This is a genomic window from Aliifodinibius sp. S!AR15-10 (assembly GCF_031569985.1).
Lineage (GTDB): Bacteria > Bacteroidota > Rhodothermia > Balneolales > Balneolaceae > JAMQKA01.
In genome coordinates this window covers 1-50285 of sequence record NZ_JAMQKA010000044.1, presented here as the reverse complement: position 1 = coordinate 50285, position 50285 = coordinate 1, and the positions used below count along the sequence as shown (strand labels likewise).

The following is a 50285-nucleotide window of genomic DNA, read 5'->3' as shown; positions in this document are numbered from 1 at the left end:
TGAGGCCGATATTTCGGCCTAAAACGAAAAATGCAAGGTGCATTTATGGATTATTTTGCCGGTTTTTACCTATTTGTACCCGCAAAATTAAACACGACCCAAATCGGCAGGTAATTCAAAGGCCTCTGATGTATGGTTTAGCAGGATTACTTTTCCCCTTCCTTTGCCTACGTGCCCCCCCTATTCAACCAGGAATTTCCTGGTCGTAATCTCACCCCGTACAACTGCTCCCCGTTTCAGAACTACTTCCTCAGAGGCACGAATATCTCCTCTTATTTCTCCTTCCAAACCAGGTGATCCGTACTGACATCACCTTCAAAAACGGTGTCTCGATCCCAAAAAAGTATATCGTTACTCCTTGTGTGGGGATTGTTTGTTAACACAGACAAGTGTATTGGCATTACCCAGGTCTATCCCAACCGATACATCATCCTCCGTCTGCTTTTGTGTGTTTATACAATATCCGCGAACGGCCAGAGTATGTGGATTATCAGGAATAATGACAGTAAGTACGTCCTCAAACTCTGACTTTATCTGATTGGTCAATTCCGAAAAATACGCTCCACCTCCAACCAGGTAGAGTTTTTTACATGTATCAAAATCAGAATCCTGAAAAGCGTTTAACAGTGCTGGTCGGATTATATTACTATAGTAAGATCTCAAGACTTTTTGCTTAATATTAGCAAGGTCAACAGAACGCTTATTGATATTAATATTACCTTTCTGGAATGCGACATTAAGTTGATGCTCCGTTTTGAAACCGAGAAAGTGTTCCTTCTGAAGTTCATCTTTCATGAGGTTAACAGCGTAACGTATTCCACGTGTGCTTATAGCGGTTCGTCTTATAATACCACTCTTGGTACTGACTACGCCCTCACATGAACCATAGCCAAGACTAAGAACAATAAAATCTTCTGTTTCAGGATTCTCACCATAACGAAGAGCAATAATACTCCCAGCAACCTCAGGAACAGTGAATACTTTATTTAAACTAACCGATATTGCTTGTTTACCACTGGTCCCATTCAAACTGTAGGTAGAGCTATCAAAAATAATATCATGCGTTTTGGTCAATTGTTGTTTAGCCGTATTTTGATGCACCTGGTAGAGTGCGAACGGAAATCCTAATGTAAGAGAAAAATTGCGACCCGCATTTTGTTGTGCCATAAGAAGAGCAGCTCTAAAAAGTATTTCAAAATCTAGCTCGCCTGGGGCACAGTTGATTAAACGATGAGGTGATAATCCCTCCTTTAAAGCTAATTCTCCAATTATGTATGATTCATCATTATGCTCTATTTTCAGACCTTCGAGCAAAGTGTTACTTACATTGTTTAACTGAGCTCTTGTAGACTCAAATACGCTCGGAAAAACTGATATCTCCATCATAACATCTCCTTGTTATTTCGCACTGTATTTTATAGATAAGTGAATTTATTAAATATTATTGTTATGTCACTATAATAATTTCTAACAAAATCCTTACTGATCTACTCAAATTGGGTTTTTACACAAAATATTAAGTTCATATTACCTGAATCGAATTTGAAACATCACTAGCGATAAAAGCTTAAATTTTAACTTATATCTTTTTACAAAACGTCTCTAGCATCGTAAATTCAGGTCAATCTAACGCACACTAAGAGTTTTATATGAAGAGTACCCAACAAGCAATAGAACTGGAAAACAAATATGGAGCACACAACTACCATCCCTTGCCGGTAGTTTTGGAAAAAGGCGAGGGTGTGTTTGTTTGGGATCCGGAAGGAAAAAAATATTACGATTTCCTGTCGGCCTACTCTGCTGTTAACCAGGGACATTGTCACCCCAAAATCATTCAAACACTCCGAGATCAATCGGAAAAGCTGACCCTGGTTTCCCGAGCCTTTTACAGCGATATGCTTGGGACCTATGAAGAATACATGCACAATTATTTCGGGTACGACAAGCTGCTGCCGATGAACACGGGGGCCGAAGCGGTGGAAACCTCCATCAAGCTCTGTCGAAAGTGGGCCTATGAGAAAAAAGGAATTGAACCCGACCTGGCAAAAATTTTGGTCGCCAAAGGTAACTTCCACGGGCGAACAACAAGTATTATCTCATTTTCAAACGACCCCCTGGCCCGGGAAAATTTCGGTCCCTACACACCCGGATTTAAGTCCATTCCCTATGATAACCTGGAAGCACTTGAAGAGGCTTTACAGGATCCCACGGTTGCGGGTTTTCTTGTTGAACCGATCCAGGGCGAAGCGGGTGTTGTGGTTCCTTCCAAGGGATACCTTAAAAAGAGCTATGACCTCTGCAAAAAGAACAACGCGCTGTACATAGCTGATGAGATTCAAACCGGGATAGCACGAACAGGCGAACTGCTTTGTGTAGATCACGAAAATGTGCGTCCCGATATCGTGATACTCGGAAAGGCACTTTCCGGCGGAGCGTACCCCGTTTCGGCTGCATTGGCCGATGACGAAGTCATGGAGTGTATCCGTCCCGGTGAGCATGGTTCTACCTATGGCGGTAATCCTTTGGCTTGTGCCGTGGCCATGGCGGCTCTTGACGTCGTCAAAGATGAAAACCTGGCTGATAATGCCGAAAAACTTGGCAACATTTTCAGGGCTGAGATGCAGAACCTAATTACAGAGACCAACCTGATTACCAAAGTTCGTGGTAAAGGATTGTTGAACGCTGTAGTGATAAATGATACGCCGGAAAGCGATACCGCTTGGAATATATGCCTTAAGCTAAAGGAAAACGGGCTGCTGGCCAAGCCCACCCATGGCAATATCATCCGGTTTGCGCCCCCTCTTATTATGAATGAGGAGCAACTCCAGGATTGTATCAAGATTATTGAAAAGACGGTACTCGAGTATGAGCACGCTACGGTAACGTGATAAGTTGGTGAAGTGGGAAGCTACTAAAACCCGGCACTGAGCTGGATAGCAAAGACATCATCCTCTAATTCCAGACCGTCGTTTCGTGACAACAGGTACGAGGTCTTCAGGGTAATATTCCGTTTCACCTTGTATCCTATCACAAATTCAAAACGATCTTTATCGGGGGTGGGCTGCCCGGTAATGTCCCGGGAATTGAGCGTGATGTCGTGCGGCAGGTATCGTTCAAACCGGACGGCGCCATATCCCCCCACCCAAAACGGGAATCTAACTTTGAGTTTGGCAAGATAGTGGGTTACATCATTTTGAATATTATCTTCCACGAGTTCACCCTGGGAGTCTATCCACGGTGAATCCCACCGGTTAAAGGTATATTGTAGCAGCAACTGGTAATAGTGGTAGGAAAATTCGGTATAAGCAGTAACAATGGTTTGGTGATATTTGGCTCTCCGCTCATCCTGGAGCACATCATTGATGGGATCGTCTATCAAATAAGGACCGTTGGAAAACGAGATACCGATTTTATTCCAAATGACCGGCTGCATCACCAGCCGTCCTGTTAATGCCGGTCGATCCTGCTCCCCAACATCCGTATAACTTGAGACACTCGTCAACGTGGCAGCCAGCTGGTATTCCAGGGTCTCCCGTTCATTAACGCCGCTGAGCATCAATCCCTGGGAATAGAGTCTTCGATATACAAGTGACTGTCCCGCGATGCCATCATAGGAAGTACCCGAAAAGACATACCCTTGCTTCCGGTCCACAGGCATATTCCAAACGTGGGAGAGCGGCATGTGTACGAATGGATTCTGGGAAGAAAGTAATAGCTCATCATAACGGCCAAACGGAGTAATAAAACGACCAGCCGTAATCTTCAGCGACTCACTGGCTAACCAATTAATGTTGAAAGAGGAAAAAAAGATTTCACTGCGTTGTCCCCGATAATAGTCGGATTGCAAGGCCCCGGAAACAAACCATTGATCAGAAATCCTCCCATTAACAAAAATCCTTACTGATGGAGAATACACGAACCACTCGTCATTGGGAGTTTGGTTGACGGTTGGATCGGAATCCGCTCCCCCCTTCCGGAGTTCAAATTCTGCCAGACCTCCAAAATTAATTTGTGCCTGTGCAACCGTTGAACACAGGCTCCACAACAGGATGAAAAAAAGTGAGGTTTTTGTCTTCATATGCATCATTTTTTGAAGGCCCTTAATCTCATGTCCGTTGGACATAAATCTGGAGTATCAGTTTAAATTCAATGAACTGCTCGCTCCTTTTTTATTCTTCTTTTCAAACAGAACCGAAATGCTTGTTCCCCCTTCTGTATTCACATTTAACTCGGCATTAATCTGTCTTGCCAAAATTTCGACCAGGGTAAATCCCAGCGATTCATTTTTATTTTCTTCAAAGCTAAAGTCATCCGGTAATCCCACACCTTCATCGGTGACGCAGAGAAAAATATGATTATCCCTCTCTTCCAGCGTAATGTTGATTAAGCCGGTACGACTGCCCGGATAGGCATGCTTAAAGGCGTTGGTTACCAACTCATTGATAATTAGACCACACGGCACTGCTTGATTTACATTCAGCTGCACATCACTTATGTCAAGGGTAACCTGCTTTGGGGAACCGTTATTTGTATATACCCCCTGGATGGAGGATACCATCTTGGCTACAAAATCATCAAACGAAAGGTTGTTAAAATCGTTTGACTGGTACAACATTTCATGTACGGTGGCCATGGAATGAATCCTCATCTGACTATTCTTCAAGATACGAACGCTTTGCCCATCTTCGGAATTTTGTCCTTCTAACTCCAGCAATCCTGAAATTACAGCCAAATTGTTTTTCACCCGGTGATGTATTTCCGCCAGCAAAATTTCCTTTTCCCTAAGGTTTTCCTTGATGTGTGAAACCAGCTTATTGAATGTTTCGGTAAGTTGGCCAAATTCATCGCTGCTTACCACCTCAACCGGTTCATCATAATTCTCATTTTCAATACGATTAATCCCTTTCAAAAGCAGCTTGATAGGCTTTGTCAAATTATTTGTGAGGGTAATTCCGAGAATTACAGCGATCAGAATGCCACCTAAACCGATGTAATAAATGACTTGCTGTAACTCACGCAGTGGAGCCAATGCCTGGTTCAATGATTGAGCAACGGTGTAATACCCGGTAATGCCAGCTCCATTCTTTCCCTGTTCCACCATCGGCAGCACATAGAGCAGCCACTGTTTTCCATCCAGTTCCAGTTCAATCGTAGTTCCCTCACTACTACTGCTATCTTGAAAGACAGTAGTTTGAATATTTTCCGAGAGGACTGCCCTGTCCTGGTCCGACAAGGACCCAATAGAGGTTGCCAGCAACTTGTTGTCCACAAAGTAGGAAACGTCGTATTCAATCAACCGTGCCAACAATTCCGCTTCAATATTCCGAATTGGGTAGCCCAGTGACAGGGATGCAATGACCTGACCCCGTAAGAGAACAGGGATGGTTATCACGTTAAAATAGCTGTCCCCCTGCTTCCAGATGTACGACCTTTGTGGAGCGCGTGCATTCAGTGCCTCCCTGACCCCTGGCTTATCAAGCATTGAAGAATCCGGTAGTTCCGTGTCTGCAAGTTGTCCAAGCGGTATTCCATCTTGATCAAGTACAAGTACTAATCCCACCGAGTCGGAACCTGCTGCAATCGATCCTGCCGAAAGGGAATCAGAGATCATGGGATCAAAATGTAGCAAATCCACTAGCTCCTGCCTGATCTGGTTATTGACAGTATTCTCATCCATCGTAGAAATAGCCGCCTTCATGTATGGCATTTCGGCTACAAGCGTCGCCGTTTGGTGAAGCTGGCGGAATCGAATATCCTGCAACTGCTCAAAAATCTTGCCTGCTTCCCGAAAATTCGCATTAATCTCATCCCGAATGCGGTTATCCAAAATGCGGCTCACTGAAAACAGAACTACCAGTAAGACCAGCAAAGCCAGCCCGACAAACCCAGCCAGCAGTTTCCACCTTATTGAAAATTCCGGCATTTTCATAGTCTATGAACCCAACCTAACCGCCTGCAATTTTATGTTTTTCCCGTCAACCACCCGAACATCCAAACTTTTCTGGCGATCACCCAGTGCAAAAAAATGAATCCTGTAATCTCCATTTGGGATCTTTTCAAAGCTAAAATCACCACTGTTGTCCAGCTTATACCAAGATACGGTTTGTTTCGGTAGCACCTTGATCACGGCGTGCATATCCGAGTGGATGTCACAGAATACATCCACCGTTCCGGGTTGATCAAATAATACATCCCTGTATTCTTTCGGAGACCGGCGTCCCACATCAAACCGTTTCGTTCTTGAAAGACTAAATACATTATGATATACAGGATCAGAGTTTTTGATACGAACATAATTCCCGACACGGACAGCCATCAGTCTCGGCTTAAATTGCTTATCAACTTGATCAAGAACCTTCGTTACAGAATCATGCCGCTGGTAAAAGGCTGCCTCATTTTTGTCCTCCAACCAAATAATAATGTCATTTAATCCGGGGTCGCTACTAGCAGAGTTGTCACTCGGTGCAAGACCATACCCTCCAATATTACCCCCCACTGTCACCGGATTTGAAGATTCAAGTATTACAGTACCTTGAATCGTTGCAGTTTGAGCTACTGCAGCTGAATAATTAATAAAAAAGAAAGCCATTGCACCCAAAAAACCTAGCCAACCAGCCCTTTGCAGACGATACATTTAAAAATCCTTTACACGTTTTCAAGGTTCATCTAAAAATCTAATCAGATATATACAAACGTGATGATTTTATTTCGACTTCTCAACTAATAAATGGGGTATCTTCTCGTAGCCGGGGGAATACAGCGCGTAAACATAGTACATATTCGTTCGGGGTGGAAGCGAAAGGATTTAAAATAGAAAACGGCTCCCTGCATCGAGCAAAGAGCCGTTGAATTAGTGGCGGGGGCAGGATTCGAACCTGCGTCCGCCGGCTGGCGGATAAGAGCCCGGTGAGCTACCAGCTGCTCTGCCTCAACGTTCGTCCCGGATCTTCTCCCAGATAAAATCCCGACCCCGGGCGCTTTTGAGCTGCTTCTCGCGGCGCATCGCCTCCCCCTTGGTTTCATGTTGCTCGCCATAGACCAGCTCCCACGGGCGGTAATTTACCGTCCACCCTTTGGTCCCCAATTCGTTGTGGGAAAGCAGCCGCTGCTCTAAATGCGAAGTGTAGCCGATATAAATCTTCTCGTAGTCGGGGGAATACAGCGCATAAACGTAAAACATAGCAGCCCTCCTTGAGATCAATCACACAAAATAAAAACGGCTCCCCACGTCGTGCAGAGAGCCGTCGAATTTAGTGGCGGGGGCAGGATTCGAACCTGCGACCTTCGGGTTATGAGCCCGATGAGCTACCAGCTGCTCTACCCCGCGATAGAGTGCACAAGTATACGTTTGACTTGGGCCATTGTCAATAGTAAATTGGATTTTCTTTGTATTAAAACGTACTCCCTCCATACAATTATTATCCGGGAAAATCTGTTTATATAAGCTAATTAAACAAGTAAAAGAGGTATATGGAAGTAGATACAAGAGTAACACCCAATCAGGTTCGGAACATACTCGCAAAACATATTCTTGCTGACGGTTATGAGATGGTCCTTGACCTGGAAAAAAGTGAGGGACTCTACTTATTTGATGCGAATACAGGCAAAAAATACCTGGATTTCTTCAGCTTTTTTGCCTCGAATCCCCTGGGTATGAATCATCCGCGACTGACTAATGATGAATTTGTGCACAAATTGGGCAGAGTAGCTGTCAATAAACCTTCAAACTCAGACATCTACACCGAGGCGATGGCCGAATTTGTGGATAATTTCGACCGGATTGGTATCCCGGAATACCTTCCACATGCGTTCTTCATTGCCGGGGGTGCCCTGGCGGTAGAAAATGCCCTCAAGGTTGCATTCGACTGGAAGGTGCGTAAAAACTTTGCCAAAGGCTATGATGAAGAAAAAGGCCATAAAGTGCTCCACTTTGAGAAAGCATTTCACGGGCGAACGGGATATACCATGTCGCTTACCAACACCGATCCCACAAAAACTAAGTATTTTCCAAAGTTTGACTGGCCCCGGGTTCTAACTCCTGCCATGACATTTCCAGTGACCCCGGAACGCATTGCACAGGTACAAAAGCTAGAGCGACAGGCTGTAGAACAAGCAGAAGAATATTTTGAGAAGTTTGAGGATGAAATTGCTGCAATCATTTTAGAGCCGATTCAGGGTGAAGGCGGGGACAACCACTTTCGCCTGGAATTTCATCAAGAACTTCGCCGGCTGGCTGATGAACATGAGGCGATACTGATCTATGACGAGGTACAAACCGGGGTGGCCATGACCGGCAAATTCTGGGCGCATGAGCACTATGTGAAGCCCGATATCCTCGCATTTGGGAAAAAGGCCCAGGTTTGCGGGATTCTAGCCAGTCGTCGCGTGGATGAAGTGGAGGACAATGTTTTTAATGTCTCCTCTCGCATTAACTCAACATGGGGCGGCAATCTTGTAGATATGGTCCGCTTTGGGCGTATCCTGGAAGTGATTGAAGAGGAGCAGCTGGTCCAAAATGCAGCCGAAGTTGGCCATTACCTACAACAAAAAATATACGAGCTGGCAGAACGGTATGAACAGGTAACCAACCCCAGGGGCAAAGGCCTGTTTTGTGCTATTGATCTCCCCACGACTGAATTTCGAAATCAGCTGACAAAACAGTGTTTTAAAAATCACTTAATGATCCTCGGGTGTGGCGAAAGAACACTGCGATTCCGTCCTCCCCTAACTGTTGAGAAAAAACATATTGATGAGGGAATTGAAAAAATAGCAAAATCCCTTGACGGCGTACTGGAAAAAACTGCTGGGTAACTCATCAATGGTCGGGAGTACACCTCCCTCCCAATAGGTGGGAAATTCTTAATTTTTCATTCTCAATTCCTAATTCCCTAAACCATCTGGTGAGATTCAGGCTGGATCACAATCTCATTCAGCACAGACTGCTGTGGTTGGTTGGCCGCATAATAGACAGATTTAGCAACTTCATCCGGTTGCAGCATCTTCTCTTTCTGAACGCGCATATCCACTTTCGAATCGTCCCACATGGGCGTTGCCACTCCGCCCAGGTACATCAGCGTAAAGTTGATACCGCTGCGTCGATGTTCCTCAACCAGTGATTTCGTAAAACCGGTTACAGCAAATTTGGTGGCCGCATAAACGGAGGCGTTTTTCATTACATACTTCCCCATGGTGCCGGGAAACATGATGACCTGTCCTTGCTTTTCAGTCGCCATGTAGCGCACGACGGTTTGCGTTACCAGGAATGTCCCGTACACATTTGTTTCTATGAGATCTTTGGCGTCATCCGGTTTGATATCGAGGAGAGGCTGGATGATTGCAGAGCCGAAAGCATTAATAAGCACATCAATCTTTCCGAGATCGTCGGTAATCTCTCGCACCATGTTGGATACGGAGGCCAGCTCGGTGGCATCCACACTTATTACAAAGGCATCACCACCGTTGTCATTGATCTGCTTGGCAACCTGCTCGGCCTTATCGGTGCTGCGTGCGGCCAGCACCACTTTTGCACCAGCACGCGCAAATACTTTGGCACACGCACTGCCAATTCCTCCCGAGCCGCCAACAATGAGTATCACTTTATCTTTCATAGAGCTTTTGTCTTGGTTCCTTTTTTGATCTGCTTTTCAAAGCCCATTGAAGATAAAATCGTTCATCAATGATCAAATTTTACCGGTTCATGGCGCTGGGAATCACGCTCTCGTAAACCGAGCTTATTTCCTCTACAGAAACGTCAACAGCGTCATCGATGACCAGCGATTTACCACTCACTTTGCCAAGACTCACAAAAGGAATGCCTGCATCGCTGAAGTACTTCTCAAAAGCTTCTTGCTGCTTTTTTGCCACCGTTACCACTACTCCGGATTGTCCCTCTGAGAACAGCTGTTCAATAAGCTCTCCTTTGAGCTCTTTAAAGCTGATTGATGCACCTTTGTCGGAAAACTCGGCCATTTCTGCCAGTGTTACTGCCAGTCCCCCGTCGGAGACATCGTGGGCAGCCGTAACCAACTTGGTTTTTATCGCTTTCAGCAGGCTGTCCTGCAGTTTCGCCTCAAAATCCAGGTCGATATCCGGGGTGTTTCCAGTGGTGAGATCGTGAATCACACTCAGATATTCCGAACCACCCAATCCAGTACGATCAGCCCCGAGATAATAAACTGCATCTCCTTCATTTTTGAAGCCGGGCGTCATCGTATGATCGAGATCTTCAACCAATCCCAGCATACCGATCACGGGTGTCGGGTAGATCGCTTCCTCTGGATTTTCATTATAGAAACTCACATTTCCACCGGTAACGGGTGTATTAAATGTTCGGCACGCTTCACTCATACCTGCCAAAGCTTCTCTGAACTGGTAATACACACCCGGTTTGTAGGGATTTCCAAAATTCAAACAGTTGGTGATTGCCAGAGGCTTTGCGCCGCTGCATACCACATTTCGTGCCGCCTCGGCTACTGCAATCTTGCCACCGCGCCGCGGGTTCAGGTACACATAACGACCATTGCAATCGGTTTTGACGGCCAGTCCCCTGTTGGTTCCTTTGATACGCACCACACCGGAATCAGAGGCTCCTGGCCCGTTCACCGTATTGGTGCGGACCATCGTGTCATACTGCTCGTAGACCCACTTTTTTGAGGCGATGTTCGCCGAACCCAATAGTTTCTTCAAAGTCTCATTATGATCCGTAGAATGCTCCAGTGTACTGAAATCGAAATTGTGTACCTCATCAAGGTAGTCGGGACGTTTGGATTCTCGAACGTATTGCGGAGCTCCACCGCCTAGCACGAGACTGTCAGCCGGAATATCGGCTTTGACTTCGCCATCCTTGCGATAGGTCACATTTTCGCCTTCCACCACTTCACCAATAATGACAGCGTTCAGATCCCATTTTTCATAAATATCAATAACTTCCTGCTCGCGACCCTTCTCCGCCACAATCAACATGCGCTCTTGGCTTTCAGAGAGTAGTAGTTCATAAGCGGTCATTCCTTTCTCTCGCTGTGGCACTTTGTCCAAGTCGATATCCATGCCGCATTTGCCCTTAGCACTCATCTCGGAGGAAGAACAGCTGATACCGGCCGCTCCCATATCCTGGATACCGACGATACCGCCGTTTTTGATCGCTTCGAGCGTGGCTTCCAGCAGCAGTTTTTCGGTAAAGGGGTCGCCCACCTGCACGCTGGGACGTTTTTCTTCACTTTCTTCGCTAATCTCTTCAGAGGCAAACGTAGCACCATGGATGCCGTCACGCCCGGTGCTTGAACCCACAATAATAATCGGGTTGCCCACTCCTTTTGCCACAGCAGAGGCAGTCTGCCCTTCCTTGACGATGCCGACACTCATGGCATTCACCAGTGGATTGCCTTCATACTTTTCATCAAAATAGATCTCTCCGCCAACCGTGGGTACTCCAAACGAGTTACCGTAATCCGCGATACCGCGAACGACACCATCCAGCAAAAATCGCACCCTTGGATTCGACATCTCACCAAAACGCAGTGAGTTCAAACTTGCAATGGGTCGGGCGCCCATGGTAAAGATATCACGATGGATACCGCCTACCCCGGTTGCAGCGCCTTGGTACGGCTCAATGGCAGAAGGATGATTATGACTTTCCACTTTAAATACACAACCCAATCCGTCACCAATATCGACCAGTCCGGCATTTTCCTCACCGGCCCCTACCAGCATCTGCGGTCCCTCATTGGGGAGCTTCTTAATTTCGAGAATCGAATTCTTGTATGAGCAGTGCTCGCTCCACATAACGGAGTAGACCCCAAGCTCGGTAAAGGTCGGCTTTCGGCCCAGAAACTCCTGGATCTTTTCATATTCCTCCTCGTTGAGACCGTGTTCAATAGCAAGTTCGAGCGTGACTTCCGGTTCGGTAATGGTTTGTTCTGACATTAAGTATGGTTATTAAAAAATTGGAAGTTGAATAGGTTGAATGTTGAAGGTAACAATGTTTAGCGCAGATGTGAGATTTCCGGGTTAACTCGTTTAATCTTTAACATTTACTTTCCAACATTCAACATATCTGTAAGATCTTTAAAGTTATCAAAAACAAAATCAGCGTCGCTTTCCCGGCCTTTTTCTATCTCTTCTTCATCAGTGTACCAAGCGACTTTCCAGCCATAAGCCCTTCCACCGATCACATCAGAGGTATAGGAATCTCCAATGTACAAAATTTCCTCTGGTTTATTATTGGTCAGCGATGTAGCGTGTTCAAAGATTTCGGGCTGCGGTTTCAGGAAACCCGTTTCTTCTGAAATAACAAGGTGCTCCGCAATTTCGGACAGTGCAAACTGCTCAATCTTCAGCTTTTGTGTCTCCGCAAATCCATTGGTAAGGATACCCACATCAAAGTTATTGCTTATGGTTTCAAGGGCTTCAGCAGCACCCTTTTTCCACTCCCAATGGTTACGATAGGCCTGTATGTAATAGTCACCCGTCTCTTCATACAGAGAGCTATCCAGCCTCAGCGCCGCAAGTGTTTCTTCAAACCTTAATCGCTGTAATGTGTCTCGGTCAATACGTCCTTTACCGTACTTATCCCACAAGCCCTTGTTAATACGATGATAGGTTTCAATCAGTTCTTCTGGGGTTGTGGAGCTAAAAACATCAAACTCATTATACAGGTCATTTAATGCGGCTTTTTCAGCACCCCAGTGGTCTAGAAGCGTGTCGTCTAGATCGAAGTAGATGAAATTGGGATTCAAAATAAACGGTTTTACTGTTCAGAATTTGTGGGTGGCTAAAATACGTAACTAAACGATTATCCTAAAAATAAATTCCCGTTTGAAACTTTGCATCAATCTGTTATTCATTTCGTATATTGATGCCGAATTTAGAACTATATAAAATTTCGAGAGTAGCTATGAATATTAAAACTTGGTTAGGTATTGGCGTGTTGGCGGTATTGGTAATGTATGGCATTAATGTAAATAACAGCCTGGTGAACCAGGAAGAAACGGTTGACCAGTCGTGGGCACAGGTAGAAAACCAGTACCAGCGGCGATCGGATCTTATTCCCAACCTGGTGAATACGGTCAAAGGGGCTGCAAATTTTGAACAGGAAACACTCACCCAGGTCATTGAAGCCCGTAGTAAAGCCACGTCGGTTCAGGTGAGCGCCCAGGATCTGAATGATCCCCAAAAAGTGCAGCAGTTCCAGCAGGCACAGGCGCAGCTTTCCGGTGCCCTTTCACGGCTGTTGGTGACGGTTGAAAAATATCCCGAACTGAAGGCCAACCAGAATTTCCGAGACCTGCAGGTGCAATTGGAGGGCACTGAAAATCGCATCGCAACCGAACGAAAACGCTATAACGATGCCGTCCAGGATTACAATACCGCGATTCGGCGCTTTCCTAGCAATATTTTTGCGGGTTTATTGGGTTATGACAGCAAAGCGTACTTTGAAGCTGAACAGGGTGCCGAACAAGCTCCCCAAGTAAACTTCAATTAACTCACCAGATCCACTGTGATTCGGTATTTTCAATTTGAAAATCATACTATTTCATGTCATCTGACCTATATTTAACAGACGAGCAGGAACAGCATATTATTGAGGCGATAGCCGCCGCCGAAAACTGGACCTCGGGGGAAATCCGCGTTCACATTGAATCAACCTGTGATGCGGAGCCGCTGGTACGCGCGGCCCGTGTTTTCCACGAACTGGGGATGGATGAGACTGAGCTGCAAAACGGAGTTCTAATCTACATCGCCGCCGATGATCACAAAGTGGCGGTTTACGCAGGGAAAGGAATCCATAAAGAGGTGGAGGATGGATTCTGGGACGGGGTGCTGAATCTGCTGCTCGATCACTTCAGAAAGGATGAGTTTGAGCAGGGCATTGCCAATGCAGTCACAAGAGTGGGGAGTAAACTAAAAGACCTTTATCCCTATCAAAGAGGAGATGTAAATGAGCTTTCAGATGAAATAAGCTATCACGACAACAGTGATGACTAGTAATTTTTAAATAATTGGAATATCTATTATGAAGGGTTTTGTCAAATACAGTTTTATCGTTTTTATCATTCTTTTCCTTATCACTTGTTATATGGAGGCCTTTGCCCAAAGCAATAAGGCAAAGCAGCAGCTTTACCAGCTAAAAATTTATCATCTGAACGATCAAGACCAGGAACAGCGGGTTGATCAATACCTGGAAGAGGCATATCTCCCGGCTATGCACCGCGCCGGTTTCGAAACAGTTGGGGTTTTCAAGCCTTTCGGTCAAGACACAACTTCCGATCGTCGCATCTATGTTCTCGTACCGTTCAACTCTTTCGACCAGTTCAAGGCCTACCCCAAAGCCCTCAATGAGGATGAACAGTATCTTGCAGATGGCGACGATTATATCAATGCTGCCAGGGACAACTCCCCATATGAAGATATCGAGACGATATTAATGGAGGCATTTCCCCTTGCTCCCGAAATCCAGAAGCCCGATTTAAATGCCCCAACATCGGAACGTGTGTACGAACTCCGCAGCTACGGTGGACCCAGCGAACTGTTATATTGCAGAAAAGTGGACATGTTCAACGAAGGCGGAAATGAAATTGAGATTTTTGACCGCCTGGGTTTTAATCCTGTTTTCTATGGCAGTGTCCTCGCAGGCCCCGACATGCCTAACCTGATGTATATGACCTCTTTTGAAAATATGGAAACCCGCGACAAACTCTGGGATCAATTCAGAGCGGACCACAGGTGGGAAAAAATTTCGAGCATGGAAAAATACAAAGGTCTTGTTACGAGGTACGATATGAAGTTTCTGCGTGCAGCCGAATACTCAGATATCTAAATCAAGTCGTTAGAATATACCAGGCGTTTTAAAATTTTAGCTCATCATGATGCAGACTAAAAAAACCGGTATTCTTCTTGTTCTGCTCTTTCTAACCATTGGCAGCTCTTTTGGCCAGGACTTCCCCTCGGAACCGACCGGCCATGTGAACGACTTTGCCAACATGCTGAACCGATCGGAATTACAGCGCCTGGAAACCAAACTCCGTAACTACCGCGACAGCACCACCAATGTCATCTCCATTGCCACCCTTTCTGACCTGCAGGGTCTATCTGTTGAAGAAGTAGGCACCCAGCTTTTCAATGATTGGAAAATGTGGCACGAAGATCGGTACAACGGCGTACTGATCCTCATCGCTCCCAATGAGCGCAAAATGCGTATTGAAGTCGGCTATGGCCTTGAGGGCGCCATCCCCGATGTGATGGCCGGACGTATTATCCGTGAGATCCTGACCCCCGCCTTTCGCAGTGGCGACTACTACGATGGACTTGATCGTGCTACCTCAGCCATGATTGGCCTGGCTTCTGGTGAATATGAAGGGGAACTAAGCAGTGATTCTTCCGGCGGATTCGTTAATAAGGATCTGATTGTATTCCTGCTCTTTTTGGCTTTTGTGTTCTATGTAACCTCGCGGCGCGGAGGCGGAGGAAAAGGTCGCAAAAGACGGCGACACTCGCTCAGTTCAGGTGGCATCATCTGGATGGGTGGTGGTTTCGGTTCCGGCGGAGGAGGCTTCGGCGGCGGTGGAGGCGGTTTTGGCGGCTTCAGCGGCGGCGGGGGATTCGGCTCCGGTGGCGGAGGTGCCAGCGGTGGTTGGTAGGAAGGGTTGAATTTTTGAGGATTGAAGGATTGAAGGGCGGAGGAAAGTCAAAAAAGCCCTGCTAAACCTCATAATACAATTAAAACTCTGTTTAGTGGCAAATGTAGAAAAAAATGGGTTTTTGCGGGTGGGAACATCAGTTCGATATAAGGATCACAAAAATTATAGCTGTCATCGCGAGGAGGCGTCTTTGATAGTAGCCGGCCCCATCTTGAAGTCGACGTGGCGATCACCCTGCCCGATTTTTATTTATCCTATTAGGAGATTGCCTCCAGACCACTGTCGGGATCCCGATGGTCGCTGAATCCCTCGCCATGACAGTTTTTATCTCGAACTCAGGTTATTTTAAACACATAGGATGAGATTGAGGGACTGATCTTTTTCAGTCCCTCAATCCTTTCTTCCGCTCGTCGTAGCAAAAGCCTTCCTAACTACTTGCTACTAAATCACACGCTCATTTTATCTTTATCCTTCTTTTTGGGAGTTGAGGGTGTCTGATTTTGATATTCTTCAAGGGTAAACTCATCGACTTGAACCACGTCTACCCTGGCCTCTTCCGCCCTGCGTACCAAGTCGGCTTCCTCTTTGTTGATAATGCTTTTTTCCAAGGCTTCATCTATAACAAATCGCGGTTGGGTTTTAGGCAGCTCTTTCTTCTTTGTTGCCTGGTGCAGTTTATGATAGACCGGTTCGGCCTCAACCATTAAGTTCAGTGCGTTGTCATACCGGGCAATAGTATCCCTTTCATCAGCAGGAACATACATCCCATTCGTAAGTCTGTCGCGCTGCTCTCCCGGGATTTGCATTGCCTGGGCTACTTTATGACCGAGCTTGTCAGATGGCTTGGTACCAATACGATTTATTCGAGACCACAGGGCAATTGGGCCCCGGAAAAGCCAACTTAGTCCCGGGACATTGATCTCCCGGTATATCTCATCGAAAGATTCCTGGATTTGCGCAAAGGCGTGTTCCATTGCCCATTCGAAAAACACACGATCTTCCTCTCGCTGCCCTTCAGCATCAAATCGCCGCAAAGTCGCCGTTGCCAGGTACATCCAACTCAGGATATCAGCAAAGCGCCCGCTTATCTTCTCTTTTATCTTGAGTCCCCCGCCATACGAGCCAAGCGCTATATCCGCCAGGAAAGCAAAAGAGGCAGAACTCCAGCCCAATTTCTTGTAATATTTGGCTGCCGGACCACTTACAGGAGCGGATACAAAGGCACCCCGCGTCAGGCTCAGAACCGCCGATCGGGCCGAGTTTCTCACCACATGTCCAATATGTTTCCAGAAGACATTGTCAAATGCGTTGGCATCTTTACGGGTGAGCGCATCGATTTCGTCATAGGCATAGGGATGGCACCTGATGGCTCCCTGTCCAAAAATCATCAGGCTTCGGGTCAGGATATTGGCGCCCTCCACGGTAATCGCAATTGGAGTAGAGATATAGGTGGAGGCGAAGATATTACGCGGTCCCCGTGAGATACCGGCTCCTCCCTGGATATCCATTGCGTCGTTAACTACCTGGCGACCCAGTTCTGTAAAATTATATTTGGCAATGGCCGTGACTACCGAGGGCTTCTCCCCGATATCAAGTCCACCACAGGTGTAACGTCTTGCAGCTTCCATCAGGTAGGTGAATCCACCAATTCGCGCCATTGGCTCCTCGATGCCCTCAAACTTACCGATATTGATGCCAAATTGGTGACGAACCGCTGTGTAGGCCCCAATTGCACGAGTCGCTACTTTGGATCCTCCTGCACTCTGAGCTGGAAGCGAGATGCCCCGTCCCACACCAAGCGACTCCATCAGCATGCGCCAGCCGTTGCCGGCCTGCTCGTGTCCACCGATTATATAACCAATTGGAATCTCAACATCTTCTCCGTCAATAGGACAGTTGTAAAAAGGAACGCCCATTGGATCGTGGCGCCTGCCCAGTTTTACTCCCTCAGTATCACTGGGGATCAGAGCACAAGTGATACCCAGGTCTTTGCCCTTACCGAGAATATTATCGGGATCTCGAAGTTTAAAAGCGAGTCCTATAACTGTTGAAATGGCCGCAAGTGTGATATATCGCTTACTGAAGTTAAGGCGAATTTTCACCTCCCCATCTTTATCACGGAATACCTCCCCACTAGAGGTCATCGAACCGGCGTCAGATCCGGCAGTGGGTTCTGTTAAGGCAAAACATGGAATTTCTTCTCCCTTTGCCAGGCGGGGCAGATAGTATTTTTTCTGCTCCTCGGTGCCGTAATGCATCAGCAATTCGGCCGGACCAAGTGAATTGGGCACCATTACCGTAATAGAAAGCGGTCCACATCGGGAGGCAAGTTTGCTGATGATGGCACTGTGTGCCGTGGCGGAAAATTCAAGTCCACCATATTCTTTGGGAATAATCAGGCCAAAGAACCGGTGTTTCCGCATAAAATCCCACACCTCGTCGGTAAATCCTTTTCGCACGTGTACATCCCAGTCATCCACCATACTGCAGAGCTCTTCGACCGGGCCGTCCAGAAATTCCCGTTCCTCCTCGCTCAATTCCGGATAGGATTCGCTGGCCAGCTTTTTCAGATCGGGTTTGCCCGAAAACAGGTCGGCATCCACCCAAACGTTGCCGGCTTCAATTGCCGTACGCTCTGTTTCTGAAATGGTGGGCAGGAAGTTCATTGCATCCAGCAACTTCATAATCGGCGAAGTCACCAGCGTTCTGCGAAGGGGCTTGATGTTAAAAATCAAACAGAGCACTACGTACGTGCTGATAAGCCATACAGGAGCTCCGACACCGTAAAGTGCCACCAGGCCTGAAACGGCCCAGATCCAAAGAGGAGCCCCTATATAGGCGTATAGGATGGCCACTATTAAGCTGACTATTAGTGTCCACGTTGTAAACTCAGAAAGTACTCCAAATAATTCCCCAATTTGTTCCATAATGTAGACCTCCGAGCGTTGTTAAAATCATAAATGGGTTATTTATCTACTGATGTCCGTACATGAAAACCATCAATAATATGCTGGATGGCCTGTTCTAAAAAAGCAGTTTGATCAATGCGTGAGTCCAACCTCTTGGTTAATACCACCGACATGACACCGTGCAACTGGGCCCAAAAAGTGTAGGAGGCTATTCGAGGATCTTCTTCGTCCATAATTCCTTTTATTACCCCATCCTCAATCGTCTCCGTCAGGAGTTCATATCCCTGCCGGGCCTTCCTGAATTTTTCCTTTGGATAGCGTGTCATTTCGTCGGAGCTGACAACATAAATGATCAGATATTCCCTGGGGTTCTCGAGGGCAAAATTGGTGTATGTCCAAGCTAAGACCTCCAGCCTTTCTACGGGATCTTCTTCCTTTGAAGCAGTTTCAGCCAGCTTGGCATTCAACTTTTGTATTGACTCATCAATTAACGTATGAATAAGGTCATCTTTACCCTCAAAATGAAGGTAAATACTGGTAGCACTGACCCCTATCTTGCGAGCCACTTTTCGTAGCGAAAACCCGCGATAGCCCTCATCGAGCAAGAGGTTCCTGCTGGCCTCAATTATCTTATCACGGAGCGATATCTTTTGTTCCTCACTCATTCCTATGCTACTTAACAGTGTTAACTAGCAATGTAATAAATTATTGAACAAAAGCAATAGTCCTTCTTATCCGCCCTTAAAATTAGCTATAATCTATGCCGGAGTGATTCCTTTTTAGATTGAAAAATTTTAATCCGCACAAATTTGTACCAAAGCATCGAAAGTGGTAATCTGTGTTAACTGTTCATTATATTTTAACGGCATACTGTTTAAAATCAGAGTATTACATGAAAGTTTTACTGATTAATTCTGTCATCTTACTGGGTCTGTTCCTCGGCGTTACTTCTCAATCTCGGGCACAAAACAAAGACAAAAGAACATGGCTTTCTTTCTATTTTGGCCATCAGGAATATGACGGCGACACCGCCAACGAAATGCTCAAACTAAAGTTGAAAAAGGATTGGGCCGGCGGAATTGGCATAAGCCAGTATCTCCATGACAACTGGGATCTTGAGATCTCAGCCATATATGGACAACTGGACTATGTCACTCCTGAAAGGTCCGGTTTCGATAATAAATTCTACAACTTTAATAGTCTTATAAAGCTTAACCCAATAGGTGACCGCAGCACCATTCAGCCTTTCGTAGCTACTGGAATTGGAATTACGTCCTTTTTTAAGGGTGAGAAGAGATTTCCAAATGAAACCCAAACCATCAAAAATAGTGTAAGCTTACAGGTGCCATTTCAGGCGGGTTTTGATCTGCGGATTACGGATGGTTTCTACGCTACTGCAAATGCTACGTATAATCGCACTTTTTCAGATGGCATTGACAAGCTTGGGAGCCAATTCAGTACTGACGGACGAGACCATGATGACTTCCTGGTCTATTCGCTGGGGCTAAAATTTGCCGTTAGCCGATCTACTGACAGGGATAAAGATGGCGTACCCAACCGGATTGATCTGTGTCCGGGACAATATGGTGATTCAAGTTTTGGATGCCCAGATAGAGATGAGGACGGCATAACGGACGCAGATGACGACTGCCCAACCATACCCGGTCGAAAAAATATGAACGGTTGCCCCGATTCAGACAGAGATGGACTGTCAGACCTGCGTGATGAATGCCCTGACGTGGCAGGAAATATGCAAACCAAAGGCTGCCCGGACAGCGATGGCGACGGCATTCCGGATGACAAAGACGAATGCCCTCAACAATCGGGCAAAGTCGATAACAATGGGTGTCCTCCCACTGCTCAATCCGATGCCGACGGCGATGGCGTAGCAGATGCCCAAGATAACTGTCCCAATGTAGCGGGACCATCCTCAAATAACGGATGTCCGGAGAAAAAAGAATTGAGTTCTGTTGTAAAACAAGACTTGAAAACGATAATCGATAACCTTCAGTTTTCAACAGGCGGTGCCAATATTGCGCCAGTCTCATATGACGAGCTCGACCGACTGGCCGAAATCATGACTGAGGACCCCGATTTGCGCTTAATCATCAGGGGATATACCGATAATGTTGGTGATCCCAATACCAATCTGAAACTCTCGGTAGCTCGTGCTAACGCCGTAAAAGAATACCTGGTTGCTCGAGGCGTGAACACAAATCGTGTGTTTGCATTTGGGTACGGGGAAACAAATCCTGTAGCCAGCAACGACACTGAGGAAGGAAGAAGACAAAACCGGCGTGTAGAACTTGAATTGTATCACAAGCAATAACCCCAACGCCTTTGGGAGGGAGAAGTGTTACTACATAAACGAATGCAATCTGTTTAAAACTCGATCGGTTCGTGGGGTAATTTGAACTGCAGATACTTGATGACTTTACCGTTTTCGAGGTGTTTCTTCTCGTAAAATGTTTTCGTAGTGAGCAGTGGATCCTCTGGGCGTTCTTTGTATACGTTTTCTACCAAATCCAGCACTTCACATCGCTCCCGTACGACTTTTTTTGTGAAATCCCATAGTTTGTCGCTGTCAGTCTTAAAATGAATGGTGCCATCTTTTTTTAAGACTTTTTGATAGATGGATAAAAACTTTGGGGATGTCAGTCGCTTGTTTCGATCACTCCATTTGGGATAGGGATCCGGGAACGTAATCCACATATATTCCACTTCCCCGGCCGAAAAATATTCATCCAGGTGATCGATATAGATTCTCAAAAACCGTACGTTTGAAAGATCTCGATCTAGTGCACGAGTAGCCCCTTTCCAAATGCGGGCGCCCTTAATATCAATCCCGATAAAATTGGTCTCCCGATGTTGCTCGGCTAGCTTTAGCGTATATTCCCCTTTTCCACAGGCCAGTTCCAGGATGATGGGATGATCATTTTCAAACACCTCCTCATTCCACTTCCCTTTTGGTTTCTTACGATCTTCATCCTGGAAATCAGTTAGTTCCAAGACGTGATCAAATTCAGCAATTTCGGCGAATCGTTCCAGCTTGTTTTTGCCCATGAATCTTGGCCTGCAGTTCCTATTTCTTGGTCTCTACGGATTTAATCTCTGAATTTCCCATTCCTGGTCTTTACTAGGGCGGATGTACAAAATACGGTCGTGGAGGCGCCCGGTTCGGCCTTGCCAAAATTCGACAGCCTCGGGCAACAGGGTGTATCCTCCCCAGAAATCGGGAAGCGGTACCTCCTGATCTTTAAATTTTTGCTTGAGCTCTTCGAAATTGGCTTCCAATTCCTCCCTGTCTTTCAGCCTGCTGCTCTGCTGAGATGCCCACGCCCCGATCTGGCTGTCTCGCGGGCGCGACCTGAAATAGCTGGCCGATTGCTCACGGCTAAGCTTTGAAACTGTGCCCTCAATACGCACCTGCCGCTCAAGTGCAGGCCAATAAAAACAGAGCGCTGCATGGGGATTTTCAGAGAGTTCTTTGCCCTTGCGACTGTCATAATTGGTATAGAAGCGAAACCCCTCTTCGTCAAATCCTTTGAGGAGTACAATTCGCGAAGAGGGTTTCCCGTCGCTGGTAGATGTGGCCAGAGTCATGGCGTTGGCATCGGTCATATCGGTGTTTAGTGCATCTTCAAACCAGATGGTAAACTGGTCAAGTGGATTTTGCTGCACGCTCTCTTCTGAGATGCCGTCGCGCTTGTATTCCCGGCGCAATGCCTCTACCCGTTCGCTGTTTGATTTTGCATCAACCATATTTTTCGTCTTCTACCCGAAATATGCTGGCTCTTTGCCTTTTTTCCATTTGATGTTGCAGCCCATGCTTGGTTTTTGATCTTCGATAATCGAGCCGTCTTCAAGCACTTTATCAACGGCTTCCCGCATATCTTTGCCCGTTACCGGTTTGTTATTTCCCGGGCGGCTGTCATCAAATTGTCCGCGGTAAACCAACTCACGATCTTCGTTGAAGAGAAAGAAATCGGGCGTACAGGCTGCTTTATAAGCTTTGGCTACTTCCTGGGTTTCGTCGTAGAGATATGGGAATGGATAGCCAAACTTCTCAGCATCCTCCACCATTTTTTTGGGACTGTCATCCGGGTAATTCTCCACATCATTCGAGCTGATTGCCACAACCGCGAGCCCTTTCTCTTCATACTCATTGGCAAAGTCAACCAGCGCTTCCTTGATATTCTTCACATAAGGACAGTGATTGCACATAAAAATGACGAGCAATGCCCGGCTGTCCTCAAAATCCGACAGGGATACCGTATCGTTCGTAACAACATCGGTGAGCGAAAAATTGGGGGCTTTTGTGCCCAGTTCTAACATTGTGGATGGTGTTTCTGACATCTTTTTTCCATGTTTAATTCGAATTAACTGGATAAAACGTACAAAGTTTTACAGGAAACAGTTCCACCCAATCATAAAGATAGGAGATAAAAAAGAAAAGCCCGATATCATCCTACAATATTTTGAGTTCTATACTTAGAAAGGTAGATAAATTTGTGGTTATGATATCGGGCCAGGTTATCTATGCATTTCTTCCAACGGATTTCACCAAGATATGTTTCACCTTTATTTTAAAATAGTTTTAGTTGTGAACCACCCCCGGCACGAAAGTTTTGGGTAGATAAATTCAATACTTCCTTATTCAATCCAAATCTTTTGGTGTGTACTTTAAACAGGTCTGATATCTGTTTCGCAAAATTCCCATGTCCCCGCATACGGCTGCCAAACTCCGGGTCATTCAACTTCCCGTCACGGATATCCCTAATCCGGTTAAGAACTTTGTCTTTTCGGTCCGGAAAATGTTGCTCCAGCCAATCCTGGAAAAGTTCTTTAACCCCGAAGGGGAGTCGCAACAAAGTGTAGCCCGCGTGAGCAGCTCCCGCATTAGCAGCGGCTTCCAGGATATTGGCCACTTCGTGTTCGGTAAGGCCAGGTATGATCGGGGCCACATTGACTCCTACCGATATTCCCGCTTTTGCCAGCTCTTCAATCGCTTGCAACCTGCGACCGGGTCGCGAGGTCCGGGGTTCCATCTTTTGGGCAAGTTCTTTATCCAGCGTTGTCACAGATAGTGTAACATGCGCTGCATTGTGCTCGGCCAGCTCTTTTAAATGATCTATATCCCGCGTGACGAGGTAATTTTTTGTAATAATGCTGACGGGATTCAGGAATTCTGCCATCACCTCAAGACATCCCCGCGTTATTTCCAACTTGCGCTCTACAGGCTGATAGGGATCGGTAACACCACTCATAACCAACACGGTCGGGTCCCATTTCGGTGATGCAAGTTGTTCTCTCAGCTTTCGTGGTGCATCATGCTTGACCATAATTCGGGATTCAAAATCGAGACCTGCCGAAAAGCCCAGGTATTCGTGTGTGGGCCGCGCATAGCAATAGATGCAGCCGTGCTCACAGCCCCGATACGGATTAATGCTTTTATCAAACGGGATATCCGGGCTGTCATTGGTGGAGATAATCTCTTTGGTGTCATCCCGGTAGAGCTTGGTCTGCTGAGAGGGCTTTTGCCCCGTCTCCTCATCCAGGTCATAATCGGTATAGAATTCTTCAAACCGGTTGGCTGGGTTGTCCGAAGATCCCCTGCCTTTGATCGGATTAATGCCTTTTTCTTGTTCAGACATTGCGGAACCCGTTTATGATCTTTTGATAACTTACAAGATACGACTTACGATGCTACAAAATAAAGAACCCGACTTCTCCAGGCCGGGTTCAAACATAAACGGTTTGAGTGACACCTTATTGACAGGGCACGTTATTCTGTTTTAAACCCAGCAGTTTTCCAGATCGATACCCCGGGAGCCTGTCGACTTAGCCCAATCTACTGCGAACCATCCGGATTGGGCTGACTCTCGTTACAATTCCCTAAATCCTACAGACTCCCAGAAGGATGACACAAAAAGCTGTTGTTAATCGGTAAACGCGTTCACGATGACTATATGTTACTGTGTCATGCCACATAAACGGTCTTGATATTGACAAATTCCTTGATTCCCACATGCGATAGCTCTCGACCATAGCCCGATTGCTTTATCCCTCCAAACGGCAGTCGTGGATCGGATTTCACAAAATCATTGACAAAACAGCAGCCCGCCTGCAGTTTATTTGCAGCAATTGATTCCGCCCTCTCTCCATCTTCCGAAAAGATGGCAGCGCCCAGGCCATAATCGGTGTCGTTGGCTACATGTATCGCCTCATCTTCATCCATCACTTTAATAACCGAGGCCACCGGACCGAAAAGCTCTTCTTCATAAGCTGCCATTCCCTGGTGTACATTTGTTAACAACGTAACGGGATAAAAGGCACCGTTACTTTTGGGGATATGTCCCCCGATTACAGCTTCTGCCCCATTTTCTGTACTCTGCTCAACCTGTTGATGTAGTTCGTCCCGCAGATCATGACGTGCCATTGGCCCCACATCGGTTTGCCCATCAAATGGACTACCCACGGTTTTGGACTTCATTTTATCTATCAAAAGATCCAGAAACTCGTCGTACACCGGTTCTGTGACAATAAATCGTTTTGCAGCGATACAACTCTGCCCGCTGTTGAGCAGCCGGGAAGTAACGCAGGTTTCGGCCGCCTGTTCAAGATCAGCGTCTTCGAGGATGATATATGGATCGCTGCCGCCCAGCTCCAGCACCGTCTTCTTGAGTACACTTCCGGCCTGTTCTGCCACTGCTTTTCCCGCCCGGGTACTGCCGGTGAGCGTCACTGCGTGTATGTCATCCATCTTGATTACCTCCTGGGTTTGATCGACGTCAGCAATAATAGTACGGAAAAGGGCTGCAGGGAACCCCGCCTCATGCATCAGCGATTCAATGGCAAGAGCACACCCCGCTACATTGGGTGCATGTTTAAGAATAACGGCATTTCCCGCCATCAGGGCTGGGGCACCAAACCGGAAAAGCTGCCAAAACGGGAAGTTCCAGGGCATGATTGCAAGCACAGTTCCGAGAGGATTATACGTGATATAGCTTGAAGAAGCGTCCGTCTCAATCTGTTCATTTTCCAGAAATTGCTGTCCGTGTTCGGCATAATATTCACATACCCACCCACATTTTTCGGATTCGGATACGCCCTGCGGCAGAGGTTTTCCCATTTCGGTTGCCATAAGCTCGGCAAATTCATCACTTCTATCCCTCAGAATTTTTGCTGCTTTGGCCAGGTACTTCGCCCGCTCATTGTATGAGAGCACAGCCCAATCCTGTTGCGCGGCGTTTGCCTTGTGAATGATTCCCGTAATTTCAGCATCATCCATCTGTTCATATTCTTTTATGGTCTCTCCGGTGGTGGGGTTTACTGTTTTCATGGTATTGAGCCTTGTTATGATTCCTCTTCACTTGTGAAACTGTCAAACAGCTTCCCGAATTCCTAAAAAAAGAAAAGGCCCGTTATTCACGAGCCTTATGATTTAGATACGTGCGACGCACTTCCAAAGTGCGTCGCACGTATTGCTTTAAGAAGCTATCTACTCACAGGCTACATCCTGCAAAGCAGAGTTCCAGCACGCCTTTTCCCCGTTATTATAATTTGGGGCAATGATATAACCGGTGTAATTGTCAGCGTTAAACTGGAGTTCAGTTATTTCGTCATCACTGGCATCAAAGTAAACTGCTGTTTTGATTTCACCTTCTGAGGAATATGTGATGTAATCACCAAGATTGTCATTTCGATCAGAGGTTACATCCAGTCGAATTTCCAATTCTTCCTCCCCTTCGATCGTCCAGCTTACTGTGGAAACTTCTTCTTCCTGACCAGGATTCTGAAGATTGTAGTAGGTCCATGTTCCCTGATCACCCTCTTCATTGGTCTCACCACTAAAAAAGAGAGCGTTATCAAGTCCCAGCGGAGAGTTTGTGACATAGAAATTCCATTGCACACTGTCATCACCCTCGCGTGTGGCAAGCAGGGTTACATTATAGTTGTGCTCCCCTTCTGTCTTGCTGTAGCTCCATTCCCACTCACCATCACCGTTTAGCTCTGCTTCGCTGTTCTCAGCCGCCAGAAGCAGAGCGCGGGGTATTGCGAGGTTGACATCGACAATCGCTTTCAGTACCGTAGCAGTAACAAAAGCCCTGCTGATGTTATTTGTGCTGGCCGTACTCTTTTCCTGCTGATCATTAAACTGTTCAAATTCTGTAAATCCCATATCCATTGATTGGGCAGGTGGTAAATCCGGGGGGCCTTCTTCAGACGACGATGGGTTGTCGTTACAAGAACTGACCATGAAAATTCCAACAACTGCCGTAAGCAAATAGGTGAATATCCGTTTCTTCATAACTCATTCTGTTTCTTAAGATTTATTCACCCATTACTACTCAAGAAAACAGAATTTGTTCTGTGATTTATGAATTTCGGGAAACAGAGGTAAGAATAGATTCCAGTGTCTCCTCAAGCAACCTCTCCTCAATGATCAGCGGCGGGGCCAGGCGTACCAACGTATTTGAATGCAGCGTCCATCCCAGGATAATACCCTTATCAAAACACTCCTCCACTACTTGTTGTGTGAGTTCTTCATCGGCAAGCTCCATGCCCAGCATGGCACCCCGGCCCCTGACCTCCACGATGGAGTCGTGCTCAAGGACGGATTTTACTTTTTGTTCGATATGAAGTGCCCTGTCAGCAAAATCCCCGTTCAGCAGCTCAGAAAGTGTGGCATACGCCGCTGCGCAACTGACGGGATGTCCCCCAAAAGTAGTTACGTGATTGAGTGGCGGGTCATGCTTGAATCCCTCAAAAATTTCTGACGACGAGACAAATGCTCCAATTGGCATGCCGCCCGCCATCGCTTTTGCCAGGCACAGAATATCAGGCGTAACTCCATAATACTGGAAAGCGAACAGCGAGCCGGTGCGGAAGAACCCGGTCTGTATCTCATCGAAGATCAGCAGAGCCCCGGCCTCATCACATCGCTTTCGGACCTCCCGGAGCCACTTTTTTTGGGCGGGAATGATCCCCCCTTCTCCCTGGATCGGCTCCATAATGACGGCTGCCGTATCCTCATCGATTATTTCCAGTCCATTCATGTCATTGAACTCGGCAAATTCCACATTCGGCAGCAGCGGCAGGTAGGGGTCCCGGTAGACATCACGCCCGGTTACGCTGAGCGATCCATGTGTGTCGCCGTGATAGCCGTGGTTGAAGGCCACAAATTTATGGCGACCGGTGTGTTTCTTGGCCAATTTCAGGGCACCTTCATTGGCTTCTGTGCCACTGTTCACAAAATATACGCGATCAAGCTGCGGAGGGAGCTGGCTGGTCAACAGCTCGGCGTAACGAGACTGGGGCTCCTGGATGAATTCTCCGTAAACCATCACGTGCAGGTGCTTGTCCAATTGACGCTGCACAGCCTTTATGACCGCAGGATGGCGATGTCCCAGGCTGCTTACGGCGATGCCTGAGATAAAATCCACATAGCGCTTGCCATCTTGTGTGTAAATAAATGGTCCTTCGGCACGATCTACCACGAGTCCCATCGGGTGATCACTGGTCTGTGCAACATGCCGGTAAAAAGATTCTTCAATATCCAAATCAAGGAATAGTTTTATGAAAGTTGGAAAGTGTAAAGGTATTATTGAGCGTCTAACATAACAATTTTGCTGCTCATTACCGGCTAACCAATTCTTAGAAAATCTCCAGATTCCAACTGAAACTCGATCCTCCGGTTGTCGGAGATGTCAACCCCAAACAACTCAACACTTCAACGTCTCAACAATTCAACATCTACGTCGGTGGATAGTTTCTCCACAAGTTTTATATTACAAATCACGATTAAGGCATTTTTGGTCTCACATACTCCAAAACAAAATATATACAGACTATTTTTTTGAATGAGCAACCGGCCTACTTCAATTGGAAAAGTAACTTTTCTACCCGACCTATAGCATGAAAAATGTAGCTAAACGACCTTTATACCTCATAATTTTTCTCACTCTGAGTGCAGTTGTCATCACTACTGCTTTTTGGGGATACGGCAATAATGAAACAGGAGAAGTCAACAGCGAGGAATCGTACTTCAAATTTGAAGAAAAAAAGGAAGAGGGAGCAAGCTACAGTAAAATTCAAACGAAAGTCGCCCGTTCTCGCTACTTTTTCCGCATGCTGCGGGATCCCAAAATGAACGCCATCCCACCGAATATCAGGAACCGGGAACTGAATTTGGCGCGCATGCAACCGACCCGGGACCAGTACCCGATGCGGATTAAGAGAAAGGACGGCACGATTGCAGAACTGGAATATGAGTGGGAGGAGGCGGGTCCTTTTGACGTCGGGGGAAGAACGCGAGCTCTCGGTATCGACCGGACTGATCCCAACGTAGTAATTGCGGGCGGTACCTCGGGCGGCATCTGGAAGTCCACCGACGGGGGCACGACATGGGAGCTGAAAACCGATCCCAGCCAACATATGAGTGTGACCTCATTAGCACAGGACCCCACAAGTCCCAATACCTGGTACTATACTTCAGGAGAACTGAGAGGTAATACGGCCAGCGATCGCAGTGGATCAGCCTCATATTATGGCACCGGGGTATTCAAATCCACCGACAACGGGGAGACATGGAGCAAGATTCCCACGACTGATGATAACGACGAAACCTTTAATAGCCCGTATGATTTCATCACAAGAGTAGTTGTGAGCCCGACGACAGGTTCTGTGTTTATTGCGAGTAACGGCATAGGAATTTACCGTTCTACCTCTTCAGAACCGTTTCCTTCAAGTAACGGAGGCATTCCGAATTCTGTGTTGGGTACTATTGGAGGACACCGCTATTGTGATATTGCCGTCGGTACTGACGGCCGCTTAATTGCAGTTCTGTCATCTGTCAAGGCTGGAGCCCAGGGTGGAAATCCCGGTGTCTTCGTCTCCTATGACGACGGCGACAGCTGGACCGAAATAACGTCTGATATTGAAAATTTTCCCAACAGCCACCAGCGAAGCGTCATCGATATTGCCCCATCAGCGCCAGACACTGCATATATCATGACTTACGTTGGCGGATCAAGTGAAGATGAAGATGTACGACTTCACTTTGTGGACTTGACTGACCACCAAAATGACGGAACGATCCAAAGTGAAGACCGAACGCAGCACATCCCGGACTTTGGCGGTGAGGTGGGCTTTATGAGCACGCAGTCCAATTATAACATGGAGATCGCCGTAAAGCCGGATGATCCCGACTTTGTAACAATCGGGGGCATAAACCTGTTTCGCTCAAGGGATGGCTTTAGCTCCAGTCCCACGCTTGGATACGGGGAAACCAACAAAGATGAACACTGGATAGGCGGGTATGCCAAGACAAATAATATTACCCGTTATCCACAGCAGCACCCCGACCAGCATGTGGTCACCTTTGAACCTGGGAATCCTGATGTTGCCTGGACCGGGCACGATGGCGGGTTGAGCAAAACAACGGATATAACGGCAAGCTCAGTAAGCTGGGAGCAGATGAACAACGGCTATGTGACCACCCAGTTTTATGCCGTGGATATTCCAGAACAACCCGGTGATGACCGGCTAATGGGCGGTACCCAGGATAACGGGACGCCCTTCTTTCGTTTCGACAGCCAGCAAAGCCAACAGACACAGCCGGCAGAAAATATCTTTACCGGGGATGGCGGGTATTCATTTTTTACACCTATCTTCTTTTATGTTTCTGCTCAAAATGGAATTGTGCTAAGGCGAAGTACCGACAGCAACGGCAACCCCGGCGCCTTTTCTTATGTGCATCCCTCCCAGGCCAGCAACCAGTTTTTTATCCATCCTTATGTAGTTGATCCTAATGGGCCAAACAATAATAACATCATGTACTACCCTGACAGTGATACCCTTTGGCGCAATACCCAGGTTGGGGAGATTAGCGGCAACAGCTCCTCGGGTACCAGTGAAGGATGGGAAATAGCGGCGGAAGTCAGCTCCCTTACCGCAAATCAAGGCTACCAGATTTCCACGCTCGAGGTCTCCAAAGTCCCCTCTGACGTCCTCTATTTTGGAGCTTTTTCACCCGGAGGTCCACCTGCCATGTTCAGGATGAACAATGCCAGCAGTTCCGGTACCCCCGAGGATATCTCTATTCCCGGTGCCGCCAACGGGTCCTATCCCCACGACATTGCAATCAACCCATCGAATGGCAACGAGCTGTTAGCGATATTCTCCAACTATGGCGTCCCCAGCGTATTCCATTCCACAGATGGAGGCGACACCTGGCAGGATGTCGAGGGCAACCTGGATGGGGTAAACACAATGGCCGGACCCTCAGTGCGATCTGCAACCATCATCCCGGGTGAGTCGGGGACGATCTATCTCTTGGGGACGAGTACCGGCATCTATTCCACTACGAACCTGGATGATGATACGAAGTGGATACAGGAAGGATCCAATTCTATCGGGTTCACGGTCGTCGAATACCTGGCATCACGGACAACTGACGGTACCATTGCGGCCGGGTCCCACGGTCGTGGCATCTTTAAAGGAAACTTCCAGGGAACGGTCGCCAATAGTCCTGCAATAACGCTACAACAGGCTGAGGCCCGGTCCGGGCAGGAAGTCACTATTACTTCGGTCAATTTCTCATTCAATACAGAACCCGAAGAAAATGATGTATTGTTCGGAGAAGTCCCTGCCGAAGTGGTCGATGCTAGTGCAAACCAGCTGACAGTAGTCGTACCCCGGATATCAAGCCGCGTCAAGAAGGATGACAGCGTTGTGGGTAATAACCTGGTACAGATTAAAGTGACGGCAGGCGGACAAACTGTTACTTATGCCTCTACATTTGAAATTCTGCCGCCGGAGGAGTTTGAACTCGGTCCCAACTTCCCCAACCCGTTTAATCCCACGACCACTATTCCGGTGGATCTGCCCAGCGAGAGTGGTGTTATTATCCAGGTTTTTGACATGTCAGGACGCAAGGTGCTTGAGCCGGTGAGGAGGGTGTATGAGCCTAACAATTACAACTTTGAAGTGGATCTAAGCGGGCTGGCAAGCGGCGTCTATATCTACCGCGTGGTGGCCATTCCCCAGGACGGTTCCGGTGATTCAATCATTAAAACCCGGAAAATGACGCTTATCAAATAATGCGTGATGCGTGAATTATATGCAATACAACCTACTAATAGTGTCATTTCGATATAAAAACTGTCATTGCGAGCGAAATGAATAGAGTGCATCGCAGCCCTGGCAAGAAGCACGTAGTGAATGAAGCGCGGCAATCCACACACGGGAACAATGCCCTTTTCTACGTGTGGAGATTTCCACGTCAAACTCATCGTAGAGCCAACAGGATTCAACAAAGCATCTTCGCGATGACAGTTATCTCAAGATCAAGCCATAATAGTGATATGTTGCCAAGTGATTTGTAACTCTACTACCTCAAGTAGACCGGTTGACTATAGTGAAATAGATAACTTCACGACCCTGAAGTACCCTGTTTCACCTCCCTGAAGTGGTCTGCTTTACTATAGGGGGCCCTTGAGAGGCCTTTTTTGGATAGGGACAAGATGACATAAGACTATTAGAAGATAAAGAACCAGTAGCTTATGTGTACCTCCACACTTTATCAACGTCTCTCTCCTGCCGGTAGGCGAGAGCATAGCCTGCACCGAACACTTTCGGTGAGTGGGTCCCCTCAAAGGCACCTACATTTAAATCTTTAACCTAAGATGGGCAATAGGGAATCGGCTATTAGGCAAAGATTCTGCGTTCTGTTAACCCACCCTTGCATCCCTCCCTAATGAATCAGGGAGGGAAACTCTTTGAATCGTTATGAGACTTTTCTTCACAACTTGGGCGTTCGGAACGATCAGTATTACGCATCACGCATTTCGAATTTTACCCGGTTTCCCACTTAGAAATAAGCTCTGCAAATTCATCCTGGATATCCTAGGATTTGTTGTCGGCATACCACTTGTGAAGTTTCGCAGCCCACTCTTTTCGGTGATAGTTGTCAATCCACTCCTCGTACACCAGTCGTGTTCAGCGGTTAGGAAACACCTATCGCGCATTTGGTTTACTGTTTATTCACTTGCCGTTGTAGAGCCGGAATTCAGAATGCGATCAAGTGAAGGGCGTGTTTCATAAAAATTCCGGCACATAAGAACAGGACAAAGGCGAATGAGGTTCCATATTTTATCCGCATTACTTTGTCATAATCATCGGCATGAATGGAGAGGTCGTTTAATAGATAATGAATTGCTATTCCCGTAGCTGTGCCCAAAACAAGAAAAGCGCTCCCGACCCATAATTTCTCCATCGCAAGCGCCACAGATAGCAGAAAAATTCCACCGCCAAATGCGTATCGAAAAAAACTGAATACGGCTTCTTTCCCGAAATGCAGGGCAAAGGTGCGGTCTCCGCGTTCACGATCCTCCTCAATTTGGTAGATTTGGGATGTAGGATAGAGACTCAAAATAATCATGGCCACCCCGATGGAGGCAATAATAGCAGCCATTGTGAATGATGTTTGGGCCGCTGCAATATAACCCAGCAAAAACGAATTCGTGCCCGTACTTATGCCGATTGCCACCAGGCTTTTTACAGGCTGTCCTTTCCAACGTGCTGAGGGAGTAGAATAGAGCCAAAAGAACAGCATACTCACCGCGTAAACCAACATGAACTGAAAACTTATCACTGCCGCCCAAAGAAGTCCCGCGAACTGAATAGCCAAAGATACAGGCCACATCCAGGTGCTCATTTTAGGTGGATGCTTGAGTCCCCCGATAGCGCCTTCATCTTTGTCCCACCATGAGTTGTAGGCTGTGGCACCGCCAAATAGCAACAAATGTACATTAAGGAACTGAAACCAAAAACTAGTCCAATCCATCGACCCCTGGAAAAAGCCTCCCATCAGGTAGCCGCCCGATAGGATGAACAGCTGGTAGTGCCACCGCAGGTGTACAATGAAATACCAACACTGCTTATACATTGGAATTGTTTGCAGTTGGCTCATAGTCTGATAGATTGCTGAATGTTATTTCCAAAATGGTATCATAAAATACCACGAATAACAATTCCTGCAATATCGACCGCCTGGGATAGTTTTTGTCTTCCAAATTTATGTTAGGGATATTTCTCCAAATATCTATTTTACTATCTCTTTGGCACTTTCTCTGCATCAGGTGTACGGTTTTGCAAACTTCTCATAAGTTGCATGTTGAAAATTAACAAATACGGTCTGAAGCCACTCCACTGACAGATACAACGCAGTTTTGCCTTATCTACATCGTTTTTTCGTCACTGAAAAAAAATGAATAATCCTTCCCATGAAATGGCTTCAGGATGGGGAACCAGTGAATGGGCACTTTCGCCAAATGCATTTAAATTCACAAGTAAAAAATTCGACTGTTTACTCCGCAAACTCGCATGAAACATCGGCATGCCAAAAGGCAAGAACCCCGTCGGGATTGTGCTTCCAGATCCACATGTGGAAGCCGTAGAGTCCCGCTTTGTCATTGCGATGGAACTCCTGACCAAACAGGGAAGGCGGTTCATCCTCGGTCCAAAGAGCGATCGGAACAACAGGTTCTGCCCCAATCAGGCGAAGTCTGCCATTTTTCTGGGGCTCGTAGAACAGTACCTCCGGCTCCGCAAGATCAATGATTGCATCAAGTCGATCCTGATTTAAAAAGGGAATTCCAAGTCCACCCTCGCCATCCGGATTTTCCTGGCAGGGTAAAACCGGGACGAATCCATCCTCCATTGCCGCCTTCACGTCGTGATATCGGGCTGTTGCACTGCGCAGAGTCGCAAGCCCCGTGTGCTTCTCCAAATCACTCTTATACATAGAGTGATCTTTCAAGCCGTGGTACTGAATAATACTCCGGTCTGATTTATCTGATACATCCGAATCAATATCCGTTGCCGGTTCACATGCAAAGAATAAAACAGTTATCAAAAAGATTGATGTTAGTTTTAGCTTCTTCATAATGAATCCTCTTTTATTAGTTGACTATTTTGTTATAAAAAGTAGTGCATACTGATCCTTGGCCTATTCTGTAGCTCCCTCTTTCGTCTTCTTCGCTTCCGATACTATATAGGCCTGGATGAAGGCCACCTCTTCTGGCGTTAGTAGACCTTCAAACGATGGCATCCCCTTAGCTTCACGGAGCCCACCAAGTACAATCTCTTCGAACGCCTCGTGGGTAGCTTGATTTGCCTTTTGAAGGTTCGGCATTGCGCCCTCTGAGGCCCCGGCACCGCCGTGACATATAAAGCAATTCATCTCGAATAGATTTTTGCCACGAGAAATGACATCAGGACTGGAAGGTAAACCGATGTCAGGGATAAACACACTCTCCCGACGGGGTGTGAGCTTCGGCATCGGAGCCGAGCCTCCCAGCTTAAAGGTGAGTACCCGCCCGAACTGTTCGTACTGTGCCGCCTCACCTACGGGTGGGTTGGTGCGTCCGTGGGCTCCACCCCATCCGGCTGCGATGGTGATGTATTGGTCGCCATCGATCTGGTATGTGACTGGCGATCCGATAATACCTTGGCCGGTGGACACTTCCCACATTACATCCCCCGTTCGGGCATCGTAGGCGACGAATCGTCCGTCACCGCCCCCTTGAAATACTAGATCGGCCGCGGTGGTCAACACGCCGCCGTTCCACTGGTGAGCGAGCGGTACCCGCCAAGCCTCTCGCTGCTCGACCGGATCCCAGGCGAGGAGCGCACCGTGGGAAATGCCACCCGTTTCCCAACGAATGCGAATTCCCGTGTTTATTTGTCCCGGCTCATAATTCCAGTTTGGATCATCAGAAAAGGTAGACGCCCGCTGGTGAACGGGCACATAGACAAATCCAGTCTCGTGGTTAAAGGCCATCGGCTGCCAGTTGTGTCCTCCAAATGGTTCGGGCTGGACTTCAACTGGATCGGTGCCGTAGACCGCTTCGGGTCGTTCGACCGGGCGCCCCGTGCTTCCATCCACGCTGTCGGCCCATGTGACCGGGACGTATGCCTCGGCGGAAATGAACTCTCCGGTTTCGCGGTCAATGACAAAGAAGAAACCATTCTTTGGCGCCTGCATGATGACCTTGCGGAGCTGGTCTTCAATTTCGAGATCGGCCAAGATAAGCGGCTGCGTGGCCGTAAAATCCCAGTGGTCGCCGGGCGTCGTCTGGTAGTGCCACACAATTTGCCCGTCGTCGGGATTGAGCGCCAAGATCGAAGACAAATAGAGGTTGTCGCCTCCGCCTGGACTTCGCAGGTTACGTGACCACGGCGACCCGTTGCCGGTACCGACGTATAGCAGGTTAAGCTCTGGATCGTACGCCATTGCGTCCCACACCGTACCGCCGCCCCCCGCCTCCCACCACTGGCCCGACCATGTCTCTGCCGCCTGTTCCATCGCTTCGGACTCGAAAGACTCGGACGGGTTGCCGGGCACGGTGTATGTGCGCCAGACAAGGTCACCGTTTTCAGCATCATACGCCGACACGTAGCCACGGACTCCGAATTCCGCACCCCCGTTTCCGATAATGATATTTCCCTTTACCGCCCTGGGTGCCCCCGTAATCGAGTAGTCGGTACTTGGGTCAAACGTAGCAACGCTCCACAGGGGTTCACCGTTCGCAGCATCGAGGGCAACCAGCCGACCGTCAAAGGTCCCGACATAAACCTTACCCTTGTAGAGCGCTGCGCCTCTGTTCACGACATCACAGCATGCCTTCAGTCCGTGCAGGCGGGGCACCTCAGGATCCCACGTCCAGAGTTCGTCGCCGGTCCGGGCATCGAGCGCGTAGACGATACTCCAGGGACCCGTCAGATACATGATGCCGTCCACGACAAGGGGCGTAGTCTCCACGCCGCCCCGCATACCGGTGTCGTAGCTCCACGCCAGGCCCAGCTGATCAATATTTTCGTTGGTGATTTGATCTAGCATGCTATAGCGATCCTCTGCATAGTTGCGGCCATAGGAGAGCCAATTGCCCGGATCAGCATCGGCCTGTGTTAAGCGATCATCGTCTACAGCCCCTGTGGCGCCCCGAATGTGCACCTCCGAGCCGGGTTCAGGGTCTGGGGCACAGCTAAACAACAGAATTAGACAGAATATCACAATAGCAGTACAATTAAAGGTCTTCATTGGGATCCTCCATTTGCTTCATTCGGTTTACCTGTCTCATACCCAATCCCCACGACCAACAGATTCCTGGACTAGGGATTTGGATTTATACACTTAAAATTTGAAGCCTCGTTGACATCGCCTTCTCCATCATAGACGGCACGCTGCGGATAGGGGCAGACCGGCCGCGTCCACTGGACCGCTCCCGTTGAATCGGTTTTCGTTGTAAGTAAACGTTCTGGGGGCTGACCCTGCTCAACCCATTTTTCCATCGCCGTAAGAGGATCAAAACCGTCGTCCATGATGCCCGGTCCGTCCAAAATACCGCAGTGATCCATGCCGGGAATCATATACAACCGAAGAAAATCCTGCGTGGCTTGTCGATTTCCGACCTCTTTTTCAACTGCATTATAATAGGCGATGGTTCCTAGCGGAGGAACGATTGCATCTGCCCAGGCCTGCCACATCAGCATCTTTCCTCCATGTTTTCTAAAAGCCTCGAGGTTGGGATGGTCTGCGTTGAAGATTTTCCCCATATGCTCAAGGCGAGGTGGGTCTCGGTCAAAATCAAAATCTTCAATTGGATACGTTGATCCCGGGTCTTCCTCAAATACAAGGTACCGCAACCCATTTGTACTTATAGCTGAAGCGAGGCCATCACTCACCTCATCTGTTTCACCAGTGATCCAGAGCTCCCAATAGGGCTCAGAGCCAAACGGCACGCCTCCAGGGTATAACCGCTCCCCAGATGAATTTTCAGGTCCCTGATAAAAAGCTCGCAGTGCTGCTACCTGTTCTTGTGAAAGGCAATCCGCTTGATCAGGATGCTCACAGGCCAAACTTCCGGGATTGAACGTACAGCTTCCCGGATCACTGATCAGGCCGTCCTCGATTCCATCAATACCATCACATGCCTCATAAACCGCTTTCCTGGCTAACTCGGTCTCGGCCGGAGTTATGAGATCCTTGCCATCAGGCCCCCTGTTCTTTGTAGCAAGCCAAGTAGTGTAGACCGATAACTCAGTGAGGTTCAGGGCGGGACATCCACTGATTATGCCATCAAAATCTTCTGGGTAACGCCACGCCTCCATGTTGGCCTGTCGCCCGCCGTTTGAGCAAGCCATAAAGTAGGAGTATTTAGCAGTGTTACCATAATATGACTCTATAATATTTTTTGTGACTCGGGCTGTCTCATGGACAGCTCGATAGCCATAGTCAATTTCAGCTACCCTATTATGCAATCCCCAACGCCCGTCGAATACCGTTTCGCCCCAGTGACCGGCATCGGTAGTGGAGGCGGCGTAGTTGCGCTTTAGCCCTATGTTCATGGCATTAATGCGCGAATTATTACTTTCGAGTTTACCACAGAATCCGCCACATCCCGCCATAAAAAACTTGCCGTTCCATTGCGAGGTTGGCAGACGAACTTCAAAGTTGATGGCTGGGCGCACATAGCCTAGTACGCGACAATATTCCGGTAGGTCTTCAGAGGCTGGTACCACAGTGGCCGAGAGTAGGTTGGTGTCCTCGATACGCAGGTCTGCCAGGCTCGTGCAGTCTTGTCCGAACGCACTTTGGCCGACGGGAATGACCAGGAACAGGACAAACAATAATACAAGAAATGTAGAGGAATAGATGCGGTTTCTCATGATATGATTCCCCGTATTTTACGACGATTTTCCTGAAGAGGGAACAACACCCTCTTCAGGATCTTATTTAATTACCCATCCATTTAACGGCAGGCATCATGATATGAGCATAGAGCGTTTCACGGAACATCACCCACATTCGCTCCTTTCAAGAAGTCAACAGAGCCACCTGCCCAGGATTTTCTCTCTTTTGACTTTTCTAACTTTTCAAACCACATTCTTAACTCAGCTAACTAGTGGCTTTATGTTTTGATTGACGCGGAAGAAATTATCCGGGTCGTATTTGGCTTTCACCTGTTGCAGCCGCTCGTAGTTGCCACGATACGTAGCTTTCACCCTTTTTTCCCCCTCCTCCATCATGAAGTTGACGTAAGCTCCACCAGAGGAATGCGGGTGCAGCGCCTCCCAGTACTGCCTGGCCCAAGTAGAAATTTTTTCATTATTCGAGGGATCCGGATCCACGCCGGCAATCACCATCGACCAGTTGACATCACGGTATGCCCAGGCCGTTTCATCTTCTCCCACCTTGTGCACGGCCCCGTTAACCGGGTATAAATGCATGGTTGATTTCATAGTCGGTACGTCAGCAAACCGCTTGTGTTGAGCTATGGCTTCATCCGTGAGTTCTTTCACAAAATCCCCCTTCCAATACCACTGGTCGCCCGGCCCGTAAAGCCCGTCAAACATACTTTGCAGGTCCGGATAGGGCATCGATCCAACAAATTCGAATATCGGCTCGGCTACATCGCGCGCCGGGTTTAGGATATCCTCAATATCACTTTCCGGCCCCGTGTAACACCATAGCAGTCCACACACATTTTCGCCGTGGATCCGTTCGGGGAACGGGTCGCCTGCTGGGACCTCGGCCACCAGGTAGAAGGCATATACGTCCTCGGGTTGTTGGGGCAGCCAGTCCCGGTACCAGCGCATGGTCGATTCCAGCTCCTCGATCGGCCAGAACAAGGGGCCGGCCACCACGTTATCCACGGGATGAAGCTGATATTCAAATGCTGTGACGACTCCAAAATTGCCACCACCACCGCGTAACGCCCAAAAGAGGTCCGGATGATCATTCTCATTTGCCTGCACCAGCCTACCGTCGGCCAATACAACATCAGCCGAGAGCAGGTTGTCAATAGTCAGCCCATACTTGCGGGAAAGGTAGCCGTGGCCACCCCCGAGCGTTAGCCCGCCCACCCCGGTTGTGGAGATAACACCGCTGGGCGTTGCCAGGCCAAATTCATGTGTAGCCTGATCGACATCGCCCCATGTGCAGCCAGCTTCCACGCGAGCAGTTTTGGTATCGGGGTCAACCGAAACATCCTTCATCCTCGAAAGATCGATGACCAGACCCTCATCAACCAGGGCCAGACCAGGCCCGTTATGACCGCCGCTGCGGATGGCAACCTCGATGTCATGTTCACTTGCATAGTTTACGGCCTTGATCACGTCATCCACGCTGGTACACTTGATGATGGCCCCGGGATGTTTGTCAATCATTGCGTTAAAAATCGTTCTGGCCTCATCGTAACGGTCGTCATCTGGCAAAACCACGCTCCCTTTTACCTGTCCCTGTAAAGCTTCTATCGCATTCATAATTTTATGTGTTTGGAGGGGTTAACGTAATAGAATACTACTCACTTGACCACTCGTTATTAAGCGAGCGTAATTTGTATCAATGAGCTAATAAAAAAGTAGTATCGGTGGGCAGGCTTATCTACCACATTTCATTCAAATATCATCAAAATTGATTCAGGGAGGCCTTAGCAAAACCCTCCCCGTCATCCACTCTTTTTGTGGTTAGACGGATCTGAAAGCTCTCAAAGCCTTCACCGGACGGCAAAACCAGCCGTCCGAAGAGTAATTCAAAACCTTCTCAAAAAACAGGGAAGCTGACAGTCTGGAAGCGGGTATCAGGTACAATCAGGACTCTATCTTGGAGGGCGAAATACCGTACGTGTCATGGAAACACTTGGAAAAGTAGGACGGATTTTGATATCCTACCTCCAGGGATACCTCGGAAACATTGTACTGCTTCTGTTTAATTAATCTGAGCGCCTCCTGCATGCGCAAATCCCGGATAAATTTGCTGGGCGGACGACCGGCGATGGCGGTAATCTTTCGATATAATTGCGGTCGGCTTATCCCTATTGCCTGACTCAGTTCGGTGACGTTAAATTGATTGTCAGAGATGTTGTTTTCTACGGTTTCAAAGAGATAGTTGAGAAAATTCTCTTCAGAGATGTTTACAAATCTGCAATCTCCCTCCATGCCGTCATCTTCATCAAATTTACCCATTTGTTTAATCGATTCAGATACCAGGATTTCTTCATAATCTGCAATCAGGCATAATCGCTGACTGGTCCTGATAACTTCCTCAAAAAAACCTTCATGTTCCGTCAGGGGCTGTCCCCCACTGATGCCCATCTTGAAAAGGATATTCCATTCTGGATCTTCCGAGTTCCGGCGTTCTTGTTGAAGCTCTCTCTTCAATTGTGCAGCGCATGAGATAGCCTTCCCGGATTCTTTAAAAACGGCGACAATATTACCAGTCGTGTCAACCTTCACCATTTTGCCCTGGTATTGTTGGATGAAATTTTTTACCAATTTTTTGGCTTTAACCGGCAGTATAAGCTGACGAACATCTTGCGAGCTTATAGCCTTGGTATTGCCCCTGATATCCACAACCAGTACAAATCTGTATCCGAGGTCCATACTGTCGTCTTCGTTTAGAACTATCCCGTTATCGAGCTGATGATTTTCCCCCATAAACTGGTTGTAGAACCCCGGTTCCACCTCCACGATATTACAGGCAATATTGCCATGCGCCTCCTGGTGCACCCGTTCGCAGGCTTCGGCATCCGGCCCCTCTATCAGGCAGAAGACCGTGCCGGCATGTTGGTTCACCCAAAACTGGTGATATTGAACATTGTACCGCTCCTGAACTGCCAAGTCTGCAATATGGGCCTCTTTCACCTCATCAATGCTGATTTCCGAAAAAATATGAATATCTATATATAAGGGCATGATATCCCCCTGTTTTATATATATTTAGGTAGGGACAATTTTAATAGTAGTAATTTTTTTCTCATTAATAAAATATAAAGCGAGATAGGTTTCGGGAGATTTCATCATTCACTATGGTTTAATATTCTGACTACCCCGAAATAGATTCTTGTGATCAAACTTTTTCTTGAGCTTTTTTACCCGTTTGTAGTTGTCTCCAAATGCTGTTTTTACCATGGGGATAAGTGTGCTGTTACTTTCAAGTTTCCCACAGAAGGCACCGCAACCAGCCATAAAGAACTTGCCATTCCAACTGGTAGTAGGCAGACGGATTTCGAAGTTAATGGCCGGGCGCACGTAGCCCAGCACGCGGCAATATTCCGGTAGGTCTCCTGAAGCAGGCACTACGGTAGCGGAAAGCAGTTTGGTATCCTCGATACGAAGGTCCGCCAGGGACTGGCATTTTTGGATATCTGATTGGGCTAGCACGGATAGCGTTGAAGATACTAAAAAATGAGCACCAATAGGCATGGTGCTTTAGAATAGAAATGTCTCATAACCTCTCCCATTAAAAATGATGTGTAGTCAATCCCCCAGAGAATACAAATGAGAAAGGCCTCTATAGACGAAATATCCAATGCTTAATTGGACCAATTAAGCCTAATTAAATCAAAAACTTAAAGAAAACGCTATAATCCTTACGGCTTACGAGCCAGCGCATAAATGCCGGTGCCCCACTCATTTTCACCATTCATGTCGAGCTTCATCAGCAGGAGTGCTATCGGGAGGACAGGCAGGTAGTAGATCGCCAGCAGGGGGAGCGCAAGCAGGTTAATCTTGTTGAGCAGCAGCATGGGATACTTGATGATCAGCATCCATGCAAAGTGCCCGAGCTTTCCATAGGTATAATTTACTTCCACCGGGTGCAGGCCCGCTCTCTTTATTTTTTCGGTGATATCCTCTTTTGAATACCCTGCACGGGCATGCTCTCCCACAAACGTATCTTCATCCCCGGCGTCGCTTTCCGAGTAGTGGGATGGAGAATGCATCAAAAAATAGCCGCTCGGTTTGAGTGCTTTTGCCAGGTTACCGATCACTTTCTCATCCTCCTCAATATGCTCCAGCACATCGATACAGATAGTAAAATCAAACTCCCCTTCGTAGTCTATTTCCAGTAGATCCTGCTTTTGGAACTGAATTTTGCCCCGATCAATTTGATCCTGGAAATAAATGCGGCAATCTGAGAGATAATCCTCTTTTACATCGATTCCCTTCACTTTGATATTGGAAAACTGCATCAGCAGAAACCGATCATACTGACCAAAGCCTGTGCCTGCATCCAACAGTTTCCACTCCGGGAGCTCATCAAGCGGCGTGGCATAGGTTCGCAGCACCCGCCGGACGTACCAGCTTCTCAGAAAAAAAAGGTCGAGTAGTTTATAGAAAAGTGTTCGCAGGAAGGATGAACGACGAATTATGGCTGCAAACCGGTCCTTGACCGGGTCATACGCTATTTTGCTCATATGCTAATGGCTGTCGATCTTTTCTTTAACATTTGTTTTTTTCGGCTCCCCCTTGTTACGATTGATAAGCTCACCTAGAAATCCTATAGAAAAGAACTGGGCTCCCAGTACCATCAGCATAACGCCCAACAGCAGCAAGGGGCGGCCGGACAGATATTCCCCAAAAAATATCTTGGCGATCGCCAGGTAGGCATTGATAAGTCCGCCGATAACCAGAAAGATAAAACCGAGCGTGCCGAAAAAATGCATCGGCCGCTGAAGGTAGCTGTTAATAAAAACCAGGGTCACCAGGTCCAGAAAACCGTGCATAAACCGGGAAAACCCAAACTTGGTCTCACCAAACTTCCGGGGATGGTGCTGCACCACCTTTTCACCGATCTTTTTAAAGCCCTCCCATTTGGCCAGCAGGGGGATATACCGGTGCAACTCGCCATAGAGGTGGATATTTTCAATCACTTCGCGCTTGTAGGCTTTGAGGCCACAGTTAAAATCATGAAGGTCGATGCCGGTTACCCAGGAAGTCACTTTATTAAAAAATTTAGATGGAATGGTCTTGGAGAGTGGATCGTGTCGCTTTTTCTTCCATCCACTCACCAGGTCATGCCCATTTTTGAGCATCTCTATCATTTCGGGAATTTCGGCGGGGTCATCCTGCAGGTCGGCATCCATCGTAACGATATATTTTCCCTTTGCCCGTTCAAACCCACTCTGCAGGGCGGAACTTTTACCATAGTTTCGCTGGAACCGAATCCCGTTGGTATTCTTGTGCTCACAGGCCAGCTTTTCGATAACCTCCCAGGAGTCATCCGATGAGCCATCATCAATAAAAATAATTTCATGAGAGAAATTCTCACCTATCTCAGAGGTGATCCGCTCATGCAGTTCAGCAAGCGATTGTTCCTCATTGAAAAGAGGAACCACTACACTGATCTCGATCTCTGTTTCTTTTGAATTTTGTTTAGCCAAAATGCTTGAATGTTACCCTTCAAAAAGTTAGATATAACCTAGCTATTAATTCACAAGCGGTAAAGATACATTTTTAAGGGTCCTATGAAAAAACTTTATTATTCGATTGGGGAAGTGAGCGATATTACTTCGGTGGATCAACATGTGTTGCGTTATTGGGAGACGGTGTTTAATGATCTTAATCCTCAAAAAAATAAAGCCGGCAACAGGATCTACAAGGAGGATGACATCGACTTGGTGATCAGGATCAAAGAACTGGTCCAGGAAAAAAAGTACAGCACGGAGGGTGCCCAGCAGGTGCTGGAACAGGAAAAAGGCGACCCGAAAGAGCAGGTGGAACTGCCGGTTGAGGTCAAACGCGACTTGAAGGAAATCAGACTCTTCCTGAATAAGATTCTCAAACAGCTGTAGTATTGGTTGAAGGTCTTTTGCTGTTGAGGAGTTTAGGTGTTGAAGTGTCGAATTATTTGGGTGTTGAAACTAGATTCGCTTTGATGTCTCAACGGTTCAACAGAACTTTTAGGATCGAAGGTTGAAAACTGCTTCTTCGACTGTTATCAGTCAAATTCAATTGGACAGCAACTGCATCTTGTTTCGTACCCCCGGTGCGAAACGCTTCCAATCCACCTCTGGTGGTCTCACTGACTACAAGTTAACCCCTAATTTTCATTTTTAATTCGCAATTTCGGACCCTATGGATTTAGCTTTGTCACATCTAAAAATCGGTCCCTTTTCGCTCTACACTATTGAAACCGGTCGCTTCCGACTGGATGGTGGTGCCATGTTCGGGGTGGTTCCCAAAACATTGTGGAACCGGCAGATTGAGGCTGATAACAAAAACCGCATTCCCATGGCGATGCGCTGCCTGTTGATTGAGTCAGAACAAACCGGCAGGTGCTATCTCGTCGACAACGGAATCGGCACCAAGTTTAACGAGAAGTATGAGCAGATTTACCAGGTTGATCACCAGCACAGCAACCTGCTGGACTCCCTCTCCTACCATGGATTTGCTCCTGAAGATATTACCGACCTCATATTCACGCACCTGCATTTTGATCACTGCGGGGGGACTACCTTTTATGATAAAAGCGGGGAACTGAGCCACACTTTTCCGAATGCACAATATCATGTTACGGAAACACACTGGAAGACCGCCAACAACCCCAATGCCCGGGAAACGGCCTCTTTTTTTGAAGAAAATATCGGGCCGATAAAGGAATCGGGCCGTCTCAACCTGGTCGGGGACCAACATCTTTTTGAAGAGGGACTTTCAACGCTTATTGTGAATGGGCATACGCTCGGACAGCAGCTTCCGGTAATTAAGGCAGATAACAGGACACATGTATTTGCAGCTGACCTCTTCCCTACTGCCGCCCACGTCCCCCTGCCCTGGATTATGGGCTACGACATGCGCCCCATCAATACATTGGAAGAGAAAGAGGATATCCTGAACCGTGCCAGCTCAGAGGGTTGGTTTTTCTTTATGGAGCATGACAGCCAACATGAGGTGATTCAAATTGAGAAGGATGACGGGAAATTCAGGCCCAAGACGGGGTTGAGGCTCGGTGATCTGGATAAGCGCTGGTAATTCGCCATAGGTATATCGTCATCCTCCCGCAGTCACCTGAAATGGAATCATCAGGCTGGGAGAGCAGGAGTTCTGTTCTGTATTCAATGTCCTATCCTGTCGACTGGCTGGCATTATAAGCTAGAAACACTACGTGTACTCTAAGTAAACGAAACAGAGTAATCCCGTATTTTCAATGCGGGGCGATGAGATTGAGGCAATTATAATTGGAAACGACATATTTTACTTCTCTGCCTCTTCATCAATCGCCTGAAGATGGAATCATCAGGCTATAAACACTACGTGTGCTTAAGCACACGTAAAATAATTGCTCTTTATTCATAAGAAGCACTTTGGGTCAAGTACCATTCAATAATTTATAATCAATTCTTACCTACCCTATTTTTTTCAAATTATTTTGTAAGGAATTGGCTTCAAACCTATCTATTAGGTAAATGTAAATCAAAAAAAGAGAGTCTTATGGGTAGTACATTTTCCAAAATTTATATTCATTTAGTTTTTAGTACCAAAAACCGAGAGCCTGTCATTCATCCAGATTATGAGAAAAGATTGACAGCCTACATCACGCAAATTGCAGAAAAACATGATCTAAAATTGTTAGTCATGAATGGTACACAAAATCATGTACACTTACTTGTAGTCATACCACCGTCCGTTCCAATAAGTGAAGCGGTTAAACATATTAAAGGCGGGTCCTCAAATTGGTTAAACAAGAACTTCTTTGAAGCAAAAGACTTTAAATTCAGATGGCAGAAGGGATATGGGGCATTTAGTGTGAATGAATCGATGGTGCCGGCCACGATTCGATATATCAACCAGCAAAAGAAGCATCATAACAACATGTCTTATGAACAAGAGCTTGATGCTATACTGGATAAGCACGGCCTCAATTAAAAGTAAAGATGCTTTTAATTGTCATTTCATAGATGTTATGAGGAGCATCCAAAATCCAACGTGTGTTTTTAACACACGAAAGAACTTAGCCCCGTATTTTCAATGCGGGGCGATTGGGATAGAAGCAATTACATTTGCAAAAAGCATATTTTGATTCTCTGCAATGCCCTACCTGCCCTGGCCCTAGAAATACCAGACTAGAAACACTATGTGCTTCTAAAGGTGCAGCCTACTCGTTAAGTGGACCGCACCGCATCAATAAAATTAGAACCAGGCAGGAAATTAATAACATAACGCTGTCGTTATTATATTCAGTGGCCGTTGATAAATAGTTGTTTTTTATGAAACCAAGTCATAACCTTTTGGACAGATTTCTGCATTAAAGCACAAATGAGCCTGACATGAACGAACCGACCTCAAAAAAGGCTGCCCAACTTGTTAAGCAGATTGAGCACCGATACAACAAGCTGAAATGGAAACGGTGGATAAGCCGACTGCTGCTGCCTTTTTCCGTGTTCATTTTTGGGATTGCACTGTTTATTTGGCTGGAACAACAGGTCTATTTTTCATCCACTACCAAAACCGTGGTGGGTTTAGGCCTGCTGGTATTGGGAGTGGGCGTTATGTGGTGGAGAAAGCGGGATCGATCGCTCTCCCTTTCGGAGTTTTATGCCAGCATTTCCGACGGTATTCAGCAGCCGGCCCTAAAACACGCACTCGATCTCTCGCTCAAAAGCCGGGACTCTCACCTGAAGCTGTATGAATATGCCCTTCAAAAAAATATTGAATCCTTCTCTTGGGACGCAACGAAGCAAAAAATTGACCGTCAGATTAAAGATCTGCCCGACATCCGCTTCTTTCGGCATACATTAGGTGCAGTGGGGCTTTCACTGGTTGTACTTCTGGTCTCTTCGCTCGTCCATCCTGATGCGTCACTGCGAACGGCCCGGTTTTGGAATGATTTTCAGAAACCCAATCCCTACACCTTTAGCGTCGCTCCCGGGAATACGACTATTGAGCAGGGAGGTACTTTCCAGCCCTCCATCACTTTTGATGGGTCAGTACCGAATGAACTCCTGCTGGGAATTAAAACAGATGTCGAAAAGAGCTTTCGGTTTCGACCGCTGCAGGAAACGTCAGAGAGTACTTTTACTGCCGAAGCAATTCAGCTCAGCTCAAACGCTTCCTATTATATAAGAATGGACAATTTCAGCAGTGAACAGTACGGTGTAAATGTTCAGCTTCGTCCCCGCTTTGAATCCCTGTCAGTCGAAGTATTTCCACCGGCCTACACGCGGCTTGACTCAACGAAATTCACCTATCCTTTTTCCCAGGTAAAGGCCTACCAGGGCTCGGAAATCAAGGTAATTGGCCATTCTAACAAACCGCTGCATGAGCTTCACATGATATCCGCAGCAAGCGACGACACGACTCAGCCCGATAATTCCGGCAGCCGCTCCTTTGTCTTTAGCAGGTCGGTTTCCTCAGCGGATACGCTCCGGTTCACGATGAACGACTCCTCCGGCCTGAGCAACAGCAATGATTTTTCATTCATTATTGACGCTGTACAAGATGAATATCCCTTTGTTGAATTACTGGATCCCACCGAAAATGTAAAGATGAGCAGCCCCACACCGCTTGATATCAGCTACCGGACCAGTGATGATTTCGGGGTAACGTCTGCCGTACTGCATTATGAGCTACAACGCGCGTTCACCCAGCAGCCGGAAACCGGGACCGTTAACATTGGTGTTCCTCAACTGAATTTAGAGCAAATCTTCCAGTGGGATGTACCGTCGCTAAACCCCAAGCCGCGTGATGTCGTCACATTTTGGCTGGAAGTGACCGACAATGATGAATACAACGGCCATAAACAGTCACAGTCTCGAAAACTCACGATCACCCTTCCCTCCCTGGTAGAAAATATCGAGGCCATCGATCAGCAGGAGTCAGAGGTCCAAAAAAACCTGGAGGATGTCTCCCAGTCATTTGAAGAGATGCAGAAAGAATATGACAGGTTCAAGCAGGATCTGCAGCAAAACCCGGAGACCAACTACCAGCAGAAGCAGATGCTGGAGCAAGTTCAGGAAAAGCAGGAAGAGATCGACAAAAAAGTGAAGGAACTGAACCAAAAGTTCGAGGAGATCCGCAAAGAGATGAGCAAGAATGACTTGGTCTCCGAAGAAACGCGTCAGGCCTATGAAGAGCTCCAAAACCTGATGAAGGAGATTGATGACCCCGAGCTACAAAAAGCACTGGAAGAACTGCAGAAATCGCTTGGCAACCTGAATCAACAGCAGCTCAGAAAAACGCTCGAAAACTATGAGTTTAATGAAGAGGTATACAAGGAGCGCCTCAACCGCACGATTGAGCTTTTTAAATCGCTGAAGATGAACAGTGACCTGGAAAAGATGGCAAAAGCTCTTGAAGACCTGGCCAACAAGGAGGAAGAGCTTTCAAAAAGCGAGGCCTCACCGTCCGAACAGGCAGAACAGCAAGAGGCTATTCAAAACGATACAGAGAAGGTTTCCGAGCAGATGGAGAAGCTGAATGAAAATGCTCCTGAAAAATCCAAGCAAAAGATCAATGATTTGCAGCAACAAAGTCAGAAGGAAATCGACTCTGTGCAACAGCAATTGCAGGAAAACATTGAACAACTGAGAAAGCAGCAGCAAGAACAAAATCAGCAGGGCTCACCAAATAGTCAACAACAGCAACAACAGCGCCAGCAGCGCCAGCAAAACCAGCAGCAGCAACAACAGATACAACAACAATTTCAACAACTTTCCCAGAAAATGCGGGAGGCCAAACAACAGTTTAACCAGCAGCGCATGCAGGTTAATATGGAGGCACTGCAAAATATCCTGCACAACCTCGTCAACTTGTCGGAGGAGCAGGAAGACCTGACCCAGAGTACAGAAAACCTGGCCAACCGCAGTCAGGCGTTCGTTGAGAAAGCACGTACGCAACAGAATATCAGTCGCCAGTTTGCACAGGTTTCAGACTCCCTTTTTGCGGTATCCTCGCAGATACCCGGGTTTTCCAACCAGATCAATGTGAAAAAGAAAGAGGTGGAACAGAACCTGCAGCGTTCGGTCGATCAGCTGGCAGAACGAAATAAATCGCAGTCTACCTATGCTGAGCGACAGGCATTCGGGGGAATCAACGAACTCTCCTCTATGGTCGCCTCGCTGATGGATCAGCTCCAAAATCAGCAACAGAATGGTATGGGGGGCGGCATGAGCATGCAGCAGTTTATGCAGCAGCTGCAAAATATGTCGGGTAGTCAGCAACAGCTCAACCAACAGATTCAAAACCTGATCAATGATATCCAAGGCGACCGGCTTTCCCGCGACCAGATTGACCGCCTGAATCAGCTGGCCAGGCAGCAAAATCAAATTCGAAAGCAGTTACAGAAACTACAGCAAAGCGGAGAACTGGAAGCAGGTGACAAGTTACTAAGTGAGCTGGAGCGCATGGCAGATGAGATGGAAAAAACCATTAACGACCTGCGCGGCGGACAAACGGATGGGGAACTGGTGAAGCGCCAGGAAAATATTCTCTCCCGCATGCTAAATGCCGAGAAGGCGATGCAGGAGCGTGGTGAAAAAGACGAACGTGAAGGTACCACGAGTGAAGATCCACCGCGGTCGGTCCCAGCGGACATGACGCTTGAGGAGCTCCAAAAGAAAATGCGTAACCTGCTGAATGACCCGAACCAAACGAACTTCTCGGAGGACTATCAACGGCTTATTGAGCAGTATTTTGAGCTACTGAAACAGCTTAACGAGGATGGTGTTTCGAGTTAGTTATCTTCGGTAATACTTTGGGAGGGTCCCGATTAAGAAGTACTGCCTTTGTCTTACAAATCATCGCGGGAAGGCTTTGGTGATGGTCGATTATCTAGTACTTAATTTCAAAAATTATAGTAATTATTAGCTGGGGACATCGTATATTCCCTCCAACCCTCAATTAAACGCTCATGAATGTTGCCCCAACGATAGAACTAACTCCCGACCAGCGTCAGCTT

38 protein-coding genes, 1 tRNA gene and 1 pseudogene are annotated in these 50285 nt (G+C 47.2%); 12 read left to right on the top strand and 28 right to left on the bottom strand.

Annotated features, from left to right (window positions below; genetic code table 11):
* Positions 1-351: 351 nt before the first annotated feature.
* Entirely contained in the window at positions 352-1386 is a 1035-nt protein-coding gene (locus NC796_RS20765; RefSeq protein WP_310687385.1) for a ParM/StbA family protein, read from the bottom strand.
* A 263-nt stretch (positions 1387-1649) separates the two neighbouring features.
* Here NC796_RS20765 and rocD point away from each other — a divergent pair, with 263 nt between their 5' ends.
* Positions 1650-2888 (top strand): ornithine--oxo-acid transaminase, encoded by a 1239-nt coding sequence (gene rocD, locus NC796_RS20760; protein WP_310687383.1) that lies wholly within the window; start codon positions 1650-1652, stop codon positions 2886-2888.
* 23 nt (positions 2889-2911) lie between these two features.
* On the opposite strand, the gene NC796_RS20755 is transcribed toward rocD, so the two are convergent.
* The 6 genes and pseudogenes from NC796_RS20755 to NC796_RS20730 all read right to left on the bottom strand — a co-directional run bounded on the left by NC796_RS20755 (position 2912) and on the right by NC796_RS20730 (position 7327).
* Positions 2912-4078 carry a hypothetical protein gene (locus tag NC796_RS20755; RefSeq protein ID WP_310687381.1) on the bottom strand — a complete coding sequence of 389 codons (1167 nt, stop codon included), beginning with the start codon at positions 4076-4078 and terminating at the stop codon, positions 2912-2914.
* Positions 4079-4135: 57 nt separating this feature from the next.
* Positions 4136-5923 carry a histidine kinase dimerization/phosphoacceptor domain -containing protein gene (locus NC796_RS20750; RefSeq protein ID WP_310687380.1) on the bottom strand — a complete coding sequence of 596 codons (1788 nt, stop codon included), beginning with the start codon at positions 5921-5923 and terminating at the stop codon, positions 4136-4138.
* Between the two features lie 9 nt (positions 5924-5932).
* On the bottom strand, positions 5933-6634 hold the full coding sequence (locus NC796_RS20745) for a hypothetical protein (protein ID WP_310687378.1): 702 nt from the start codon (positions 6632-6634) through the stop codon (positions 5933-5935).
* A gap of 220 nt (positions 6635-6854) precedes the next feature.
* A pseudogene (locus NC796_RS20740) lies at positions 6855-6928 on the bottom strand.
* The gene (locus tag NC796_RS20735) at positions 6929-7180 is read right to left on the bottom strand and encodes a GIY-YIG nuclease family protein (RefSeq protein WP_310687377.1); all 252 of its coding nucleotides are present in this window, start codon (positions 7178-7180) and stop codon (positions 6929-6931) included.
* 74 nt (positions 7181-7254) lie between these two features.
* Positions 7255-7327, bottom strand: a tRNA-Met gene (locus NC796_RS20730).
* A gap of 143 nt (positions 7328-7470) precedes the next feature.
* Between NC796_RS20730 and lat the strand changes: the two genes are divergently transcribed.
* A complete protein-coding gene (gene lat / locus NC796_RS20725) occupies positions 7471-8811 on the top strand; it encodes an L-lysine 6-transaminase (RefSeq protein ID WP_310687376.1) in 1341 nt (446 codons plus the stop codon).
* A 77-nt stretch (positions 8812-8888) separates the two neighbouring features.
* Here lat and NC796_RS20720 read toward each other — a convergent pair whose 3' ends face one another.
* The 3 genes from NC796_RS20720 to NC796_RS20710 all read right to left on the bottom strand — a co-directional run bounded on the left by NC796_RS20720 (position 8889) and on the right by NC796_RS20710 (position 12734).
* Positions 8889-9608 carry an SDR family NAD(P)-dependent oxidoreductase gene (locus tag NC796_RS20720; protein WP_310687374.1) on the bottom strand — a complete coding sequence of 240 codons (720 nt, stop codon included), beginning with the start codon at positions 9606-9608 and terminating at the stop codon, positions 8889-8891.
* Between the two features lie 79 nt (positions 9609-9687).
* Positions 9688-11922, bottom strand: a complete 2235-nt coding sequence (gene purL, locus NC796_RS20715) for a phosphoribosylformylglycinamidine synthase subunit PurL (protein ID WP_310687372.1) — start codon at positions 11920-11922, stop codon at positions 9688-9690.
* A gap of 107 nt (positions 11923-12029) precedes the next feature.
* Positions 12030-12734: an HAD family hydrolase gene (locus NC796_RS20710; RefSeq protein WP_310687371.1), complete on the bottom strand. Its 705-nt coding sequence runs from the start codon at positions 12732-12734 to the stop codon at positions 12030-12032.
* 158 nt (positions 12735-12892) lie between these two features.
* On the opposite strand from NC796_RS20710, the gene NC796_RS20705 reads away from it, so the two are divergent.
* From NC796_RS20705 to NC796_RS20690, 4 genes are read left to right on the top strand one after another with little or no spacing between them, the layout of a single operon-like run.
* On the top strand, positions 12893-13480 hold the full coding sequence (locus NC796_RS20705; RefSeq protein WP_310687369.1) for a LemA family protein: 588 nt from the start codon (positions 12893-12895) through the stop codon (positions 13478-13480).
* Between the two features lie 53 nt (positions 13481-13533).
* On the top strand, positions 13534-13983 hold the full coding sequence (locus NC796_RS20700; RefSeq protein ID WP_310687368.1) for a TPM domain-containing protein: 450 nt from the start codon (positions 13534-13536) through the stop codon (positions 13981-13983).
* A gap of 28 nt (positions 13984-14011) precedes the next feature.
* A complete protein-coding gene (locus tag NC796_RS20695; RefSeq protein ID WP_310687366.1) occupies positions 14012-14815 on the top strand; it encodes an NIPSNAP family protein in 804 nt (267 codons plus the stop codon).
* Positions 14816-14861: 46 nt separating this feature from the next.
* Positions 14862-15635 carry a TPM domain-containing protein gene (locus tag NC796_RS20690; RefSeq protein WP_310687365.1) on the top strand — a complete coding sequence of 258 codons (774 nt, stop codon included), beginning with the start codon at positions 14862-14864 and terminating at the stop codon, positions 15633-15635.
* A gap of 446 nt (positions 15636-16081) precedes the next feature.
* Here NC796_RS20690 and NC796_RS20685 read toward each other — a convergent pair whose 3' ends face one another.
* Complete coding sequence (locus NC796_RS20685) at positions 16082-18562, bottom strand: acyl-CoA dehydrogenase (protein WP_310687363.1); 2481 nt, start codon at positions 18560-18562, stop codon at positions 16082-16084.
* A 38-nt stretch (positions 18563-18600) separates the two neighbouring features.
* A complete protein-coding gene (locus NC796_RS20680; RefSeq protein WP_310687361.1) occupies positions 18601-19209 on the bottom strand; it encodes a TetR/AcrR family transcriptional regulator in 609 nt (202 codons plus the stop codon).
* Positions 19210-19436: 227 nt separating this feature from the next.
* On the opposite strand from NC796_RS20680, the gene NC796_RS20675 reads away from it, so the two are divergent.
* Positions 19437-20873: an OmpA family protein gene (locus NC796_RS20675; RefSeq protein WP_310687360.1), complete on the top strand. Its 1437-nt coding sequence runs from the start codon at positions 19437-19439 to the stop codon at positions 20871-20873.
* A 53-nt stretch (positions 20874-20926) separates the two neighbouring features.
* Here NC796_RS20675 and trmB read toward each other — a convergent pair whose 3' ends face one another.
* From trmB to NC796_RS20640, 7 genes are all read right to left on the bottom strand, one after another.
* Positions 20927-21607: a tRNA (guanosine(46)-N7)-methyltransferase TrmB gene (gene trmB / locus NC796_RS20670; protein ID WP_310687358.1), complete on the bottom strand. Its 681-nt coding sequence runs from the start codon at positions 21605-21607 to the stop codon at positions 20927-20929.
* 33 nt (positions 21608-21640) lie between these two features.
* Complete coding sequence (pdxH, locus tag NC796_RS20665) at positions 21641-22306, bottom strand: pyridoxamine 5'-phosphate oxidase (RefSeq protein WP_310687356.1); 666 nt, start codon at positions 22304-22306, stop codon at positions 21641-21643.
* A 12-nt stretch (positions 22307-22318) separates the two neighbouring features.
* The gene (locus NC796_RS20660) at positions 22319-22900 is read right to left on the bottom strand and encodes a thioredoxin family protein (RefSeq protein ID WP_310687354.1); all 582 of its coding nucleotides are present in this window, start codon (positions 22898-22900) and stop codon (positions 22319-22321) included.
* A gap of 230 nt (positions 22901-23130) precedes the next feature.
* Positions 23131-24198: a PA0069 family radical SAM protein gene (locus NC796_RS20655; RefSeq protein WP_310687352.1), complete on the bottom strand. Its 1068-nt coding sequence runs from the start codon at positions 24196-24198 to the stop codon at positions 23131-23133.
* Between the two features lie 326 nt (positions 24199-24524).
* Positions 24525-25886, bottom strand: a complete 1362-nt coding sequence (locus NC796_RS20650; protein WP_310687351.1) for an NAD-dependent succinate-semialdehyde dehydrogenase — start codon at positions 25884-25886, stop codon at positions 24525-24527.
* Between the two features lie 159 nt (positions 25887-26045).
* The gene (locus NC796_RS20645; RefSeq protein WP_310687349.1) at positions 26046-26855 is read right to left on the bottom strand and encodes a hypothetical protein; all 810 of its coding nucleotides are present in this window, start codon (positions 26853-26855) and stop codon (positions 26046-26048) included.
* Between the two features lie 67 nt (positions 26856-26922).
* Positions 26923-28107 (bottom strand): aspartate aminotransferase family protein, encoded by a 1185-nt coding sequence (locus tag NC796_RS20640; RefSeq protein ID WP_310687347.1) that lies wholly within the window; start codon positions 28105-28107, stop codon positions 26923-26925.
* Between the two features lie 355 nt (positions 28108-28462).
* On the opposite strand from NC796_RS20640, the gene NC796_RS20635 reads away from it, so the two are divergent.
* The gene (locus tag NC796_RS20635) at positions 28463-31648 is read left to right on the top strand and encodes a T9SS type A sorting domain-containing protein (protein ID WP_310687345.1); all 3186 of its coding nucleotides are present in this window, start codon (positions 28463-28465) and stop codon (positions 31646-31648) included.
* A gap of 967 nt (positions 31649-32615) precedes the next feature.
* Here the strand turns inward: NC796_RS20635 and NC796_RS20630 are convergent.
* The 9 genes from NC796_RS20630 to NC796_RS20590 all read right to left on the bottom strand — a co-directional run bounded on the left by NC796_RS20630 (position 32616) and on the right by NC796_RS20590 (position 43773).
* Positions 32616-33518: a UbiA family prenyltransferase gene (locus NC796_RS20630; RefSeq protein ID WP_310687344.1), complete on the bottom strand. Its 903-nt coding sequence runs from the start codon at positions 33516-33518 to the stop codon at positions 32616-32618.
* Between the two features lie 396 nt (positions 33519-33914).
* Positions 33915-34493 (bottom strand): hypothetical protein, encoded by a 579-nt coding sequence (locus tag NC796_RS20625; RefSeq protein ID WP_310687343.1) that lies wholly within the window; start codon positions 34491-34493, stop codon positions 33915-33917.
* A 63-nt stretch (positions 34494-34556) separates the two neighbouring features.
* A complete protein-coding gene (locus tag NC796_RS20620) occupies positions 34557-36650 on the bottom strand; it encodes a PQQ-dependent dehydrogenase, methanol/ethanol family (protein ID WP_310687341.1) in 2094 nt (697 codons plus the stop codon).
* A 71-nt stretch (positions 36651-36721) separates the two neighbouring features.
* The gene (locus NC796_RS20615; RefSeq protein ID WP_310687340.1) at positions 36722-38278 is read right to left on the bottom strand and encodes a tannase/feruloyl esterase family alpha/beta hydrolase; all 1557 of its coding nucleotides are present in this window, start codon (positions 38276-38278) and stop codon (positions 36722-36724) included.
* Positions 38279-38503: 225 nt separating this feature from the next.
* On the bottom strand, positions 38504-39874 hold the full coding sequence (locus tag NC796_RS20610) for an FAD-binding oxidoreductase (RefSeq protein WP_310687339.1): 1371 nt from the start codon (positions 39872-39874) through the stop codon (positions 38504-38506).
* Positions 39875-40201: 327 nt separating this feature from the next.
* On the bottom strand, positions 40202-41305 hold the full coding sequence (locus NC796_RS20605) for a nickel-binding protein (protein WP_310687338.1): 1104 nt from the start codon (positions 41303-41305) through the stop codon (positions 40202-40204).
* A gap of 111 nt (positions 41306-41416) precedes the next feature.
* Positions 41417-41815 carry a BBE domain-containing protein gene (locus NC796_RS20600; RefSeq protein WP_310687336.1) on the bottom strand — a complete coding sequence of 133 codons (399 nt, stop codon included), beginning with the start codon at positions 41813-41815 and terminating at the stop codon, positions 41417-41419.
* Positions 41816-41982: 167 nt separating this feature from the next.
* Positions 41983-42807, bottom strand: a complete 825-nt coding sequence (locus NC796_RS20595; RefSeq protein WP_310687334.1) for a methyltransferase domain-containing protein — start codon at positions 42805-42807, stop codon at positions 41983-41985.
* A gap of 3 nt (positions 42808-42810) precedes the next feature.
* Positions 42811-43773, bottom strand: coding sequence for a glycosyltransferase family 2 protein (locus tag NC796_RS20590; RefSeq protein ID WP_310687332.1), 963 nt, complete (start codon positions 43771-43773; stop codon positions 42811-42813).
* Positions 43774-43857: 84 nt separating this feature from the next.
* On the opposite strand from NC796_RS20590, the gene NC796_RS20585 reads away from it, so the two are divergent.
* The 4 genes from NC796_RS20585 to NC796_RS20570 all read left to right on the top strand — a co-directional run bounded on the left by NC796_RS20585 (position 43858) and on the right by NC796_RS20570 (position 50064).
* Positions 43858-44184 (top strand): MerR family transcriptional regulator, encoded by a 327-nt coding sequence (locus NC796_RS20585; protein WP_310687331.1) that lies wholly within the window; start codon positions 43858-43860, stop codon positions 44182-44184.
* Positions 44185-44479: 295 nt separating this feature from the next.
* Complete coding sequence (locus NC796_RS20580; RefSeq protein WP_310687329.1) at positions 44480-45361, top strand: MBL fold metallo-hydrolase; 882 nt, start codon at positions 44480-44482, stop codon at positions 45359-45361.
* Between the two features lie 459 nt (positions 45362-45820).
* Complete coding sequence (tnpA, locus tag NC796_RS20575) at positions 45821-46255, top strand: IS200/IS605 family transposase (protein WP_310687328.1); 435 nt, start codon at positions 45821-45823, stop codon at positions 46253-46255.
* Positions 46256-46656: 401 nt separating this feature from the next.
* On the top strand, positions 46657-50064 hold the full coding sequence (locus tag NC796_RS20570) for a DUF4175 family protein (protein WP_310687327.1): 3408 nt from the start codon (positions 46657-46659) through the stop codon (positions 50062-50064).
* The last annotated feature ends 221 nt before the right edge of the window (positions 50065-50285 follow it).

Bases quoted from the DNA above. Each gene is read 5' to 3' on its own strand.
- NC796_RS20765 (WP_310687385.1), bottom strand. From the start codon at position 1,386: ATGATGGAGATATCAGTTTTTCCGAGCGTATTTGAGTCTACAAGAGCT.
- rocD (WP_310687383.1), top strand. From the start codon at position 1,650: ATGAAGAGTACCCAACAAGCAATAGAACTGGAAAACAAATATGGAGCA.
- NC796_RS20755 (WP_310687381.1), bottom strand. From the start codon at position 4,078: ATGAAGACAAAAACCTCACTTTTTTTCATCCTGTTGTGGAGCCTGTGT.
- NC796_RS20750 (WP_310687380.1), bottom strand. From the start codon at position 5,923: ATGCCGGAATTTTCAATAAGGTGGAAACTGCTGGCTGGGTTTGTCGGG.
- NC796_RS20745 (WP_310687378.1), bottom strand. From the start codon at position 6,634: ATGTATCGTCTGCAAAGGGCTGGTTGGCTAGGTTTTTTGGGTGCAATG.
- NC796_RS20735 (WP_310687377.1), bottom strand. From the start codon at position 7,180: ATGTTTTACGTTTATGCGCTGTATTCCCCCGACTACGAGAAGATTTAT.
- lat (WP_310687376.1), top strand. From the start codon at position 7,471: ATGGAAGTAGATACAAGAGTAACACCCAATCAGGTTCGGAACATACTC.
- NC796_RS20720 (WP_310687374.1), bottom strand. From the start codon at position 9,608: ATGAAAGATAAAGTGATACTCATTGTTGGCGGCTCGGGAGGAATTGGC.
- purL (WP_310687372.1), bottom strand. From the start codon at position 11,922: ATGTCAGAACAAACCATTACCGAACCGGAAGTCACGCTCGAACTTGCT.
- NC796_RS20705 (WP_310687369.1), top strand. From the start codon at position 12,893: ATGAATATTAAAACTTGGTTAGGTATTGGCGTGTTGGCGGTATTGGTA.
- NC796_RS20700 (WP_310687368.1), top strand. From the start codon at position 13,534: ATGTCATCTGACCTATATTTAACAGACGAGCAGGAACAGCATATTATT.
- NC796_RS20695 (WP_310687366.1), top strand. From the start codon at position 14,012: ATGAAGGGTTTTGTCAAATACAGTTTTATCGTTTTTATCATTCTTTTC.
- NC796_RS20690 (WP_310687365.1), top strand. From the start codon at position 14,862: ATGATGCAGACTAAAAAAACCGGTATTCTTCTTGTTCTGCTCTTTCTA.
- NC796_RS20685 (WP_310687363.1), bottom strand. From the start codon at position 18,562: ATGGAACAAATTGGGGAATTATTTGGAGTACTTTCTGAGTTTACAACG.
- NC796_RS20680 (WP_310687361.1), bottom strand. From the start codon at position 19,209: ATGAGTGAGGAACAAAAGATATCGCTCCGTGATAAGATAATTGAGGCC.
- NC796_RS20675 (WP_310687360.1), top strand. From the start codon at position 19,437: ATGAAAGTTTTACTGATTAATTCTGTCATCTTACTGGGTCTGTTCCTC.
- trmB (WP_310687358.1), bottom strand. From the start codon at position 21,607: ATGGGCAAAAACAAGCTGGAACGATTCGCCGAAATTGCTGAATTTGAT.
- pdxH (WP_310687356.1), bottom strand. From the start codon at position 22,306: ATGGTTGATGCAAAATCAAACAGCGAACGGGTAGAGGCATTGCGCCGG.
- NC796_RS20660 (WP_310687354.1), bottom strand. From the start codon at position 22,900: ATGTCAGAAACACCATCCACAATGTTAGAACTGGGCACAAAAGCCCCC.
- NC796_RS20655 (WP_310687352.1), bottom strand. From the start codon at position 24,198: ATGTCTGAACAAGAAAAAGGCATTAATCCGATCAAAGGCAGGGGATCT.
- NC796_RS20650 (WP_310687351.1), bottom strand. From the start codon at position 25,886: ATGAAAACAGTAAACCCCACCACCGGAGAGACCATAAAAGAATATGAA.
- NC796_RS20645 (WP_310687349.1), bottom strand. From the start codon at position 26,855: ATGAAGAAACGGATATTCACCTATTTGCTTACGGCAGTTGTTGGAATT.
- NC796_RS20635 (WP_310687345.1), top strand. From the start codon at position 28,463: ATGAAAAATGTAGCTAAACGACCTTTATACCTCATAATTTTTCTCACT.
- NC796_RS20630 (WP_310687344.1), bottom strand. From the start codon at position 33,518: ATGAGCCAACTGCAAACAATTCCAATGTATAAGCAGTGTTGGTATTTC.
- NC796_RS20625 (WP_310687343.1), bottom strand. From the start codon at position 34,493: ATGAAGAAGCTAAAACTAACATCAATCTTTTTGATAACTGTTTTATTC.
- NC796_RS20620 (WP_310687341.1), bottom strand. From the start codon at position 36,650: ATGAAGACCTTTAATTGTACTGCTATTGTGATATTCTGTCTAATTCTG.
- NC796_RS20615 (WP_310687340.1), bottom strand. From the start codon at position 38,278: ATGAGAAACCGCATCTATTCCTCTACATTTCTTGTATTATTGTTTGTC.
- NC796_RS20610 (WP_310687339.1), bottom strand. From the start codon at position 39,874: ATGAATGCGATAGAAGCTTTACAGGGACAGGTAAAAGGGAGCGTGGTT.
- NC796_RS20605 (WP_310687338.1), bottom strand. From the start codon at position 41,305: ATGCCCTTATATATAGATATTCATATTTTTTCGGAAATCAGCATTGAT.
- NC796_RS20600 (WP_310687336.1), bottom strand. From the start codon at position 41,815: ATGCCTATTGGTGCTCATTTTTTAGTATCTTCAACGCTATCCGTGCTA.
- NC796_RS20595 (WP_310687334.1), bottom strand. From the start codon at position 42,807: ATGAGCAAAATAGCGTATGACCCGGTCAAGGACCGGTTTGCAGCCATA.
- NC796_RS20585 (WP_310687331.1), top strand. From the start codon at position 43,858: ATGAAAAAACTTTATTATTCGATTGGGGAAGTGAGCGATATTACTTCG.
- tnpA (WP_310687328.1), top strand. From the start codon at position 45,821: ATGGGTAGTACATTTTCCAAAATTTATATTCATTTAGTTTTTAGTACC.
- NC796_RS20570 (WP_310687327.1), top strand. From the start codon at position 46,657: ATGAACGAACCGACCTCAAAAAAGGCTGCCCAACTTGTTAAGCAGATT.